Genomic DNA, 56,049 nt, shown 5'->3' with positions numbered 1-56,049 from the left:
GACGGCCGCGCGGCTGCCGGTGGTGAAGGACCTGGAGCGGTTCAGCTTCGAAGGGACGCCGATCAACGAGGGACTGATCCGCTCCCTGCATGATGGCTCCTTCCTACCGGCGCGTCGCAACATCGTGCTCGTCGGCGGCACGGGCACCGGCAAGACCCACCTCGCCATCGCGATTACCGCCAACGTCGTGCGCAAAGGGGCTCGGGCACGATACTTCAACACCGTCGATCTGGTGACACGCCTCGAAGAGGAGGCCCGGATCGGCAAGGGCGGGACCCTGGCGGGACAGCTCTCACGGCTCGACCTGGTGGTGCTCGATGAGTTGGGATATCTGCCGTTCGCGCGCTCTGGTGGCCAGCTCCTGTTCCACCTGATCAGCAAGCTCTACGAACGCACCAGCGTCGTTATCACGACCAACCTCGCCTTCGGCGAATGGCCTACCGTGTTCGGGGATCCCAAAATGACCACGGCTCTGCTCGACCGCGTCACTCATCACTGCGATATCGTCGAGACCGGCAACGACAGCTGGCGCTTCAAAAACCGCAGTTAGCCGCCACTCTCACCCCAGCTTCAAAACGAACTTGCGCTGTGTACGCCTCCGGCCGGGCTACGCCCGACCTCCGCCGCACACAGCGCAGGGCATCAACCCTCCGCTCAATCTCGAAAAGGGGGTCCCCCTTCAACGCCTATACGGGGTCCCGTTTGCGCGCCGTTTGACAAAGTGAATGGCAGACTGCCGATCACCCCGGCATTGCTGCTGACCGCGAATTATACCTACACCGATTCCGTCCGGAAGGGTGGCGGCGAGCCCGCTTTCGACGGCAGTTCGCTTGACGGAACGCCGCTCGACAAGACGCCCAGGCACATGGCCAACGTTCGCCTGGACTGGCAAGCGACCGAGCAGATCGCGGCCTATGTGCTCGGCTACTACTCGGGCAAGCAGACTTTCAGCGGGTTCCGCAACGGCGCGCTCAACACCCGCACCCGTGAAGGGAGCACGACCTTCGATGTCGGCATCAATTTCACGATCAATGAGAATTTCGCGCTGAGGGCGGCGGTGCTCAACGTCACCGACAAGATCGTGCCGGTCGATGACCGCGGCCGGTTTGATGGTCTCGACGGCCACTGGATGCTCGATGAAGGGCGCCGCTTCTGGGGCACGGCAACGATCAGCTTCTGATCGAGCAGGCCGGCCTTCTGCCTTCGCGTTCGAATATTCGCTGAATGCAGAGAGTCGGCCCCTTTTCATCCATGGATCCCGATTCAAGAAACGTTTCTAAAGTCAGAATTCAGTGATCAGTGGATTCGATCTCCGTAAGGAGCGGGGTGGGAGCACATAACCCTGACCGGCGAAGAATATCGCTGGCCAAAATTCTTAGCGTAGGATTTGGTCCCCTCCTGGAAACGCACCATGATCGCCATGTGCGGCATCGAGCGCGTCAGTCGCATTTGCGCCCGATGCCAACTGTCATGGATCCGTCCAAGCTGGTGACGGGGCGCGAAACGGCGCGGCAGTTTTTGCCCTTGCGGGGACGCCGGAGGGCTTTGCGCTCAGAGGCTGTCATGCACACCTGTTCATACAGCCATTATCGGCAAAAGCTTGCCCATCGACGCGCACGCGGCGCCGGTAACGGGATTGGTACCGAGACTTTTCCTCCGGCGATAGCGACTGGAATGAACAGTCCCGTGAGCCGGGCGGCATCTGAGCAATCGCGGGCGAGGATAGAGCAGCCATCGACCCGGCTGCCAGACCTGCGAACAGAAGTTTGGTGCGCATGGACAAAAGGTTCACCGAAACTCGCATCCAAGTGTGGCGTTTGTCGACAGAACGTGGCTAGCCCACGAGCAAGGGTTGGCTGGGACTGCGCGGCATCGGACTCCTCGATCGATCACTGTGCAATTTGCGCCTCGCTGTCGTCAGACCGGGGTCTGAGCCAAAGACTGGCGACAAACCAGGCGAGCGCTACCGCCCCGGCAGAAAAGACGATATCTCCAGGAACCCTCAGCCACACCAGCAGATCGACCACCGGTTGCTGCATGAACTCGGCCGAGCGAGCGTACCAGTAGCCCTTGTCAATCGCGGCGGTCAGCTGAAGCGTACCAAGTGGCAGCAAGGTCAGGAGCGCCATCAACGCAAGGCCGATGTTGAAGCACCAAAAGCTCGTCTTCAGCACGCCTTCGTTCCAGATCAGGTTCGGCAACATGCCACGCAGGCAGAACAGGACGAGCCCGACGCCCAACATGCCGTATACGCCGAACAATGCGGTGTGTCCGTGCAGCGGCGTCAGATTGAGACCCTGCATGTAATAGAGCGACAGCGGCGGATTGATGAGGAAGCCGAACAGGCCTGCTCCGACGAGATTCCAGAAGGATACCGCCAGGAAGAACATGACGGGCCATTTATAACGCTGCATCCAGGGTGTCGCGCTGCTCAGCTTCCAGTGTTCATAAGCTTCGAAGCCAATATAGGCGAGCGGCACGACCTCGAGCGCTGAGAAGCTCGCGCCAAGCGCCAGCACCGCGATCGAGGTTCCCGCGAAGTAGAGATGGTGCAACGTTCCCAGCACTCCGCCTGCCATGAAGATGATCGTGGCAAACAAGACGGCGACCGTGGCGGTGGGTGTCGGAATGAGGCCGAGGCGCGTGAAGAGGAAGGCGATGACCGCGGTGGCGAACACCTCGAAAAAGCCTTCGACCCACAGATGGACCACCCACCAACGCCAATATTCAATCATGGAGAGCGCTGTATGCTCATTCCAGAACAGCCCGGCACCGTAGAAGAGTCCGATGGCTACGGCGGATAGGAAAAACAGCATCGTGATGTGGCGGGATTCGGACTTCTCTTTGAGCGCAGGCCAGAGCGCCCGGCCGACGAGCACAAGCCAGAGCATCAGGCCGATGAAGAGAAACCACTGCCAGAAGCGCCCCATATCGACATATTCCCAGCCCTGGTGTCCGAACCAGAAGTTCCTCTCCAGTCCCAGTTTCTGCATCACCGCGAGCCATTGCCCGGCAAAGGAGCCCACGACGATAATCAGGAGGCAGGCCCAGAGGATGTTGGCACCCAGAGCCTGGAACCTCGGTTCATGGCCCGAGATCGCAGGAGCTATGTAGAGGCCCGTTCCCAGCCAGGCTGTCGCGATCCACAGCACGGCAAGCTGCGTGTGCCAGGTGCGGGTGATCGAATAAGGCAGGATCTCGGCCGCTTCATAGCCATAAACCAGCTGCCCCTCGACCTGATAGTGGGCCGTCATTGCACCCAGCATGATCTGCGCGAGAAACAGTGCGAGAACGACCCAGAAATATTTGGCTGTCGCCCGCATCGAAGGCGTCACCGCGATCTCGCGCAGCGGATCTTTCGCGGGGAGGTCGTGCTCCTTCTCCCTTCGTCCGTGCGTCACCGCATGGTGCCAACCCAACAGCGCGATGCCGGCAAGCAGGAAGGTGACGCTGAAGGCCGACCAGATGAATGTACTTGATGGTGGGCGATTCCCGACCAGCGGCTCGCTCGGCCAGTTGTTCGTATACGTTGTCGTCCGCCCTTGTCGTTCCGTTGTGGCCGCCCAGGCCGTCCACCAGAAGAAGGAGGTCATGGCGGCTCGGTGCCCTGCGTCGGGGACCGTATCGTTCTTCATGGCATAGTTTTCGCGCAGCTCGGCCGTGGCGGGGTCGTTGCCGAACAGATTGACGTAGTGCTTTGCCACCCGCTCGATTGCCACCGCGCGATCGTTGCTGATCGTGATGGTATCCGTGCTCGCTTCAAACGTGTTTCGGCGCATTTCCGTTTGCAGCCGCCGCTGGAGGAGCGCCTTGTGTTCCTCGTTTAAACTCTCAAAGGCGCCGCCCAGATCCCGCTGTGCCCAGAGATCGAGAAGTGCCAGTGATTCCCGGTGCAACCAGTCGGCTGACCAATCGGGCGCTACGTAGCCGCCGTGTCCCCAGATCGAGCCCAGTTGCATGCCGCCCATAGATTGCCAGACCTGGCGGCCACGCTGCATCTCGGCACGGGTGAAGACGGTTTCGCCGTTTGCGGTCACGACCTTGGCGGGAAGCGGCGGCGCCTGAATGCTGATGTCGCGGCCAACCAGAAGCAGGACGGCAAAAGAGACTGCCAGCAATGATAGAAGCCAAATCCAGAGCTGACGTGTTCGATCCATGGTTCTCCCCTATGGGCTACGAGGCGGTACAGCAAAGCGACTAGCGCGCTGCGCGCCGTGCCATCATGCCGCCCGTGATCAATTCTTCCTGGGGGCAGGCTGATCCGATTGAACGACCGGACCGCCTTCCGCTTCCCACCGGTCGACACAGTCGCAATCGTCATAGGCATCGACCGCCAAGGTCTCGGCGCCGGCTTTTGCCTGTGATCCTTCTACAGGCGGAAAGAGGATCGTCAGAAGCAGCACAGAGTTTTCCGCGCCCTTGACCGAGTGCGGCGCGCCTCCTTCGAGATAGACCCACTGGTTACGCCGCAGTTCGATCGAGCTTGCGCTGAGCTCGACTTTCACATGGCCCTCGAGGCAATGCAGCATGATGCTGCCCGGCACCTGATGCTGGCGCATTTCGGTGCCGCTCGGGATCACCAGCCGGATGGTTTCGAAATGGTCCGCCTTCACGATCGCTGTGGAATGTTCTTCATGTGTCGTCACGTTCTCGGGCAAGAGATCGACGACTTCTCCGGGCGCTGCGTGGTGAAGGGCCATATCGTTCAATTCCTTTCCGTGTTCGTGGTTTTATGATTGGAGCAAGACGGGCAAGCGGACTGCCGCGTGCGGTCCGGCTTGGAGCGTCCAGCGCGCAATACCTTTACCCATCGCGCGCCGATTTGGAGTCCTGCGGCGATCCATGACCGCGACGCGCGGCGACGACCGTCAAAGGGAGCGGGATCGACCGGTTCACCACATTCTGGACAGAACATGTCACGTTCCTCCTTTTCGGCTTCGATGCGCCAAGACGTCAATCATCCATCTGGCGCCGCAGGGGTTTCGAACCGATCGGCCGCGTTACGCTCGAAGAGCGACGCGAGATCTCGCCGCTTCGTCAGCAGGTCGGCAAGCGTATAGCGGTCAAGTACCGCCAGGAACGCGCCGAGCGCCTCCTTCAGCACGCCCGTCAGCCCACATGCAGGCGCGACCACGCATCCGCCGCAGTCAACGAGATCGAAGCCGTCCTCGGTCTGGCGTATGAGTGCGCCGATGTTGATCTCTTCGGGCGGCCGCCCCAGGCGGATGCCGCCCGACCGTCCACGCACACTCTCCACATCACCACTGCGTGCGAGTTGGTTCACCACCTTCATCAAGTGATTCTGCGAGATTCCGTAGGCCTGCGCGACCTCACCGATCGAGCACAGGCGGTCAGGCCGCGCGCCCAGATAGAGCAGCACGCGCATCGAATAGTCGGTGAACAGGGTCAGTTTCATGGGGCGTTCCCACTCTCTTCCTCAGCTCGTCGCATTAAGATGTATTCATCTTGCATGTTTTCAGGGAAAAGTATAGATGCATTCCGGATACATGATTGGAGTCGGGCGAATGACCGAGCTGGAACTGAAGGATGAGGCGCTCAAGCAGCTTGTCGACGCCTTCTACGCGCGCGTTCGCGCAGATGCCGACCTGGGGCCGATTTTCAACGACGCGATCGATGACTGGCCGGAACATCTCGAAAAGCTGGCGGCGTTCTGGTCATCCGTCATGCTCGCCAGTGGCCGATACAAGGGCCAGCCCGTGCCAGCGCACCTGAAGCACAGGTCGAGGATAACGCCAGCGCTTTTCGACCGCTGGCTCGCGCTGTGGGACTGTACGACAAACGAGATGATGGCGCCCGACGCAGCTGCGGCTCTGCAGGCGAAAGCGAAGCGGATTGCCGAGAGCCTGCAGCTTGCCATGTTTTTTCGGCTCGATCGGCCAAGCGTCGCTGACGGCGAGGCCGGGTCCATTCATTGCGAACGGCGAGTACCCACCCATGCCTGACATTCTACCCTATCGTTCGACGCCGGTGTTCGATCAGGACACGCTCCCGGCCGCCCTGCGGGCACGCCATGATACCAAGGCGGGTGTCTGGGGTTTGATCCGCGTTCTGGAGGGTGAGCTTCGGCTGACCTATCTCGATCCACCGTCGGAGGTTGTCCTGACGCCCGAACGGCCCGGATTGATCTTGCCGCAGCAGCCGCACTTCGTGACGCCCATCGGCGCCATGAAAATGCGGGTCGATTTCTATGATCAGCCGCCCGGCGCCTGATCGCCGGGAAACTCGAATCCCTTCCAACAAGGAGAAGTTTATGTCGCAGCCCCTCAGCGATCAGACCATCGCGCTCGTCAAGGCGACGGTCCCCGCGCTCGAAGCGCATGGTCTGGATATCGTGCATGAAATGTATTCCAGGATGTTCCAGAACCCGGACATTCGCGATCTTTTCAACCAGTCGCATCATGGTGACGCCGGTTCGCAGCCGCGCGCGCTCACCGGCGCCATTCTCGCCTATGCCAGCAATATCGACAATCTCGGCGCGCTGGCTCCCGCGGTCGAGCGCATCGCGCAAAAGCATGTCGGTCTCCAGATACTGCCGGAGCACTATCCGCACGTCGCCGAAGCACTGCTCGGTGCGATCAAGGCGGTGCTGGGCGATGCGGCGACCGACGAAATCCTCGGGGCCTGGGGGGAAGCTTACTGGTTTCTCGCCAATATCCTGATCGCGCGGGAACAGCGCGTCTACACCGAACAGAAGGACGCGGCCGGCGGCTGGAACGGCTGGCGCGATTTCCGCGTCGAAGACGTTGTGCGCGAAAGCAGCGTCATCAATTCCTTTGTCCTTCGCCCCGTCGACGGCGGCCCCGTCATGCGCCACAAGCCGGGCCAGTATCTTACCTTCTGGCTCGAAATTCCCGGACATCCGCCGGTCAAGCGCAACTACTCGATTTCGGCCGCCGCCAATGGCGAAACCTATCGCATTTCGGTCAAGCGCGAGCCGCAAGGGCTCGCGTCGGGCTGGTTGCACGACGAGGCGAAACCCGGGACGATCCTGAAGGTGGCCGCGCCTGCTGGCGAATTCTTCCTCGCCGATCATGTCGAACGGCCGGTCGTACTGCTGTCGGGCGGCGTGGGCCTGACGCCGATGGTGGCGATGCTCGAAGCCCTCGTTCAGAACGGCGCCGAAGTGCCGGTTCATTACATCCACGGCACGCATGACCGCGACACCCATGCGATGCGCGACCATGTCCGCGCTGTGGCGAGCCATGGCCAATCGATCGCGATCACCGATTTTCACCAGACCCCGCTCGAGGATGAAACAGAGGGCAGCGACTACGATGTGGCCGGCATAATTACCGATGAATGGTTGGTCGCCAGCACACCGGTCGCACAAGCGGACTATTACATCTGCGGGCCGCGTCCGTTCCTGCGTCATGCGGTCTCGACCCTGTCGCTGGCGGGTGTGCCGTCGGACAGGATCCACTATGAGTTCTTCGGCCCGGCCGACGAACTGCTCGCGGCCTGAGGGAGCGGAGGCATGGACGACATCATCCTGGCCCGGGCCGTTCATGTCCTGGCGGTCCTTGTCTGGATCGGCGGCGTGGCGTTCGTGACGCTTGTGGTGATGCCGTCCGTGCGCGCCGCCAATCCGCCGGCGGAGCGGCTGGCGGCCTTTCATCGACTGGAGGGGCGCTTTGCGGCGCAGGCGCGCATCTGGGTGCTATTGGCAGGACTGAGCGGCTTCTGGATGATCTATCGCGCGCAGATGTGGGACCGCTTTTTCGATCTTCGCTTCTGGTGGATGCATGCGATGGTAGGGCTGTGGGCCGTGTTCGCCGCGATGCTTTTCGTGATCGAGCCGCTGTTTCTCCACCGCCGAATGATGACATCGGTCAAGCCCGCCGCAGATTTTGCCCGAATGGAGACACTTCACCGAATATTGCTGGGTATCGCGGCTGTCACGGTTCTCGGCGCAGTGGCGGGAAGCCACGGGTTCTAGACTGCGCTTTTCGTGTGGTTCCAAAATTCAGTGGCTGTCTCCCAAGAGGGGATCAGATATCCGCCGGGGCCGCCCGCGCCAATCCAGCCCAATCTTCCGCCCGCCATCGGACGTTCGTGGTTCGGAACCATCCTATGCGAAGTCGATTCCCACAGGACTGCCGCTCGAAGCCCTCCCATTATTGCCGATGCCATGGGTTCCGCCTGACCTGCTCTCTTCCGCTCCAATCGCACAGCAAAGTGAAACGCCATGTTCAACAAGCCATTCACAGCCGTACTGGCGATGACCATGCTCGCGCTCGGCGGCTGCGCGACAGGCGCGCGATACGTCGATCCCCAAGCCCCCATTGCGGAGCTGAGAGACAAGGTCGTAACCGGCAACGCATCCTATCGACAGCGCATCGCTCTGCCCGCCCGCGCGAAATTCAACGTGAGACTGCTGGACGTTTCGCGCGCCGATGCGAGATCGGTGATCATTGCCAAGGAAACGCGCGAGACAGCAGGGCAGCAGGTTCCTTTGCCATTTTCGATTAGGGTGAAGGAACAGGACTTGAAGACCAACATGCGTTACGCAGTCCGTGCGACGATTACCGATCCCGAGGGCAACCCGATATGGACCACGGATACGGTTCATTCGGTCGATCCCACGCGGTTCGAGCAGGATCTGGGGACGCTCAATATGGTTCGCGTTGGTGACCGCCCGGCGGCTTCAGGCTTGATCGGCCCGCAATTCAAGGTGGAGGACATCAATCAGACCGGTCTGATCGACAAATCCAATGTGACGGTGCAGTTTTCGCAAGACGGCCGAGTGAGCGGATCGGCCGGCTGCAACAGGTTCACCGGCGACTATTCGATCGAGGAACAGTCGCTTCGGATCGGACCGCTCGCCGTGACGCGCCGGGCTTGCGTGCCGGCGCTCGGGAACCAGGAAACCAGGTTCCTGGCCATTCTGCAGGATGTGACCTCATGGTCCGTCAACAGCAATGGGTCAGTGCTCTTCCGTGCCGACGACGGACGATACCTGGCGGCGATACGCTGATTCGACCGCAGTATGCTGAAGAGCGGCTGCCGCTCAGTCCTGACCGATCGGAGACGGAGGTCGAGCCAGTCTTGGACACAGGCTTAACGGTCCAAGAGCTTGATCGGCAAAAGTCCATTGCGCCGTCGCCAAACACAGGTTCAAATTCGGCCGCGATGCGTGGCGAGCGACGCTGACCACTGATTTTTTGGTGTTTACCGCGGGAGACGGCAGGGCAATAGTTGGGAACTTCCGTCCGACCCGCGTGTTGCTGGTTCGGCGCGAGCTGTGTTCCCATCGGGAGCGAACCTGCTGCTGCGCTGTCAGCCCGTGGCGATGACCGATGAGGGGGGAAATAGATCGGCCATGATACTGACCTTGACCGAGACCGAACGCCAGATCGCGCTCGCCATTTCCGTTGCCGTCGGTCTGTGCGGCCTCGTTCTCGCAGCGGCAGGCAATCAGGACACAATGGAAATCCACGGCTGGCTGATCCTGGCCATTGCCGCCATTTGCGCCATCATCGTAATCCGCGGCATCTGGGGACCGGAACCGCCAAAATCCCGTTTGCAAAGCTACTATGACGAGCCCATCAAGGCCGGCATCATCGCCAGCATGGCTTGGGCGGTGGTGGCGATGTTCGTGGGGGTCTGGGTCGCCGCGCTGCTGGCATTCCCTGACCTGACGTTTGACAGTGCCTGGGCGAGCTTCGGCCGCTTGCGACCGGTGCACACCAGCGGCGTGATCTTCGGCTTTGGCGGCAACGCGCTCATCGCCACCTCGCTGCATGTCGTGCAGCGGACCTCGCGGGCGCGTCTTCCCGATCAGCTTTCGGCCTGGTTCGTGCTGGTGGGCTACAACCTGTTCTGCATCCTCGCGGCCAGCGGTTATCTGCTCGGGGTTACCCAATCGAAGGAATATGCCGAGGCCGAATGGTATGCCGACATCTGGCTGGTGATCGTCTGGGTGACCTACTTCATCCTCTACATCCGGACGCTCGCACGCCGCAAGGAACCACACATTTATGTGGCCAACTGGTACTTCATGGCCTTCATTCTCGTCGTCGCGATACTCCATATCATCAACAATCTCGCGATTCCGGTCTCGCTGGGCCATGCGAAGAGCTACACCATCTGGTCGGGCGTCCAGGATGCTATGGTGCAGTGGTGGTATGGTCATAACGCCGTCGCCTTCTTCCTGACGGCGGGCTTCCTGGGCATGCTCTATTACTACCTGCCCATCCGGGCCCAGCGGCCGATCTTCTCCTACCGTCTCTCGATCCTGAGCTTTTGGGGCATTACCTTCTTCTACATGTGGGCGGGTTCCCACCACCTTCATTATACCGCCCTACCGCACTGGGTTCAGACGCTGGGCATGACCTTCTCGGTGATGCTCCTCGTGCCGTCATGGGCTTCGGCTGGCAACGCCTTGCTAACATTGAACGGCGCCTGGCACCGCGTGCGCGATGATGCGACGCTCCGCTTCATGATGGTCGCGGCGGTGTTTTATGGCATCTCGACCTTTGAAGGTTCGTTCCTCGCCATCCGGCCCGTCAATTCGCTTTCGCATTACACCGACTGGACGGTTGGCCATGTTCACGCCGGCGCGCTCGGCTGGGTGGCGCTCATCACCTTCGGCTCGCTCTACACGCTGGTGCCGTCCTTGTGGAAGCGCGAGGCGATGTATTCGCCCGCCTTGGTCGAGTGGCACTTCTGGCTCTCGCTTGCCGGCACTCTTGTCTACATTTTTGCCATGTGGAACTCGGGCATCATCCAGGGCCTGATGTGGCGGACCTATACGGAGGAAGGCACGCTAGCCTACTCCTTCCTGGATTCGCTCAGAGCCATGTATCCCTATTACATCGCGCGTACGCTCGGCGGCCTTCTGTTCCTGATCGGTGCTGTGATCGGCGCCTACAATATGTGGAGGACCATTCGCGCCGCCTCGGCCCAGGCGCCGTTCGAAGGCGACGTCCCGCTACAGGCCGCGACGGCGGCGGGGAGGGCCTGAGCCGTGGCGGAACTGTTTCATCGCAAGCTCGAACGTTCGGCGATCGGCTTCGTGCTCGCCATCATCGCGGCTGCCAGTGTCGGCGGCCTCGTCGAGATCGCTCCGCTTTTCACGATCGACGAGACGGTCGAGGAGGCGCCAGACATGCGGCTCTACACGCCGCTCGAACTGGCGGGGCGAAACATCTATGTGCGCGAAGGATGCTATGCCTGTCACAGCCAGATGATCCGGACGCTGCAGGACGAAGTTGAGCGCTATGGTCCCTATTCGCTCGCGGTCGAATCCAAATATGACCATCCGATGCTCTGGGGTTCGAAGCGCACCGGACCCGACCTCGCCCGCGTTGGCGGCAAATATTCCGATTTCTGGCACGTCGCCCATCTGACCAATCCGCGCGATGTGGTGCCCGATTCCAATATGCCGGCCTATCCCTGGCTGGCGCGGACGCCCTTGCGCCTCGCTGATCTGCCCTTGCACCTCAAGGCGCTGCGGGCCGCGGGGGTGCCCTACACCGATGCCATGATCGAGAATGCGAGCGTCGATGCCTTCGACCAGGCGACACCGGAAAGCTCGACCTCGTCCGGTATCACCGAGCGGTATGGCGAAGAAACGCAGGTTCGCGTGTTCGACGATGTGGCGACCGAGGTCACCGAGATGGACGCGCTCGTCGCCTATCTTCAGGTTCTCGGCCGGCTGACCGACGTGCCGTACAAGAATACGGCCGCGCCGCAGAAGCCGCCAGAGCCGGTGAAATGACATGAGGAGGCAGGCATGGACATAAGCCACGAGGCTCTTGTTGCATTCTCGAAAAGCTGGGGGCTGTTCTACCTCATCGGTCTGATGATCGGTGTCCTCATTTATACGTTCCGGCCGTCCAATCGTGGCAAGTTCAACCGAGCCAAACAAAGCGTTCTCGATCAGGACGACAAGCCATGGACGTAGAGCGCGATCCCGTCAGCGGTCATGAAACGACCGGCCATGTCTGGAATGGCATCAAGGAGCTCGATACGCCGGTCCCCAAGGGTGTGCTGATTTTTCTGATCGTCACCCATCTCTTCGCTTTCGCCTGGTGGATTCTCATGCCGACTTGGCCCTTGGGCGACACCTACACCAAGGGAATTCTCAACATCGACCAGCGCACCTCGGTCGAAAAGCACCTGGTCGATTCGCAGGCGGGACGGGCCGACTGGATAAAGCGGATCGAAAGCGAGAACCTCGAGCAGATCGCGGCCGACCCCCGGCTCATGACCATCGTGCGTAGCACCGGCCACCGGTTGTTCGGCGACAACTGCGCCGCCTGCCACGGCATTAATGCCAAGGGGGGTTATGGTTATCCCGATCTGACCGATGACGACTGGATCTGGGGCGGCGACCTTGAGACGATCGCGCAGACCATGCGTGTTGGGGTCAATGTGGAGCATCCGCAGGGGCGCGTCTCGCAGATGCCCTCGTTCGGACGCGACGGGATACTCGATGCCGATCAGGTCAGTCTGGCGGCCAACTATGTCTACGCCTTGTCGCATCCCAAGTTCGTGACGAATGCCAATCGGACGTCGATTGTATCGGGGCGCGAGGTCTTCATGGCCAATTGCGCGATTTGCCATGGCGAGGATGCGCGCGGGAAGCGCGATGTCGGCGCTCCCAATCTGACGGACGCGCGTTGGATCTATGGAGGAGACATCGATCAGATCGTGGAGACCGTCCATGGCGGACGCCAGGGGCATATGCCGACATGGGACGAGCGGCTTACGGACTCGGATATCAAGATATTGGCGCTCTATGTTCATTCGCTGAGCGCGCCTCAGCGATGACGGCCATGCGATCCCGATCCCGGTGGCTGGTCTGGACGCTGGTGGCAGCAGGCCTTTTGCTGTTCGTTCTTGCGAACGCGCATTTTTTCTACGTCGCCTTTCGCTCGCAGCCCGAATGCGTGGGACATTTGAAGGAACGCGCGAACGGGAGCGGGCAGTATCGCGCGGCGAAATCGGCATGCTGAAAGGTAGCGGGACATGAGCGATAAAAGCCCCTCTTATGGCTTGCTGAGCCAGACCTCGGGCATCGAGGAGACGAAGAGCGCGCGGTTTCAGCGCCATCTTCCCGCTTCCATCGGCTTCCAATGGCTCAAGGCCGGATGGCAGGATCTTTTCCATCGGCCGATGCCGAGCCTGGCCTACGGTCTGGGCATTTTCCTTCTGTCTCTCGCTGCTGTCGCGATGCTCGCGCTGTATGGCCGCGACTATATTCTTTTTCCCGCGCTCGCCGGCTTCATGATCATTGCCCCGCTGCTGGCCATCGGACTCTATGAGAAAAGCCGCAACCGAGAAGCGGGACGCGATACGTCGCTGCGCGAAATGCTCCTGGTGAAACCGGCGGCGGGCCCGCAGGTGCTTTTCACCGGGGTCCTGCTCAGCCTGCTGATGCTACTGTGGATGCGATCCGCGGTGCTCATCTATGCGTTGTTCTTCGGCGTGCGCCCCTTTCCCGGCCTGCCTCACATAACCGCCTTCCTGCTGACCGAGCCGGTGGGATGGATTATTCTCGGCGTCGGCACGGCGGTGGGCGGCCTGTTCGCCTCATTCGCTTTTGCGATCAGTGTTTTTGCCATTCCGATGCTCCTCGATCGCAAGGTCGATGCGCTCACGGCGATGGGAACAAGCACGGCGCTCGTCTGGAACAACCTTGCGCCGATGATCGTCTGGGGCGCCATCGTCCTTGCGCTTTTCATACTCTGCGCGGCTACGGGCTTGATCGGCCTCATCGTCATCTTCCCGTGGCTTGGACATGCCACATGGCATGCCTATCGCGCGGTCTCAGACACGCAGGCCTAGACATGGCCAGCCATGCCATGCCTGCCGTCCAGGCGCCGACATCATTGACCGGGCAATCGGTCGATGAACTCATCTTCGCCAGCCAATCGCTGGATGACGGAACGATGAGGACGCAACTGTCGGTCCCGACCGCGCATTGCGGCGGATGCATGGCGAAGATCGAGCGCATCCTTGGTAACCTCGAGGGCGTCGTAGCGGCTCGGGTCAATCTATCGACGCGGCGTGTGACCGTCACATGGCGGCAAGCGCAAACCGCGAGTGCACCGCCTTTGCTGGCAACGCTGAACGAGGCGGGCTTCGAGGCAAATCTTCTCAGCCAACCGGACGAACGCGCCGATCCCGAAAAGCGCCGGCTGATCGTCGCGACAGCGGTCGCCGGCTTCGCGGCGATGAACATCATGCTGCTTTCGGTGTCGGTCTGGTCAGGCGCCGACCCCGCTACGCGGCAGCTGTTCCATCTCATCTCGGCGCTGCTCGCGCTTCCCGCGGTATTCTTTTCGGGGCGCATCTTCTTCTTGTCGGCATGGTCGGCATTGCGCGCGGGACGCACCAATATGGATGTGCCCATCTCGATCGGCATCGTCCTGACACTGGGTCTCAGCATCTACGACACGCTGCATTTCGGACGCCATGCCTATTTCGACGCGGTCGTGACGCTGATCTTTTTCCTGCTTGTCGGACGAACGCTCGACCATGCCATGCGTGACAAGGCCCGTTCGGCCGTGCTCGGGCTGACGCGAATGACGCCTGCGGGCGCGAATGTAATCGGCACGGATGGATCGCGCGCTTTTAGACCGCTCGAGGATGTCTCGGTGGGTGATGTCATCCTCGTCGCGCCAGGCGAGCGTGTTCCGCTGGATGGTCTTGTCCTTGCGGGCGAGGGCGATCTCGACACTGCCGCGGTCACGGGCGAGGCGATGCCGGTGCCGGTACGACCGGGAAGCACGCTCGTTTCGGGCATGCTGAATCTCAATGGTTCGCTCAAGGTGCGTGTGACCAACAGCCACGCGCGGTCCTTTCTATCCGAAATGGTGCGAATGATGGAAGCGGCCGAGCAGGGCAGAGCACGCTATCGCCGTCTCGCCGACCGTGTTGCGGCCTATTACTCGCCGATCATCCATTCGCTGGCCTTGGCCGTGTTTGCCGGGTGGTTCCTTGACACAGGCGATTGGCATCGGGCGCTGACCATTGCCATTTCGGTGCTCATTGTGACCTGTCCCTGCGCGCTTGGTCTCGCCATACCCATGGTTCAGGTCGCCGCGGCGAAGCGCTTGTTCGAGCACGGCATCGCGCTCAAGGATGGAAGCGCGCTCGAGCGGCTTGCACAGGTCGATACCGTGATTTTTGACAAGACCGGCACGCTCACTCATGGCGATTTGCGAGTGAGCAAGATCGCCATCGATGAACCCTATCGCGCAATCGTGATGGCGCTGGCGTCGCGTTCCAACCATCCCGTCGCACGCGCGATTGCCGCCAACGGCGGCGCCTTGTCCGGCCTCGATCTGGACAGTTTTTCCGAGCTGCCGGGCCGGGGTTTGGAGGGCCAGCGGAACGGCCATCTGTTTCGCCTGGGGCGTGCCGATTGGGCTTTGAATCCAGGCACGGGCGAGAGTGGCGGTTTCCAGACCGTGTTCTCGGTCGATGGTGAGCTTGCCGGCCATTTTGCCTTCTTGGACGTTGAAAAGACGAGTGCGCGGGAAGCGGTAGCCAAGCTTGACGCGCTTGGGCTGCGTATCGAACTGCTTTCGGGCGATCTCATTGCTTCTGTGTCGGGGGTCGCGAACGCGATCGGTAGCGCCCACTGGCGTGCCGGATTGCTGCCGCAGCATAAGGTGGAGCGGCTTCAGGCGCTGGCGGACAGTCAGCGCCTGACCTTGATGGTGGGTGATGGGCTGAACGATGGACCGGCACTGGCGGCGGCGCACGTTTCGATGGCTCCTTCCAATGCCGCCGACATCGGTCGGGCGGCCGCGGATATTGTTTATCTCGGCCAGGATCTCGATGCGGTTCCGCGCGCTGTGCAGATCGCGCGCGCGGCCCGGCAACGTGTCCGCCAGAACCTGGCGCTTTCCGTCGGTTATAACCTTTTGGTGATTCCTGTGGCCATGGCGGGCTATGTCACCCCACTGCTTGCTGCCGTCGCCATGTCGCTTTCGTCGATTTCGGTCGTTGCGAACTCTCTGCGAATTCCCGCAGCACGCGGATCACGGCTTAGCAGGCGAGCGCCGGCACCGACCCTCGTTCCCCTGGCCGCTACCCGATGAGCGGGATCCTGTGGCTGGTGCCGGTCGCGCTGCTGATGGGCCTTGCTGGGCTGGGCGCCTTTCTTTGGTCGATGCGCACCGGGCAGTATGATGATCTGGATGGAGCGGCCGAGCGAGTCGTGACCGACGCCAAGTCAGACCAGCCTCTTGTCGAACCTGATGATTGGCGACCCGAAACCGAGGGCGAGGCAAATCGTTTGCGATAAGGATGGTGGTGTGGACACCATTGGGCAAAGGACGAAGTGATGATGCAGGCACCGAGTTGGAATTGGGTGGGCGTCCTTGCCTTCATCTGCGGGGCGGCGGTCATCATTCCCAGCCTTGTCGCGCTTGCACTCAGTCTTGCCGCTGTTGCCCGAAACCTCCTGTGAGGCTGGCATCGGTCTGACGGAGGGATAGTGGTCTACCTTGGAAAAACTGGTCCAATTCTGAAGAGAGCCCATTTGGGCATGAGAATTGGAGAAATGTATGGGACGTCAGAGGTTTACGCCGGAGCAGATCATAGCGAAGCTGCGTGAAGTAGAGGTGATTGTGGGGCGAGGCGGCACAGCGGTGGAGGCTTGCCGCCAGATCGGGATCGCGGAGCAGACGCTATATCGGTGGCGCAAGGAATATGGCGGGCTGAAGGTCGACCAGGCGCGGCGAATGAAGGATCTGGAGCGCCAGAATGCGCGGCTGAAGAAGCTGGTGGCCGACCTCGCGCTCGACAAGGCGATCCTGCAAGAGGCGTCGAAGCTGACTTTTTGAGTCCCTCCCGTCGCCGTGAGGCGATCGAGCAGATCCGTCGCGCGTTGCCGGTATCGGAGCGACGGACCTGCCGTGTTCTGGGCCAGCATCGTTCGACACAGCGCCATCCACCGAAGGATGATGCCGACGAGCGGCGGCTAACAGCCGACATCATCGCGCTGGCCAAGGACTATGGCCGGTATGGCTATCGCCGCATCCATGTCTTGCTGGGCCAGGCGGGCTGGCAGGTCAGCCTGTCAGTGGTTGAGCGTATCTGGCGGCGGGAGGGTCTTAAAGTGCCGAAGCGGCAACCGAAACGGCGGCGGCTCTGGCTCGGCGACGGATCGTGCATCCGGCTGCGCCCGGAGCATCGCGGCATGTGTGGTCCTACGACTTCGTCGAGGATCAGACGCACAACGGTCGCAAGTTCCGAATGCTCGACATTATCGACGAGTTCAGCCGGGAATGCCTGGCGATGGTGCCGCTGCGGCGCTTCCGGTCGAACGACGTGATTGACGTGCTGACCGATCTGTTCATCGAGCATGGGCCGCCCGAGCATATCAGATCCGATAACGTCCTAGGTTGGGAAGCAGCGGCGGGAAAAGGCCAGCAGGTCTCGTTGCGCCGAGCGTGATCGGCGCTGATGACTTTTTGATCCAGATGGCTTCCATCGTCAAGGAATGCGCTCTCGGCCATAGCAAACACAGGATCCAGCGACCGCACCGGTCGTGGTCCTCACCGTCCTTAAAATGAGATGCGGATGCCAGATGGAAGGCCCGAACATTATCTACAGGGTCGCGGCTGCGCCCTCACGGCTCCACAGAGAGGGGTCCTTCCATCTGGTGTCCGTCCGTTCGACGAACGGACGGTACTCGGTTCCCGTCTTGATGACGGCGTGCGCGACGCGCGCCATCTTGGCGGTGAGTGCGGTCATCGCCTTGCGGCGGCGATCAGGGTCGTTGCCGTGGCCGGCCACATAGCGACCAAGCTTGTCGCGGAAACTGTTGTCGCGCTGGCGAATGGCGACCTGGGTCGCCATCCAGAAGGTGCGGCGTAGCCGGGCATTGCCGTACTTGGGTCGTGCGGCTGAGCGGAACAGGCAAGTGTCGTAAGGGGCATTATTTCCTTTCAAAAGTCCCATTCGGCATTAGGTTGGCGTAGCGGTCTGAGGCCGCCGTTTGCGACGGCGTCAGGCACGGAGAAGTCGTAGCGGCCGAGGAAATTGATGTGACGCCAAGATATCGGCGAGAGCCGAGCGATATCGGCGGGCAGCGGCGGCGTCCCGGCCTCGCTGAGTTGGCGCACGGTTTCCTGCATGTAGACAGCGTTCCAGTGGACGATGGAGTTGAGGGCCAGACCGAGGACCCCAAGCTGCTCCTCTTGGCCCTGACGCAGAGGGCTTCTGATTTCGCCCCGATCGCCGTGATGGACGCGCCGACCGAGCTTGTGGCGCAATTCCTGCCGGTTGAGCTGAAACAATATTCGTCGCCGGAACGGCCGGTCATCGATGTATCGCAGGATATGCAGCGTCTTGATGATGCGGCCGAGTTCAGACAGGGCCTTGGCCAGCGTTGTTGGGCGGTCTTTGACCTGCAGCATTCGCATGACGCCTGCGGCCTTGAGGTGGCCGAGCTTGAGCGATCCGGCCAAGCGGATAAGGTCGGACCAGTTTTCCCGGATCAGATTGATTTTAACCCTGCCCCAGGCGGTCTGATCGAACGGCCCATAGCTCGCCTGGCGGTCGATACGCCAGAGTTTGGCGTCGCCGATGTCCGCCAGACGGGGGCTGAACCGGTAGCCCAAGAGCCAGAACAGACCGAAAATGGCGTCGGAATAGGCGGCGGTGTCGGTCATGATCTCCAGAGGATCGAGCTCGGTTTCCTGCTCCAGCAGGAGAGCCAGGACGACCAGGCTGTCGCGCAACGTGCCGGGGATGACCGCTCCGGTCAGACCGCTGAACTGATTGGAAATCATGTTGTACCAAGTGACGCCGCGCTCCTGGCCGTAATATTTGGGGTTGAGCCCGGCGTGTATGGCGCTCGACGGAGCGACAACACGCATGCCGTCGGCGCTGGCCACCTCGCCTGCGCCCCAATGTTGGACGATATCCAGCCGACTGTGAGCGGAAACGATCGCGGCGTTGGCCGCGGCGATGGTCTCGGGCCGAATGAAATTCTGACCGACCCAAGAAAGACGGTCGCGACGCAGAGCCGCAAATTCCGGGCGCACGATCGGCTCAAGCCCGATGTTGCAAGCGCCGCCGACCAGGGTCGCGCCCAGGCTTATCTCGAAGAGCTCGACGGTGGCCTGCCGCTCGCTCAGATGCGTAAAGGCTGTCTCTTATACACATCTAGATGTGTATAAGAGACAGGTCGCGCACAGGCTTATCTCGAAGTGCTCGACGGTGGCCTGACGCTCGCTCAGATGCGTAAAGGACTTGGCAAATCCGGTTCGCGCCATGACTTCAAGACAGATGTCGGGCATTCCGGCCTTCGGCATGCGCGTTGGGACGGCGGCGCGAAGTGCTCGAAGGCTCTCGGGTTCATCAAGCTTGGCGAGGGGCGTGACCACAATCCCCATCTTGTCGGCGACCGTCTCAAAGCGCAGGTCCGGATTGTCGCCGGCGCGCGCAACGACATGTCGATATGCCTCGTCGAGAAGGCGGGAGAGACCGTCAATCTCAATGTCGGCTTCCAGAGAGCGGCCCAGGGCGCGTGCTACCATCACCCTGGAATTGTGCCAGGACTCGCCCTCGCGCATCCCGCGCCGGGGATCCCCGTATCGGATGCCGGGCTTGGCGAACACATCGCGACGCTTGATCGCCAGACGCCACGCATCGATGATCGCGAAGACATAGGCCTTCGGGTCGCGCATCCTGCCATCGTCATCCAGGACATGTTGCCTCCACGCCTTCGAGACCGCAGCGATCGGTGCGCCGCGCATCTTGACGAGAGAGGACCAGTCGTCCACGCCCTTGAGGTAGCTGATCGCGGCCGTGACGTTTTTGCCACCTGGGGCAGCGTCGGTCTCGATGCGGGTAGCGATTTCAAAGAACAATCGCCGGGCGCTCCGCCATTTTGTTCGCAGTTGATCATAGGGCCTGTCTCTTATACACATCTAGATGTGTATAAGAGACAGGCGCAGGCGGGCCTGTTTGTCGGCGGCTTCAGCCCCTTTCACCAAGTCGGCGAGCAGAGCCTCGGCCAGCTCGGCGGCGTCGTCCTGGGCCGCCGCTTCGAGCGTATGGAAGAGCGCGGCTACGGTCGCGGTTCGACGAGGCTCCTGAAGGGCGGCGATGGCCGAGGGCTTGCCGACGCGCGCTACCCGCGCGAGCCGCTCAAGGGTTGTGGCGGGAACGCCCCGCGGTGGCGCCGGCCGCAGATTGAACGCCCGGACCGCATCGAGCCGATCAAGGTGTCGGAAGAGTTCGGTCGGCATGCGCTTGGAGGGAACGGTCCGGAGCGCGTCCAGGGCGGCGAACGTGGATGTGTCGCCATCGTCAAACAGCGCGGCGATGCGCACGCGCTGGTCATCGCTCAAGCTGGCGACCAGATGGCGCCAAAGCCTGGTCCGCGCACGATCGCGGATCCTGCCAACCAGGCGCTCGACGACCGTGACGCCCGGCAGCAGCACCTTGTTGGCGATCAGCCAGGCCGCAGCTCGATCAATCAGGGGGCCGGGCCGATCGTCGCCGCTCCAGCAAAGGGCGTAGAGCCATCGGGTCAGCCGGAAACGTGCCACCGCTGGCTCTTATACACATCTAGATGTGTATAAGAGACAGGGCGTAGAGCCATCGGGTCAGCCGGAAACGTGCCACCGCTGGCTCTTATACACATCTAGATGTGTATAAGAGACAGACATATGTGCGAAACAAAATTGTTTTGCAGCAACTTTCGCACAATATCTGGAGCAGTCGCATGAAGCTCGGCTACGCGCGCGTTTCCACCGAGGATCAGAACTTGGAAATCCAGCGCGGTCGGAGATGTGTATAAGAGACAGGGACGGCCCATGCCGATAAACAAGGCGAATTTCTTCGCAAAACATATGTGCGAAACAAAATTGTTTTGCAGTAACTTTCGCACAATATCTGGAGCAGTCGCATGAAGCTCGGCTACGCGCGCGTTTCCACCGAGGATCAGAACTTGGAAATCCAGCGCGGTCGGCTCTCGGAGGCGGGCTGTGAAATGATGTTCGAAGAGAAAATATCGGGGGCCGCTCGTGGCCGGCCCGAGCTTGAAAAGCTGATGGGTCACCTGCGCAAAGACGATGTTCTCGTCGTCGCCCGCCTCGATCGTTTGGCGCGATCCACCATCGAACTCCTGCACATCGCGGAACGCATCAAGGAAAAGCAGGCAGGATTACAATCGCTTGATGAACCTTGGGCCGATACCACGTCCCCGTCTGGCGTGATGATCATGACCGTATTCGCTGGGATCGCCCAGTTCGAGCGGACTCTCATATTGAGCCGAACCGAGGAGGGGCGAAAGGCGGCGATGGCGCGCGGTGTGAGCTTCGGACGCCCAAAGAAAATGCGCCCAGATCAGGCGGAGCTCGCTCGCCAACTCGTTCTCGAGGGTAAGTCCATTAGCGCCGTCGCAAGGACCTTCAACGTTCACCCGGCCACCATCTATCGCTGTATCGAGCCAAACAGTGCCTTATGACACTTTCCTGTTCCGCTCAGCCGCACGACCCTACTTCGAGAGCTTGGTTCGGCCTCGGAAGGTGCCTGACTGACAGGTGGCCAGGTCGAGCCCGCAAAACTTCAGGAACTGGCGATGATGGTTGAAGCGCCGAAGATCGCCAGCCTCGGCGAGGATCGTCAGCGCGTTGATCGGGCCGATCCCGGGGATCATGCGCAGGAGCTGATAGTCGCGGTTCTCGCTGAGCATGGCATTGGCGGTCCGCTCGATCTCATCGCGTTGCCGGATCAGGCTGCGGGCTTGTGCGATGACCATGCGGAACATGGCGACCGCGACGGATTCCTCGTCGACCGGCAGTGCAACCGAGGCGCAGGCCGTCTCGTAGATATCGTTGATTAAGCGGGCCTTGGAGACCTTGCGGCCGACCAGTGACCAGGCCTCGCGCGTGAAGGCCTCCTGACCGAGCGTCGTCATGCTGGCCGGTGTCGGAAACCGTTCGAGCAGAGCCAGGAACCAGTCGGACCGGCTGTTGCCCGCAAAACGTTCGATCTCGGGAAAATACAAAGGCAGGTAATGGGTCAGGATGCGGTGCCAGGTCTGCGTCTTCGCCTTGGAAATGGCCTCGTGCGTCTTCGACATCTCCTGCAGGTCGTTGATGCCGGCGGCCAGCGGGTCGACGTAGCGCTGAGTGGCGCCGATCTGGAGCATGTGCAGAATTACCTGGGCGTCTTTGGAATCGTTCTTGTCCCAGCCATTATGCAACGCCTCACGCGTCCGTGCCAAGGCGACCGACGAAATCAGGCGCAGCTCGAAACCCGCAGCTAGCAGTCGGTGCGCCAGCGTACGGTGGTAGTTGCCGGTGGCCTCAAAGCCAACGACGATAGGTCTGCCGATGGCTGCCAGATCGTCCGCGAGGCGGTCGTAATCAGCCTTGGTAGCCATGACTGTCATGCGGCGACGTCGTCCGCCCTCCGGGCGTTCGATCAGCACTTCCTGGCGGTGCTTGGACATATCGATGGCTACCAGCACGGCATCGGCCGGAGTAGAACTGCGCTTGGTCATGGTCGGTCAGTCTCCAAAGTGTTGAGTCGACAACTTCACTTTAGAGACCTGCTGGCCGGTCATGGCCGCCTTGATGAAGCCGTCGGGCGCTACGCGCCCTTGTCTCCATCAAGGCGAATGCTGCCTTCGAGGGGCAGCTTCCCAATGTGCTACGGCCCCGAGTTCGTCGCTAATGCGGTGCGCGAGTGACTCGGCAGGCTTGGCGTCATTACCCTCTATATCGAGCCCGGCAGCCCATGGGAGAACGGCTATATCGAAAGCTTCAATGCCCGTCTGCGAGATGAACTGCTCAACGGCGAAATCTTCTACAGCCTTGAGGAGGTGCGGATCGTCACCGGCTGGTGGCGCGATCATTACAACCGAGCACGGCCCCACAGCAGTCTCGGATATCGACCACCGGCCCCGGAGACGATCAAGATGCCAGCCTGGCCGCTCGGCTCCGCTACGCTCCGCCTCCCGCCCAGGCTGGTATCAGAGGCGCAGATCAACTAACTACACAACCGGACCAGTCATTGCGGGCAGTCCATGTCCTGAGCTCGGCCCATCGCGATGTTGCGACATGGCTCTGCCGTTGCCTGGCGCCGAGGGAAAGCGCCCTCCGCCTGACTGATCCCCTAAGCCCGGACGGTTGCCGTGGGGCAACCCCCGCGGTGCCGGACCGGGTTGTCGCTCGCGCGCCTGCCCGCACCACTCCGGCCCTTGTGGGTCGGGTCGCCGCTTGCGCGTCGATGCCCTCGTCTCCCGCCGGTCTTGGCCGGGTCTCGTCGGAGGGACGGTCCCTCGGACGGAAGCAACGGAGATTTGATCATGCAGAACATCGTCATTCTTGCCGGCAATATCGGCATGGATCCGGAGAGCCGCACCACCCAGGGCGGGACCCGCATCACCCACTTCACCCTGGCGACCTCGCGTCCCCGCTATTCGGAAGGCAAGGTCGTTCGCGATGAGAAAGGCTACCGCGTCCAGGACACCGAATGGCATCGGATCACCGCGTTCAATGGCCTCGGCAAGACCGTGCAGGAGCATTGCACCAAGGGCATGAAGCTGCTGGTGCGCGGCCGCATCCATTACAGCGAATGGACCGATGGCGACGGCGTCGAGCGCTACGGCACCGAGATCATCGCCGAGACGATCGACTTCCTCAGCCGGGCGAAATCGAAGTCCGACGAGGCCGGCGACCCTGATCCTGAGCTCGACGACGACGTGCCCTTCTGACCCCCGGATCCCCGCGCGCTTGTGGCGCGCGGGGGCATCCAGCGGCGAGCCGGATTTGCCATAGCTCGCGAGGGATTTTGCAGGCGGGGGCGTCTGCACTATCCGCTTTCCGTCGCATGGGATCGAAGATCGCATGCCACACCGACCTCAACGAGGCCACGCTCAAAAATACGCCGCGCGGTCCGATATGGGTCCTCAAGGCGCGGGGCGGAAGCGAAAGCTGGTGGAACGCCTACACTGGCGAAAATGTCGATGAGATCAGTCTGGCAGACGCTCGGCGCTATGCTCTGATGTCCTACAAAGGATCCGGCAGGCTGCAGGCGGTCGACTATCAGGAAACGGCGCCCGAGGAAGCGCAGGTCGGCGGGCCGCTGTGGCGCGCCAGCTTCGCCGACAAGGAGCATAGTCGCCTCTATCTGGATCCGTTCACCGGAGAGGTGCTCAGTCGCCGTTCGGACCTGTGGGACTTCTATGATTTCTTTTACAAAATCCATATCATGAACCTTGGCGCCTCGCGCAGTTACAACCATCCACTGATCGTTGTCGCTGCATCGGCGACGTTGCTCATCGTGGTCACCGGGATCGTCATTCTGTTTTATCGCCTTGCGAAGGATCTCAAACGACTGCTTACGAAACGTCGCGCATCAAGGCCTGCGACCTGAGGTCATCGCGCTGCGACGGGCTCACTTGCCGATCCACTCCGGTTCGGCTGTGGCCGCGCAATTCTGATCGTCGCTCGGCCCGCCGTGTCCACGGGCAGCGCGAGCAGATGAGCCGCCGTATCTTCGCGGTCGGGTAATGTCGCGGGGTGCGATGGAGCTTGCTGTGTCCTGATCGGCGCGCGGGCGGGCAACGCGCGCCTCGCACGATCACACGCGCAGCAGTCGCCCCACCGCCCGCATGATCGTCGCCCTGCGCGCCGCATGCTCGGTAGCGTCGCGTGCGGCTCCGGTCATGCACCAGAGCTGGGTGAGGGCGGCGACAAGCCGGACGACGTCCATGGGCGTGAAGTCGGCGACGATCCGCCCCTCGGCCTGCGCCGCTGCGATCCCGTCCAGCTTCTCCCCGAGAAGGACCTCGCCGGCCGGGAGCATCAGAACATCCTGGCCACGCTCCAAATGATGCCAGGTCAGCAGCCTCCACAAGCGCGGGCGCTCGACCAGCAAGTCATAGGTGCGCCCCGCATAACCCTCAAGATCATTGGGATCGAAGCGATCGGCCTGCGCCGCGTCCATCACTTCCTGCGTCAGCGCGGCATCGAAGAGCGCCTCCTTGTCCCCGAAGTAGGTGTAGAGCATCGGCTTGCTGATACCCGCCGCCTGCGCAATGCGATCGATCCGCGCGCCCGCCAGCCCATGGGACGCGAACTCCTCGGTCGCTGCAGCCAGGAGCGTCTCGCGGCTCTGTGCGGCATTCCGCCTGGTTCGTTCCTTCATCACACCTCCCGGCATTGACGCATTCCACATATGAAGTTACCTACCAGTTGGTAATATATGGAGCAGCATATGTCCAATCACTGGTTTCTCACGGGCGCGTCCAGCGGCATTGGCCGCCATCTGGCCGAACTGATCCTGGCCGCGGGCGACGACCTTACCGCGACGGCTCGCAGGCCCGAAAGCCTCGACGACCTTGCGGCGAAATATCCGAGCCAGCTGCGCGTCGAAGCGCTCGACGTCACGGTCAAGGACGATATTGCTGCGGTCGTGGCCCGGGCGCAGGCGCGTCGACCCGTCGATATTCTGGTCAACAACGCCGGCGGCGGCGTGATCGGCGCCACCGAAGAGATGTCGGACGCCGAGGTCGAAGGCCAGATCGCGCTCAATCTCATGGCGCCCATCCACATCACCCGCGCCTTTGTCCCCGCGATGCGCCTGCGCGGGAGCGGCCGGATCATCCAGATCTCCAGCGCCAGCGGTCAGGGCTCGCTTCCGACGAGCAGTCTCTATCATGCGGCCAAATGGGGCCTGGAGGGCTTCAGCGAATGCCTCCGCCAGGAGCTTGAACCCTTCAACCTGTTCGTGACGCTGATCGAGCCGGGTGGCGCGCGCACCAGCTTCAGCCACAACCTGCAATTCGCCAGCGAGATCGCCGCCTATCGCGATACGCCCGCCGGCGATATCCGCAAGATGTTCGAGACCGCCGGAAACGAGCTCTACACGCTCGACCCGCAAAAGATCGCGCAAGCGATCGTCGATGTCGCAACCAGCGACCATCCGCCGCTGCGCGTGACTCTGGGGGGTGACGCTTTCGGCGTTGTCCAGGCGGCGCTGCAATCGCGGCTCGCCTTTCTGCAGTCCCAGGAAGCGCTCGCGCGCTCGGTCGCTTTCGACAGTTGAGCTTTCCCGTCTTCCAGCTTTCGTCTCCGCGCGGTGCGATGCGCCTCACCGGGGCCCGGCAACCCCTGTCGTCAGCGCCGCTATCCGATACTTAGGTATAGCCATCCGACACGATTGCCGAAGCGCCAAACGGGCAATCGCTTGGTACCATCGCAAGAGAGGAAAACCTTCGCGGTCGCCAATCAAGGGTGCGCGGACCTTCGCAGTCTGCGTGCCCTTGATGTGGCAGCGCGCCGCCCAGCCACGCGCGTCATGAACGGGAGCGGCCTTCTGCGAAACCCAACGCTCCGCCGCATCTTCTATAAGCTCTCGCTCGAATTGCTGCGCGCCGCCTTCGTCTTCCTGCGACTGGGGTTAAAGGGCGAGGCGCGCCTGCTTGTGCACGCGTCTCAATGGGCGAGGCACACGGCTTCCGGTCGCCGCCGCAGGTGGCGGCACCGGAAAGTGCCATGAGCGTCGTCGCCGCCTTTCTTTATCACGAGGGCAAACGGCTGCGGCCGGTGACCCTGATCGATCCGGCGTGCGAGCATATCGCCAAGGATGACTTTGTGTGGATCGGCCTCTCCCAGCCCAGCGAAACAGAACTTGCCGACATCGCCGGAAATTACGGCCTTCACCCGCTTGCCGTGGAAGATGCCGGCAACGGCCACCAGATTTCCAAGCTCGACGTCTACGGTGACCAGTTGTTCATCGTCGCCAGGACGGCACATCTTGAAGGCGATCATATCGCCTACGGCTCCACCGCGATTTTCCTGGGCAAGAATTTCCTCATCACCGTTCGGCAGGGTTCGGCACGCTCGCACAGCGAGCTTCGCGCGCATCTCGAAATCACGCCGGACCTGCTGCGCGAGGGCCCGGACTATGTGCTCCATGCCATTCTGGACTTCATCGTCGATGGCTATTTCCCGATCGTCGAGGCGATCGAGGAGGACGTCCTCAAGATGGAGCAGCGCATGCTTGCAGCCTTTCTCACCCGCGAGGAGGTGACCCGGATTTTCACGCTGCGGCGTGAGCTCGTCCGCTTCCAGCGCGTGCTCGGACCCATGCTCGAGGTCGGTCGCAAGCTGGTGAACCTGCAGCTTCCGCGGCTTGATGAGGCCTCCAAACCCTATTTCCGTGATCTGCTCGATCACATGCTCCGGGTTGAGAGCGCCATCACCGGCATCCGCGACATCCTGATCTCGGTGTTCGAGGCGAGTCACCTGCTCGAACAGCAGCGCCAGGGTGCGATCACGCGTCAGCTCGCCGCCTGGGCCGCGATCCTCGCGGTGCCTACCGCGATTGCCGGGATCTACGGGATGAACTTCGAGAATATGCCCGAACTGAAGACGCAGTGGGGATATTTCGTCATCCTCGGCGTCATCGCTGCGGTCTGCATCGGACTCTACATCCGGTTCAAACGCAACCACTGGCTTTGACGTCGCTGACCGCTGTCCACATCGCGCAGGGCTGAGGCCGCCGGGGGCAGGTTGCCACAGTTCAATGCTTTCGAAGCGTCTCGGCGCGGTGCCGGTCCAACGCATCGAGCAAAGCCCTGCCGATCAACGGCTTTGCGAGAACGTGATCGAAGCCCGCCTCGGCGGCCCGCGAGGCCAGCAGCGTGTCGTGAAAGCCTGAGATCATGATGGCCCGTCCCGACCATCCGATCTCGCGAAGGTGACGCAGCATCGCGAATCCGTCGATGTCGGGCATGCGATAGTCGAGGATGACGCAGTCCGCCTCCTTCGCGCGGGGGTCGGCCAACAGCGCGCGGCCGGTCGTATATCCCCACACGGCATAGCCGCGCGATCTCAGCAGCAGCTGGAGGCCACGCCGCACGCCGGGATCGTCGTCGGAGACGAGGATGGTGTATCTGCCATCATGCTGGGTGGAACGGACCGATGGCATTGCGAGAAGCGGACACCCGTGTGACGATTGCACCATCGATCGCATATCGCGCCTCGTCCCGTCGCTACGTAGAGGTCGCAGTCACTTCGGCTTGCGGCCCATGCCCGCGGCAAAGGCGATCCGCAGGGCTTCGGACAGATTGCGGACCTCGAGCTTGGCCATCAGGCTCGCGCGATGGACCTCGACCGTTCGCGATGAACAGCCCAGGTCATAGGCGATCGTCTTGTTGGGCAGGCCGTTGGCCAGCCTTTCGAGCACTTCCCGCTCCCGGGGCGTCAGTGCAGCGACCCGCACCCCTGCTTCGGACGTTTCCAGGGTACGAAGGTCGACATCGTCGAGACGCGCGAACGCGCGGCTGACGGCGCCGAGCAGGGCGGCTTTCTCGAAGGGTTTCTCGAGAAAGTCGACCGCGCCGCCTTTCATGGCCTGCACCGCAACCGACACGTCGCCATGGCCGGTCAGGACGATGACCGGCATGTTGACCCCGCGTGCTGCCATGGCGGCCTGAACCTCGAGACCGTCCATCTCGGGCATGCGCACGTCGAGGATGACGCAGCCGACGGCCGCCGACTTCGCCTCCTTGAGAAGCTCCACGCCGGAGGCATAGGTCACGACGTCGTAGCCCGCGGTCTTGAGCGCAAAGCTCGCCGCCTTGCGGATGCTCTCCTCGTCGTCGACCAGATGGATGACGCGTCTATCCCCCATGTTCCTCCTCCGCCCGCGCATGGATCAAGGTAAAATGAAAGCGCGCGCCGCCGCGGTCGGGGCGCTCCATCCAGATACGGCCCCCATGCGCTTCGATGATGGTCCGGCAGATCGAAAGGCCGAGGCCCATGCCGTCGGCCTTTGTCGAGTTGAACGCCGTGAAGAGCTGCTCGCGGACCTCGTCGGCGATGCCGGGGCCGGTATCCTCCACGGTCACCTCGATCAGCCCGTCAGGGCGCAACCTGGTCGCCACCTTGAGGTCGCGAACCGGACACGCCGCCATCGCCTCGATGGCATTGCGCATCAGGTTGACCAGCACCTGCTGGATCTGCACCCTGTCGACGAGGACCGGCGTCGCGGCGGGATCGACTGCAAAGAAGCTGCGGATGCCGCGCTCGCGGGCGTCGACCAGCGCGAGCTGGCTCGCCTCGGCGATGACCTGCGGCAGCTCGTGGAGGCTCTTGTCGACCTCGCCGCGGGCGACGAAATCGCGAAGGCGCCGGACGATATGGCCGGCCCGCAGCGTTTCCTGTGCCGCATCATCCATCACCGACCGTAGCGACACGAAGGGTTCGTCGTCCCGCTCGTCGAGCATGTCGCGGATCGTCTCGAGATAGAGCGCGACCGCGGCAAGCGGCTGGTTGAGCTCATGCGCGAGGGTCGAGGCCATCGTGCCCATCGCGCTCAGCCGGGAGACATGGACCAGCTCTGCCTGCAGTTCCTTGAGCCTGAGCTCATCCTGCTCCTTGGCGGTGAGATCCCGGATGAAGCCGGTGAACAACCGCTGCCCGTCTTCACCGGCCTCGCCAACCGACAGCTGCATCGGGAAGGTCGAGCCGTCGCGGCGCTGGCCGACCACGACGCGGCCGAGGCCGATGATCCGGCGCTCGCCGGTCTGGAGATAATGCGCGATATATTCGTCGTGCCGGTCGCGATCGGGCTGGGGCATCAGGCAGGAGACGTTGCGGCCGACGAGCTCGGTTTCCGAATAGCCGAACAGGCGTTGGGCGGCCGCGCTGAACGACGTGATGGCGCCGGTCTCGTCGATGATGCTCATCGCATCGGGGACGGTCGCCAGGATCGACTGGAGATGCTGCTCGCGGGTCTCGATTGACGCCCGGACCGCCGCCTCGTCGGTGACATCGCGACTGATGCAGGCAAAGCCTCGATGTGCGTCGCCTTCGAACAGGGCGCTGATCGTCAGGCGCGCGAGATATTCCGCGCCGTTCTCGCAGACCCGTCACGCTTCGCGCTCCAGCGTGCCTTCGTGAAGGGCGGCCGCCAGGTCTGCGCACGGGCGGCCGGCCGCAATCTCGTCGGGCGGGTAGAACAGGTCATGGGGCTGTCCCAGGACGCGATCGAGGGGCCAGCATTCGGCACGCTCGCCTTCTTCATTATAGCTCAGCACGATCCCGGCAGGATCGAGCAGCGTCAGGACGTGGCCGCCAGCCTGTCGCAGGAACAGCGGCGCAAGCCGCGCTACGTCGCTGGCAATCTCGTCCGGCCCGCGCCTCGTGTCGACCATCGTCCCGGCTCACGGGCCTGGCCGGGCGCACGGATCCGGGCGTAGCCCGACCGTGCCACTCAGCGCCGCGCGAGTATGGCCTTCATCTCGTCGATTTCCTGCCGCTGCGAGCGCTTGATCGCTTCGCAAAGCCGGATGACTTCCGGATCGCTGAGCTTTGCTTCCTGGCACATCAGGATCGCCCCGGAATGATGCGGGATCATCGAGCGCAGAAAGGCCGTGTCGCCGATCGTGGTCTGGGTGCGGATGAGCGCAAAGCTGCCGAAGAAGGCGACCAGCGACGCGGCGATCAGCGCGATGTTGGCGGCTTTCGACGCGAACATGTGCCGCATGGCGACGATCATCAGCACCACCATCGGCGCGACCATCATCAGCGTCATGTAGAGCATGTTGAGGTTGTTGTAGAAGCTGTCGAGCCCGTCGATCATGACGAACATCACCAGATACATGATGACGCCGCTGATGACGGTCTGAACGGCAAGGCTCCAATAGGCGCCCATCTTCCGGGTGTTCATGTGGGACGAATGGTCCATGGCGTATCTCCTTCGCTCGGCGCCGGCCGACCTTGGTATGAGTGTAACGCCCCGCTCTCCTGTTCGCCCCCGCCATCAGCCGTCCTGATGCTAAAACCAGAAGCGAACGCCGGCGACGAAGCTGGTCGCATGGACGTCCTCGCCGGCAAGCCTCGACAGCCGCGCCGTGTCGCCGGCTTTGCGCAGATAAGAGACGCCGATATAGGGTGCGAACTGGCGGCTGAACTCATAGCGCAGGCGCGCGCCGAGCTCTATGTTGACCAGCCCCGAACCGATGTCGTTCTCCGGAATATCCTGCGCGGCGAAATTGACCTCGGCGCGCGGCTGCAAGATCAGGCGCTGGGTAATGCGCTGGTCGTAATAGCCCTCGACCCGGCCCAGAACATCGCCCTTGGTCGAGAGGAACAGCGCGCCTTCGACTTCGAACATGCCGGGAGCCAGGCCCTCGACGCCGACCGTCGCGTAAGTGCGGTCGGGCCCGCGGCCGAAGTCCTGGCGGATACCGCCCTGAAGATTGAAATAGGGGTCGATGGCCCGGCTATAGAGCACCTGCACCTCCGCGCTGTCGATGCCGCGGCCGAACTCGCCTTCGCCCTCGCTCTTGAGCCAGAGCCGGTTGATATCGCCGCCGTAAAAGCCTTCGCCATCCCAGCGATAGCCATCGCGACCGCTATGCGCCTGATACTCGAACAGGTTGAGCAGCACCTGCCCGAAATTGTTGCCGCCGCTGTCCTTCATCATGATGTCGCGTGAGCGCGCCATCTCGGCGCCGGGAAAATCACGATCGGCGAAGTGGTCGCTGGGGGGAGGCGGCGGGGGCGCATTGCCGGCCGGAAGCGCCGTGCCGGTCATTTGCATGCCGGGCATGGCGGAGGTTCCGGGCATGGCGGTCTGGCCATGCTGCGAATGGTCCATCCCGGGCATGTCCGGCATCGCGCCGTCCTGATGCCGGGAGTGGTCCATGCCCGGCATCTCCGCCATCGCGGGAGCAGCGGGTTGCGGTTGACCGGCGGCATCTGCCTGTGGCGCAGGACTGGCCTGGTCCTGCGAATGGTCCATTGCCGGCATGGTGCCCGGCGCTGGTTTCTGAGCGCGCGGCCTGGTAGCGGGCTTGGGGCGCGGCGCGGCGGCCTTGTCCTTCTTTTTCTCCTGCGCCGGCCGCGCCCCGCCCGGCGGCGCCATGCCGGGCATGTCGTGCATCGAATGATCCTGGGCAAAGGCGGGCGCGGCGGAGAGAAGGGCGATCGCGCTCACCAGCGGCGTGAGGATGCGGGTCATTGCGCGTCTCCCTTCGGACGGACGCTCACGACCCGCATCATCCCTGCATGCATGTGGTAGAGGAGATGACAGTGGAAGGCCCAGTCGCCGACCGCGTCGGCGGTGAAGTCCCAGGTCACCTTGCCGCCGGGCTGGACGATCACCGTATGCTTGCGCGGCGCATGATCGCCATGCCCCGTCACCAGCTCGAAGAAATGCCCGTGAATATGGATCGGATGCCCCATCATCGTGTCGTTGATGAGATTGACGCGCACCCGCTCGCCTTCGATGAAGGGGATCGGCTCGTGATGGTCCGACATTTTTTCGCCGTCGAACGACCACATGAACCGCTCCATGTTGCCGGTGAGGTGAATGTCGATGCTGCGGCTCGGCGCGCGCACGTCCGGATTGCGATCGAGCGCCATCAGGTCCCTGTAGACAAGCACCTTGTGGCCGACGTCGGCGAGGCCCTGGCCGGGCTCGCCGGTGCGGTCTACGGGCATCGGCGAGATGGTCTGGACGCTCGGGTCGCGCTTCACCTGCGGCGCGTTCGAGAAGTCGCGCATCTTCATCGAGCCCATCGCGTGCCCGCCATGATCCATGCCCGCCATCTGGCCATCGGCGCCCATCGCGCCGTGGTCCATGCCGGCCATCGATCCATGATCCATCCCCGAATGATCCATGCCTGCCATGGCGCTATTGTCCATGGTCGCCATCGCTGCCGCCGCGCCGGTCGCGAGGCGCGCGGACGCGTTCTTCTCGGCCGTCGGATCGACGCCCCGCATAGCGCCGCCCGACATGTCCATGCCTTCCATGCCCGGCATCGAGGACATGTCCATGCCCATGTCCTTCATGTCGGCGAGCGGCCGTTTGCGTAAGGGGGGAACCTCGCCGGCCATGCCGGCCCTCGGCGCGAGCGTGGCACGCGCCATGCCCGAGCGGTCGATCGCCTCGCCGACAAGGGTGTAGGCCTTGTCATCGCCTGGGCTGACAACGACGTCGTAGGTCTCGGCAACACCAATCTGGAACTCGTCGACGGTGACCGGCACCACATTCTGCCCGTCGGCCTGGACGATGGTCAGCGGCAGGCCGGGGATGCGGACGTTGAAGGTGGTCATCGCCGACGCATTGATGACCCGCAGCCGCACCCGTTCGCCCGGGGTGAAGAGCGCGGTCCAGTTGTCCATCGGACCATGGCCATTGACGAGATAGGTGTAGGTGGATCCGGTCACATCGGAGATGTCGGCCGGGTCCATCCGCATCTGGCCCCAGTCGAGCCGGTCTTTGAGCGGCTGATCCTTGCCCGACAGGAGCCCGGCCAGGGTCTGGCGCTGGAAATTGAAATGGCCGGGGTTGGCCTTGAGGCGCCGGAAGATCGCCTGCGGCGAGAGCGCGCTGTGATCGGCGAGCACGATGACATGCTCGCGGTCATAGGCGACCGGATCGGCACCGGCGGGATCGATGATGATCGGGCCGTAATGGCCTTCCTGTTCCTGCAGGCCTGAATGGCTGTGGTACCAGTAGGTGCCGCTTTGCACGACGGAGAACTGGTAGAGGTAGTTCGAGCCCGGCTTGATGCCCGGAAAAGACACGCCCGGCACACCGTCCATATTGGCCGGCAGGATCAGCCCGTGCCAGTGGATCGAGCTGTCCTCCTCCAGCTGATTGATGACGTTGAGCCGCACGCGCTGGCCCTCGCGCAGCCGGATCAGCGGGGCGGGGACCGTGCCGTTGAGGCCGATTGCCCGGAACTTGCGCCCGTCGATGGTCATCGACTGCCGGGCGATGGTGAGCGTGATGTCTTCGCCCGACACGGTCGGCAGCGTCGGTCGCATCCCCGGCGAGATCGTCTGCGCCCAGGCCGGCAGCCAGGCTGACAAGGCGGCGCCGCCGCCGGCGAGGGCCGCGCCGCGGAGGAACTGGCGGCGGTCGAGAGCAGAAATCATTCGGTTGTCTCAGCTTTAAGAAAGAGGGCGGACCTATTGGAAATACGCAGCGTGGCCTCATCCCCCTCAAACTTTCTTCAACATTTCCGCGAGGCGTGCGCGGGCGCGGTAGAGGCGGGTCTCGACTGCCTTCTGGCTGATGCCGAGAATCTCGGCGGTTTCGGCTTCCGATTTCTCATCGATCGTCCGCAAGACGAGCGTGTCCTTGAGCGATGCGGGCAGGGCGGCGATCGCTTTCATGGCCTCTGCCAGCTGCTGCTCGGCGCCGATCGCCTGGTCGGGTAGTGGCGCCTCGTCGACGACATGTTCGGCTTCCCCCAGCGCCAGCGCGTGGGAGAAGAAGTTGCGGGCCGCGCGGCGGCGGCGCCAGTCATGGCAGTTGCTGATGACGATCCGCGACATCCAGACCGGAAAAGGTCGCGCAGCGTCATAGCGGTTGAGTGCGGCGAAGGCGGCGACGAAGCTCGCCTGGGTCACGTCGAGCGCTTCGTCGCGGTTCCCGACATGGCTGCGCACGAGGCGGTGCACCCAGCCCTGATGCCGGCGGACCAGCTCGCCATAGGCCGCTTGCCGGCCTCCAAGCGCCAGAGCCGCGAGCTCCCCGTCCGAGCAGTCGGGGAGGCACGCGGTCATTTGGACTTGGCCGTCAGCGCTTTCACCACGGCGTCGTCGAACTTGTCCGTCTGATCCGGGCGCAGCACGGCCCGCATCGCGAAGATATGCTCGAGTGTTTCCTTCTGCAGCGCGCCCATCGCCTGGTGCGAGCGATCCACCGCCCCTGCAACCCGAGGACCATAGCCATGCTCCGCCTCGATCGCCTCGGCGAGCCGCGCGTTATCGGCGCGCAGTTCGGCCTCCAGTGCCTGTCGCCGGATCGCATAGTTCTTCTCGATCGTCTCGAGACGGCTATGTTGCGCGGTGTCCAGCTTCAGATCGCGATGGAGCAGGTCGTGCAACTCATTTTCGACCGGGCGCACCGGAACCACATAGACGCGGCCGATGACCACACCGGCGATCGCCGCGGCAAAGGTCAGCAGGACGAGGAGCAGGAGCCGGCGGTCGCGCATCATTGTGAACTCAGCAGCGTCGAAGGAGCGAGCGCGAGCCGCGCGTCAAAGGGCGATATCGGCCCGGCTTCGGTCGACCGCACAGGCACGGCCGAGCCGGCAATTCCCAGGAACAAGGCTGCTGCCGCGGCGATACCGAATGTCGTGGCGCTCAGGCGGGGCATGGCCTGGAGCCGGGCGATCTCGGCCATGACGCGGCTGTCCAGCCCGGCAAGCCGGGGATCGAGCGGCGCTTCCCGCAACCGGCTGAGCATGTCGTCGAGGTGGTCCATGATGTTTCTCCGTCTTCACTTCTCAATACGCAGGATGGTCCGGCAACCCTTGTCCGGGAACAAAAAGAAAATTGCGAGGGGTGCAGGTCGCGGCTGCGTATTCTCTCATGTCACTGACAGGAGAATGTCCAAATGCGCTTCTTTTCGCCGCTCGCAGCCATCGCCGCCGTCGGCCTGAGTGTTTCGGCTCCGGCCTACGCCCATCCCAAGCTCGTGTCCTCGACGCCCGCCGCCAACGCCAGCGTCCCGGCGCCGTCGCGTATAACGCTCACCTTCAGTGAAGGTCTGATGCCGAAGCTGTCGGGCGCCGAGATCGTGATGACCGGCATGCCCGGCATGCCCAACCACCGCATGGCGGTAACCGGCTTCAAGACGTCCGTCGAAGGCGACAAGACGCTCGTGCTGACGCTCGCCAAGCCGCTCATGGCGGGCAGCTATCAGGTCGCCTGGCACGTCGTCTCGACCGACACGCACCGCATCCAGGGCAATCTCGCCTTTACCGTCAAGTGACGCCATGAACGACGTGGCACTCGTCGCCGTCCGCTGGGCGCTCTACGTCGATCTCGGCCTGTTGTTCGGCCTGCCGCTGTTCGCGCTCTATGCGCCCGGCGGCGGCCGGATGGTACAGCGGCATCTGCCGATGGTAGCAATGGTGGCCGGTCTCGCCTGTCTCGCCCTCCTGCTGTCGGCGCTGGGGTTCGCGTTGCAGGCAGCGGCCATGACCGGGCTGCCGCTCACCCAGCCTGATCTTTCCATGGTCGCAGAGCTGTTCAACGGCACGTCCATGGGAACGGCGCTGAAGGCGCGCCTCGTCGCGCTCCTCGTTCTTCTGCTCTCCATCCCCTTCTATCGCCGGCAATCCCGTCCTGCCTTCATCGCCTCCACTCTGGCAGGCGCGGTCGCACTCGCGACCCTCGCCTGGAGTGGGCATGGCGCGGCTGGCGAAGGCGAGGCGGGCTGGCTGCAACTGGGGGCCGATCTCATCCATCTGCTCGCCGCCGGCGCCTGGGTCGGCGCGCTTGCCGCATTCCTCGCGCTGGTACTTCCCAGGCTCGCAACCGACGATCTCGCCGCTCAAGACATGGACCGGGTCACGCTCGCCGAGGAAGCGTTGCGGGGCTTCTCCCTCGTCGGCACGATCATCGTCGCCCTGCTGATCCTGACCGGGACGGTGAACGGCTGGTTCCTCGTCGGTCCGGGCAACATCGCCTCGCTCGGGCAGTCGACCTACGGCCTGCTGCTCATCGCCAAGCTGCTGCTGTTCGCCGGCATGCTGGGCCTGGCCGCGCTCAACCGTTATCGCCTGACCCCGGCACTTGCGCAGGCGATCGAGGAAGAGGACGCGCCACGGGCGCAGGCGCTGCTGCGCGCGAGCCTCGTCGTCGAAGGCGGTCTTGCGATCGTCATTCTCGGGCTCGTCGCCTGGCTGGGGACACTATCGCCGCCCATGTCGATGTAGCTTATCGTTTCGGACGCCTCGCGTTGGGAGAAGCCAATGCAATCCTACACCCCGCCGCTCGGGACCGGATCGACGAAAGACTATGATCGCGCGATCCGCCTGTGGACGCGGGAGAAGCGGTGGCGTGCCGCCATGCTCGCCGCCCTGGCGCCCAAAGCCGGTGAGACGGTCGTCGACGTCGGCTGTGGCACCGGCAGCTTCGCGCTGATGCTCAAGCAAGCCGAGCCCAGGACGCAGGTGATCGGTCTCGATCCCGATGCCGAGGCGCTCGACATCGCGCGGCACAAGGCCGCTGTGCGGCGGGCCGATATCGACTGGCGTCAGGGATTTGCCAGGGACGTGGCCCCGGGTACCGCCGACGCTGTCGTGTCGAGTCTCGTGCTGCATCAGATGCCGGTCAGGGAGAAGGCGGCAACCCTGCGCGCCATGTTCGCCATGCTGCGCCCGGGTGGGCGCCTGGTGATCGCCGATTATGGCCGCCAGCAGGGTTTCATGCGGCTTGCCTTCCGCCTGACCGTGCAGCGGCTCGATGGCATCGATGATACCCGGCCCAATGCCGACGGCGTGCTCCCCGGCCTGATCGCGGCGGCCGGCTTCAGGCATGTGGCCGAGACGTTTCGGCTTTTGACCATCACCGGCGCGATCGACTTGTTTACGGCGCATCGACCGGCGCAGGACCACGGCCTTACGGTTGCCAATGACCTTGGCTGATGGCGGCCAGGCGAACGGGCCCGCCGATTTGTCCGCTTAGGCGATTACGTATTGACCCTGACACGGTGTCAGACCCTAGATCGTCAGGCGTCGAAAGGAGCAAGGCGATGAACGAGACACATGGAGCGGCGCATGGCGGCGGTTGCTGCGGCAGCCACGGCGCTGCGAAACCAGCGGCTGGCGTCAAGGACCCGGTCTGCGGCATGACCGTCGATCCTGCGATCACTGCGCACCATGCCGAGCATGGCGGTGAAAGCTATCATTTCTGCAGCGCGGGCTGCCGGGCAAAATTCATCGCCGATCCCGAGCGCTATCTCGGCCCGCCGGCACCGCCAGTCGCGGTGCCAGAAGGCACGATCTGGACCTGCCCTATGCATCCCGAGATTCGGCAGGACCATCCCGGGTCCTGTCCGATCTGCGGCATGGCGCTCGAGCCCGCGACCGTGACTGCCGACAGCGGCCCCAGCCATGAGCTGGTCGATTTCACACGGCGCTTCCGGGTCGGCCTGATGCTGGCCCTCCCGGTGCTGATCCTCGAGATGGGCGCGCATCTCTTTCCCGCGATCCATCGCCTCGTGCCGATGTCGATCTCGGTATGGATCCAGTTCGTGCTGGCGACACCCGTCGTGCTCTGGGCGGGCTGGCCCTTCTTCGAGCGTGGCTGGGCCTCGCTCAAGACCCGCAACCTCAACATGTTCACCCTGATCGCGATGGGGACCGGGGTCGCCTGGATCTACAGCGTCGTCGCGACGCTCGCGCCCCAGCTGTTCCCGCCCGCCTTCCGCGGAGAGGACGGCATGGTTGCCGTCTATTTCGAGGCGGCCGCGGTGATCACTGTCCTCGTGCTGCTCGGCCAGATGCTCGAACTGCGCGCGCGCGAGCGGACCTCGGGCGCGATCAAGGCGCTGCTTAACCTTGCGCCAAAGACCGCGCGCCGGATCGGTTCCGATGGCAGTGAAGAGGAAATCAGCCTCGATCTCGTTGCGGTCGGCGACCGCCTGCGTGTGCGTCCCGGCGAGAAGGTGCCGGTCGATGGCGTGGTCGAGGACGGCCGTTCCTCGCTCGACGAGTCGATGGTCACCGGTGAGTCCATGCCCGTCACCAAGGCCAAGGCCGACACGGTGATCGGCGGCACGCTCAACCAGACCGGCGCGCTCGTTATCGTCGCCGACAAGGTTGGCCGGGACACCATGCTGGCGCGCATCGTCCAGATGGTCGCCGAGGCGCAGCGCTCGCGCGCGCCGATCCAGCGCATGGCCGATCAGGTGTCGGGCTGGTTCGTGCCCGTGGTCATCGCGGTCGCGGTGGTCGCGTTCATCGCCTGGGGCATCTGGGGCCCCGAGCCGCGCTTCGCCTACGGGCTGGTTGCGGCGGTCGCCGTGCTGATCATCGCCTGTCCCTGCGCACTGGGTCTCGCCACGCCGATGTCGATCATGGTCGGGGTTGGCCGCGGCGCCGGGCTCGGCGTCCTCATCAAGAATGCCGAAGCGCTCGAGCATATGGAAAAAGTCGACACGCTCGTCGTCGACAAGACCGGCACGCTGACCGAAGGCCGGCCTGCCGTCACCCAGATCGTGCCGGCGCCCGGCTTCGACGAAGCCGAACTGCTGCGGCTTGCCGCCTCGGTCGAGCGGGCCTCCGAGCATCCGCTCGCGCTGGCGATCGTCGAGGCCGCCAAGGATCGCGGCATCCCCACGAGCGACGTCACCGACTTCGATTCCCCCACCGGACGCGGCGCGCTCGGCACCGTCGACGGCCGCCGGATCGTGCTCGGTAATGCGCGGTTCCTCTCGGAAGAGGGCATAGCAACCGACGCGCTGGCGGAGCAGGCCGACGCCCTGCGCCGGGATGGCGCCACCGCGATCTTCATCGGCGTCGACGGCACCGTCGGCGGCGCCTTTGCAATCGCCGATCCCGTGAAGCAGACGACGCCGGAGGCCCTGGCCGCACTCAAGGCCGAAGGCATTCGCGTGGTGATGTTGACCGGCGACAACCGCACCACAGCAGAGGCGGTGGCAAGGCGGCTCGGCATTGACGATGTCGAAGCCGAGGTACTGCCCGACCAGAAGAGTGCCGTCGTCGCGCGGCTGAAAAGCGAGGGGCGCGTGGTGGCGATGGCCGGCGACGGGGTCAACGACGCCCCCGCACTGGCTGCCGCCGATGTCGGTATTGCCATGGGCTCGGGCACCGACGTCGCGATCGAGAGCGCGGGCGTGACGCTGCTCAAGGGCGATCTCATGGGCATCGTGCGGGCACGGCGGCTGAGCCAGGCGACCATGTCCAACATCCGCCAGAACCTGGTCTTCGCCTTCATCTACAATGTCGCCGGGGTGCCGGTGGCGGCGGGCGCGCTCTATCCGCTGTTCGGCATCCTGCTCTCGCCGATCATCGCGGCCGCCGCCATGGCGCTCTCCTCGGTCAGCGTGGTCACCAACGCGCTGCGCCTCAACCGGAAAGCGCTGTGAACATCGGGGAGGCGTCGAAGCAAAGCGGGGTCTCGGAGCGGATGATCCGCCATTATGAGAAGATCGGCCTCATCCCGGCGCCGCCGCGCCGGGGAGCGGGTTATCGCGCCTATGGCGAGAGTGACCTCCATCGCCTGCGGTTCATCGCCAAGGCCCGCGATCTCGGTTTTCCGATCGAGGAGATCCGGACCCTGCTCGGCCTGTGGGCCGACACGGGCCGCAGCAGCGCCGATGTAAAGCGGGTCGCGTTGGCGCGGGCGGAGGAATTGCAGCGCAAGGCCGAAGCGCTGACGACCCTGCGCGAGACCCTCGTCGATCTCGCCGAGCGCTGTCATGGCGACGAGCGGCCAGATTGTCCCATCATCGCCGAACTGAGTCTCGACAGAAAATGTTAGCGCCGGCCGCCTCTCGGACCAGACCCGCTCTGGCGGCCGGGGTGCTGATCGCACTTGGCATTCTCACGACGGGCCTCGCGATATATTTCCTCGCAGTCCGCCCGCCACTGCTGGCGGAGGATCTTCGCCATATCGGCGGCAACCCGCAGACCCTTTCGCCGGTATTGCGGGACTGGTTCGGCGGGATAGCTGGCTCGCCCGTGCGACCGCACTGAGCCTCCTGATCGTATTTGGCCGCTTTTCATACAGCAATGTCGTGCTGAGCTCTGACTTCTGGGGCTGGCATATGCGAGGCAATCCCTCCGTAGGACTACGGAGTGCGCAGAGGCTTCCTGCGCTTCAGGGCTTGTTGCACCGCAGCAGGAGCGAAAATGTGCAGAGTCGAAGCAATATCCCTGACCCGTTGGACGGTCTGGCCACGACGCTGGATCGGTCGAGCTTCGCCGCCATCGCGCAGCTGACTTCAGGCCAGTCGCCCGCCACTTTGGCGCAGTCTTTTTCCGACTGGTGGACGCACATTCTCTGCTCGCCAGGCAGGCAGCTGCAGCTCGCCGCCAAGGGCGGGCGCAAGCTGATGCGGCTCGCCGACTATGCCATGCGCAGCGCATCCGGCAGCGATCCCGAGCCGGCGATCGATCCGCTGCCCCAGGATCGGCGCTTCGCCGACGCAGCCTGGAAGCGCCATCCGTTCGACCTGATCGAGCAGGCCTTCCTGCTCCAGCAGCAATGGTGGCATGCCGCGACGACCGGCGTGAGCGGCGTCACCGGGCACCACGAAGCGATCGTCGAGTTCGCGACCCGCCAGATGCTCGACATGGTGTCCCCGACCAATTTCATCCCGACCAACCCCGTGCTCCAGCAGCGCATCCTCGAAACCGGAGGACAATGCCTTGTCGAGGGTGCGCGATTTTTTTGCGACGACCTGGAACGCCTGGTACGCGGGGAGCCCGCAGCGGGCACGGAGGCCTATCGGGTCGGCGAGAAGGTCGCAGCCACGGCTGGCAAGGTCGTGTTTCGCAACAGGGTCATGGAACTGATCCAATATGCGCCCGCAACCGAGACGGTGCGTCCGGAGCCGATATTGATCGTGCCGGCATGGATCATGAAATATTACATCCTCGACCTGTCGCCGGAAAATTCGCTCATCCGCTGGCTGGTAGGGCAGGGCTACACCGTGTTCTGCATCTCCTGGCACAATCCCGACAGCGCCGACCGCGATCTCGACATGGAGGATTATCGCCTGCTTGGGCCGATGGCCGCCGTTGATGTCATCCAGGCGATTACCGGCACCGAGAAGATCCACGCGGCCGGCTATTGTATCGGCGGCACGCTGCTCGCCATCACCGCGGCCGCGATGGCGCGCGATGAAGATGAGCGTCTGGCGAGCGTCACGCTGTTCGCCGCCCAGACCGAGTTCAGCGAGCCGGGCGAACTTGGTCTGTTCATCGACGAGGCGGAGATCAACCTGATCGATGCGATGATGTGGGCGCGCGGCTTTCTCGACAGCAGCCATATGGGCGGCGCCTTCCAGATGCTGCGGTCCAACGATCTGCTCTGGTCGCGCATCCTCTCGACCTATCTCATGGGCGAGCGCGAGCCGATGACCGACCTCATGGCATGGAACGCCGACGGCACCCGCATGCCCTATGCCATGCACGCGCAATATCTTCGGCGCCTGTTCCTCGACAATGACCTGTCCGAAGGGCGCTACGAGGCCGGCGGCCACCCGGTCTCGCTCTCGGGGCTGCGCATGCCGATCTTCATGGTGGGCACGGAAACCGACCATGTCGCGCCGTGGCGCTCGACCCACAAGCTCCACATGCTGACGGGCGCGGAGATCCGCTTCGTGCTGACGAGCGGTGGCCACAATGCCGGGATCGTCTCCGAGCCCGGGCATCCTCATCGCCATTATCGCATCGCGACACGGATGCAGGATGGCCCGGCGCCAGGTCCCGATGCCTGGCTGGAGCGGGCCGAGGTGCGCGAAGGGTCGTGGTGGCCGGAATGGAGTTCATGGCTTGGATCGCACTCGGGCGAGGCGGCGGCCCCACCGGCGATGGGCGCGCCCGAACGGAACTATCCGCCGCTCGGTGATGCCCCCGGGCGCTACGTGCTGGAGCGCTGAGCCATGGCCGCCGCCAACCTCATCGAGAACCGCACGTTCGACGAGATCGCCGTCGGCGATACGGCCAGCCTCACCCGCACGCTGTCCGCCGACGACATCCAGCTCTTCGCGGCGGTGTCAGGCGACGTGAATCCGGCGCATCTCGACCCTGTCTATGCCGAAACGGACATGTTCCACAGGGTCATCGCTCATGGCATGTGGGGCGCGGGGCTCATCTCGGCGATCCTGGGAACCGAGCTGCCAGGGCCCGGTGCGATCTATCTCGGCCAATCGCTTCGCTTCACCCGCCCGGTGGGCGTCGGCGACACCATCACGGCCTGCGTCACCGTCGCGCAGAAGCGCGCCGAGCATCATGTCATCGTTCTCGACTGCACCTGTGTGAACCAGAAGGGCGAGACCGTCATCAGCGGCCAGGCCGAGGTCAAGGCGCCCACCGAGAAAGTCAGCCGGCCCCGCATGCCGCTTCCCGACGTGCGGATCGCCAGCCACGACCGCTTCCGCCAGTTGATGGCGCGCGCCAAGGACGGATCTGCGTGCGTCACGGCCGTGGTCCATCCGTGCAGCGCCGACGCCATGCGCGCAGTGGCTGAGGCCGCCGACGCCGGCATCGTCGTTCCGATTCTCATCGGCCCTGCGGCGCGTATGACGAATGCGGCGAAGGACGCCGGTGTCGATATTGCGGCCTTCCGGGTGATCGACGTCCCGCACAGCCACGCCGCCGCCGCCGAAGCCGTCGCGCGCGTGCGGGCCGGCGAAGCCGCGCTGCTGATGAAGGGCTCGCTTCATACTGACGAGCTCATGGGCGCGGTCGTATCGTCCGACACGGGCCTTCGGACCGAACGCAGGATCAGCCACGCCTATGTGATGGACGTGCCCGGCTATCCGCGCCCGCTCATCATCACCGACGCCGCGATCAACATCGAGCCGACGCTTGAGGACAAGGCCGACATCGCGCGCAACGCGATCGACCTTGCCCATGTGATCGGGATCGAACAGCCCAGGGTCGCGATCCTCGCCGCCGTCGAAACGGTCAATCCGAAAATGCGCACCACATTGGATGCCGCGGCGCTCTGCAAGATGGCGGACCGGGGCCAGATCGAAGGCGCGCTGCTCGATGGCCCGCTCGCCCTCGATAATGCGATCAGCGAGGCGGCCGTGCGCGAGAAAAGTATCGTCTCGCCGGTCGCCGGCCAGGCGGACATCCTGCTGGTGCCCGATCTGGAGGCCGGCAACATGCTCGCAAAGCAGCTGACCTTCCTGGGCGGCGCCGATGCCGCAGGCGTGGTGCTCGGCGCGCGCGCTCCGATCATCCTCACCAGCCGGGCAGACAGCGTGCGCACGCGCCTCGCCTCCTGCGCGCTCGCGGTGCTGCTGGCGCGGGCTGCGACCAAGGCGGCTCCCGGCGTTGCGGGACAGCGCCGCGATGGCTGAAATCCTGTGCCTCAACGCCGGTTCGTCGAGCCTTAAGTTCGCGCTCTACGCCGAGCCGGGCACTGATGAGCCCTCTTTGCTGGCGAGCGGCAAGATCGAGAATATCGGCCTTGAGCCGCACCTGATCGCGCGCGATGCGAAGGGGGATGTCCTTGCCGAGCGGCGCTGGACGAAAGACGGCACGATCACGCACGAGACGCTGCTCGAGGATTTGCTGCGGGAGATCGAAGCCTCGGTCGGCGACGATCTGATCGCGGTCGGCCATCGGATCGTTCATGGCGGCACCGACTATTCAGCGCCGGCGCGGGTCGACGCGCCACTCCTCGCCGCGCTCGAGGCGCTTTGCCCACTGGCGCCATTGCATCAGCCCCATAATCTCGCCGCGGTCCGCGCCGTCTCCAGGCTGCGCCCCGCTGTGCTGCAAGTCGCCTGCTTCGACACCGGCTTCCATCATGGCCAGCCCCCGATCGCGACGCGCCTCGCGCTGCCGCGCGCGCTTGGCGAAGAGGGCATGCGGCGCTACGGTTTTCACGGCATCTCCTACGAATATATCGCGCGGCAGCTGCGTTCGATCGATCCCGATACAGGCGGTGGCCGCACGATCGCCGCGCATCTCGGCAACGGGGCCAGCCTTTGCGCGATGGCCGGGGGGCGCAGCATCGACACGACGATGGGGTTCACCGCGCTCGACGGGCTGGTGATGGGTACGCGCTGCGGCGCGCTCGACCCGGGCGCGGTGCTCTATCTTTTCCAGCAGAGGGGCATGACGGCGCGTGAAGTCGAGCATCTCCTCTACAGTGAGTCCGGCCTTTTGGGCGTGTCCGGCGTCTCCAGCGACATGCGCGCGCTTCTCGGCAGCGAAACGCCCGCCGCTGGGGAAGCGATCGAGCTCTTCGTCTGGCAGATCGCGCGCCAGGCCGGCGCTCTCGCGTCCTCGCTCGGGGGTCTCGACACATTCGTGTTCACTGCCGGGATCGGCGAGAATTCGCCTGAAATTCGCGCCCGCGTCGCCGGTCGGCTCGGCTGGCTCGGCGTGGACCTCGACGCGGACGCGAACCTCCGAGGAGATGCAGTCATCAGCGCGCCGTCCAGCCGTGTCGCCGTCCGCGTCATCCCGACCGATGAGGAAAGGATGATCGCTATCCACGCCGCCGATCTGCTGCGTGAGGAGCCGAAAGCATGAAACCTCTCGTCGATCTTACTGGCAAGCGCGGCCTGGTGATCGGTATCGCCAACGCGCATAGCATCGCGGCGGGTTGCGCCCAGGCCTTTCACGACTGTGGGGCGAGACTGGCGGCGACCTATCTCAACGGAAAGGCCGAGCCGTTCGTGGCGCCCGTCGCGGAGACCCTGGGAGTCGAATGGCTCGCCGCGTGCGATGTCCGGGTGCCGGGCGAAGTGGAGGCCCTGTTCGAGCGGGTGAAGTCCGAATGGGGCGGCCTCGATTTCCTGCTTCACTCGATCGCTTTCGCGCCGAAGGAGGATTTGCACGGCCGCGTCGTCGACAGCTCGGCCGAAGGCTTCGCGCTGGCGATGGACGTCTCGTGCCACAGCTTCCTGCGCATGGCGCGTCTCGCCGAGCCGCTGATGTCGGATGGCGGCCGCCTGCTGTGCGTCACCTTCTACGGGTCGGAGCGGGTGGTCGAGCACTACAACCTGATGGGGCCGGTCAAAGCGGCCCTCGAAAGCGCGACCCGCTATGTCGCGGCTGAGCTTGGCCCCAAGGGCATTCGCGCCCATGCGATCTCGCCAGGCCCGATCGCGACCCGCGCTGCCAGCGGCATCGACCGCTTCGACGAGCTGCTCGAACGGGCCGCGGCGACGGTCCCGCAGCACCAGCTCGTGACCATCGAGGATGTCGGAGGGCTCGCCGCCTTTCTGGTGAGCGATGCCGGCCGCCATATCACCGGCACGATCATTCCGGTCGATGGCGGTCAGCACCTGCTCGGCTAGGGCGGCTCGCCGCGATCGGGGGCTATCCTATTTGTCGCTGGTGGCCTGCTTCTCGCCGTCGCCCGGGCTTTTCTGCCCGAACCATGGTCCGACAATGGCAGCAAAGGCATCCAGCGCCCCGGGAGCCGTCGGAGCGCTCGCGACGGCCTGCCAGGCCTGCTGCCATTCCTCGAACGCCGATCTTGTGCCGGCAATCATATGCTCGCGGACCGTGGCCATGTCCTCGAACAGTGCCCGCGGTCCGGCCGGGCTGACCGCGCCGGCGTCCGACGTCTTGTCCGTCGCGCCCGCAATCGAGGCACGCGCCTCTTCGGCGAAGCGGCCGGCGGCGCGGTTGCCGACCTCGAGCGACTCTTCGCCACCTTTCCGGGCGACTTCGGCGAGCTTCAGCATCAGGCCGACATTCGCTTTGGCGAGCGCGGCGAGTTGATCAACGGGATAGGGCATGAAACGGTGAACCTTTCTCTTCGCGTTTGAGCTCTGGCATATCGGGCATAGCGCCCTGGCCTGAGGCCCATCGCGTCGCGCCGCCGTTATTCGGCGAGGCTGAATCAGAGAGAATCGGTAACTCTACGTATGCCGAATCTGCGGCTTGCCTGCGACGCTCAGCCAATGCACTTTTGGCTTGTCGTCCATGTCGTGCCCGCGGGCAGCGACTTCTACCCGTCCCGTCATGATCGCGGCACGGTCGGGCATGATTATGGTCTGACCCGGCAACCGGCATGGGCGTGATACCGTCCATAGCCAGGCTCGGCCGGATTGCGGCGCTGCGCGGTCCCGTCCTCGACGTCGAGTTCGACGAAGGGCCGCTGCCCGCGGTCAATGAAGCGCTGCGCGTCGATGCATCGTCAGGCCCGCTGGTCGCGGAAGTGCAGAGCCATATCGATGACCGCACCGTCCGCGCCGTCGCGCTTCAGCCGACCTCCGGTCTCGCTCGTAATGTCGGCGTGACGGCCTTGGGCGCCCCCATCGCGGTCCCGGTCGGAGACAAGGTTCTGGGGCGGCTCCTTACGCCGACCGGGCAGGTGGGTGACGGCGGCGCGCCGCTTGGGCCGGATGTTCCATTGAGGCCCATTCACCGCGCACCCCCGCCGCTCGAAGACCAGAACGCGGCGACGGCGATGTTCGAGACTGGCATCAAGGTCATCGATCTGCTCGCGCCGCTCGCCCAGGGTGGCAAGGCGGCGCTGTTCGGGGGCGCGGGGGTGGGGAAGACCGTGCTGGTGATGGAACTCATCAACGCGATGGTCGCGCGCTATGAAGGTGTTTCCGTCTTTGCCGGCATCGGAGAGCGATCGCGCGAGGGCCATGAGCTGCTCACGGACATGCGCGGCTCGGGCGTGATCGACAAGACCGTGCTCGTTTTCGGGCAGATGAACGAGCCGCCGGGCGCGCGCTGGCGGGTAGGGCTGACCGCGCTCACCATCGCCGAATATTTCCGCGACGAGCAGAAGCGCAATGTCCTGCTGCTCATGGATAATGTGTTCCGCTTCGTCCAGGCCGGCAGCGAAGTCTCCGGCCTGCTCGGACGCATGCCTTCACGCGTCGGCTACCAGCCGACGCTGGCCAGCGAAGTGGCCGCGCTGCAGGAGCGCATCGCCTCGGTGCATGGAGCGGCGGTGACCGCGATCGAGGCGGTCTATGTGCCCGCCGACGATTTCACCGACCCTGCGGTCACCGCCATCTCCGCCCATCTCGACAGTTCCATTCTGCTCTCGCGCGCCATGGCGGCCGAAGGCATCTATCCCGCGGTCGATCCCCTGGGATCCTCGTCGATCCTGCTCGATCCGCAGGTCGTGGGCGATCATCATTACGCGCTCGCCCAGCAGGTCCGGGAGACGATCGCGCATTATCGCGAGCTCCAGGACATCATCTCGCTGCTCGGTATCGAGGAGCTGGGCCGCGAGGATCGGCTGATCGTCGGCAGGGCGCGGCGGCTGCAGCGCTTCCTGACCCAGCCCTTCATGGTGACCCAGGCCTTCACCGGGCAAGCCGGCCGTTCTGTGGGGCTGGCCGATACGCTGAAGGGCGTCGCGGCCATCCTGGCCGGCGCGACCGACGACTGGCCCGAGAGCGCCTTCTACATGGTAGGCGATATTGAAGAGGCACGCTCTCGCGTGGGGCAGGGCGCATGAAGCTGCGGATCACCGATCCGACCGCGATCCTCGTCGACACGGACGTCAGGTCGGTTCGCGCCGAGGATGCCAGCGGCAGTTTCGGCATCCTGTCGGGCCACGCCGATTTCCTGACCGCGCTTGGCGTCTCGATCGTCTCCTGGCGGGGCGCCGATGGCGCTCCAGGCTATTGCGCGGTGCGCAACGGCATTCTGACCGTAAGCCACGGCACGGGGGTCGCGGTCGCGACGCGCGAAGGCCATGTCGGCGATGACCTCGGAACGCTCGAGCATGACGTGCTCGCGCGCTACCGCGAGCGCGACGAGGGCGAACGATCCGAACGGACCGCGTCGGCGAAGCTCAGGATGCAGGCGATCCGCCATATGGTCGAGGCCCTGCAGGGTGGTGGCCGGGAGCTTGGTCTGTGACCGCGGACAAGCCCGAGCAGCCGATCGTCGAAGCCATCCGGACCCGCGCGGAACGGCGGCGGCTTGCGCAGCGGCTTCCTTCCGTCGCCCGCAATCTCGGCCAGATCGGCGTGCTCGGCTGGCAGATCGTCCTGCCCGCGCTGGTCGGTCTCGCGATCGGCCGCTGGCTCGACCACCGGCTGGATAGCGGCATCTTCTGGACCGCGCCGCTCCTGCTCGTCGGGCTCGCCCTCGGCTGCTGGTCGGGCTGGCGCTGGATGCACCGGCAATGAGCCAGCTCTCCCCCATCCTGTTCCTGGCCCTCGGATTTGCGGTCGGCCTCGCCCATTTCGCGGCCATCGCCAGAGAAGCCGACCTCGTCACCCATGGCGGCCCGGCATCGCGCGCGATCCTGCTCAGGCTCGGGCGTCTCGCCGTCACTATTCTGGTTCTCGTCATCGCCAGCCGGCAAGGGTGGCCGGCGCTTCTTGCCGCAACAACCGGCTTCATGGGCGGGCGCCAGATCATGCTCCACCGGCTCGGAGGCGCCCGATGAAATTCGCGTCACCACTTGAAAGCCATGTGCTGTTCGCGATCGGTCCGGTGCCGATCAGCCAGCCGGTCGCCACGACCTGGGGCATCATGGCCTTCCTTACAATCGGAAGCTGGCTGCTGACCCGCCGCCTTGCGTTACGCCCAACCCGAGCCCAAGCGGCGCTCGAGCTGGTCGTCGAGACCGTCGCCGGCCAGATCCGCGAGACGATGGAGGCGGAACCGCAGCGTTATCTGCCGCTGATCGGCACGCTGTTCCTGTTCCTGCTGGTCGCCAACTGGTCGTCGCTGATCCCCGGCGTCGAGCCGCCGACCGCGACCCTCGAAACCGACGCGGCGCTGGCGCTGATCGTCTTCGGCGCGACGCTCTGGTTCGGCGTCCGCGCGCTCGGGCCCAGGGCCTATCTCGCGACCTTCGCGCGCCCCTCGATCCTGCTCGCCCCGCTCAATATCGTCGAGCTCTTCACCCGCAGCTTCTCGCTGATGGTGCGCCTGTTCGGCAACGTCATGAGCGGCGTCTTCATGATCGGCGTCGTGCTGAGCCTCGCCGGGCTGCTCGTCCCGATCCCGCTCATGGCGCTCGAAATGCTGACCGGCGCGGTCCAGGCCTACATTTTCGGCGCGCTCGCCATGGTCTTTATCGGGAGCGCTATCAGCGAGAACGGCGCCCGCCCGCCATCCAAACAGGAGTCCCCCGCATGAACTGGATCCATCTCGCCAGCATCCTCGGAGCCGCTTTCGCGATCTCGATCGGCGCAATCGCCCCGGCGCTCGGGCAGGGCAGGGCCGTCGCCGCCGCGATGGACGCGATCGCGCGCCAGCCCGAAGCCGCCAACACCGTCTCGCGCACGCTGTTCGTGGGCCTCGCGATGATCGAGACGATGGCGATCTACTGCCTCGTGATCGCGCTGCTGCTGCTCTTCGCCAACCCGTTCGCCTGACATGCGGATCGACTGGTGGACGCTCGCGCTGCAGGCGGTCAATGTCCTCATCCTCGTGTGGCTGCTCGGACGCTTCCTGTTCCGTCCGGTGATGGATGCCATCGCTGCCCGCCAGGCATCGGCCCAGGCGCTGCTCGACGAAGCGCGGGAGGCAAAGGACCGGGCACAGGCCGAAGCGCAGGCGCTCAAAACGCAGAATGACGGCTTCGTCGCGGATGCGGCGGCTCGCCGCGCCGAGATCCGGACCGAGGCCGAAGCGGAGCGCCAGCGCCTCCTCGCGCAGGCCAGGCTCGAGGCGGACGCCGTCGTCGAGCAAGGCCATGCGGCGATCGATGCCGAACGCGGGCGGGTGGCGGCGCAGTGGCGGGAAAAGGCAGCGAACCTCGCCGCCTCGATGGCAGGCACGTTGCTCGCTCGTCTCCCGCCCGAGCAGACGGTGCAGGCCATGGTCGACGCGCTCAAGGCGCGGCTCGGAGACCTTTCCGAGGCGGATCGCCGCAGCCTGGCGGCCGCCGGGCCCGTCACCGTCGCGACGCCCGCGCCGCTGACGGCCGATCTGCAGACGCAGGTAGCGCGCGCGCTTGGCGAAATCCTGCCGGATACCGCGACCCCGATCTTCGCAGTCGATCCAGATCTCATCGCCGGCGCGGAGCTTCGCACGCCCCACGCCGTCGTGCGCAACAGCTGGCGCGCCGATCTCGACGCCATGGTTGAGAGCCTCAATGAAGACGATCATGCCCGGATCGCCTGAAGACTGGCTGACGCAGGCCCAGAGCTGCATCACGCGCGCCAATCTCGGGCCGCGTGTCGATGCAATTGGCCGGGTGGAATCGATCGGCGACGGCGTTGCCATGGTCTCGGGCCTTCCGGACGCGCGCCTCGACGAATTGCTCTATTTCGCCCGGGGCCAGACCGGATTCGTCCACACGCTCGACCGGGACCGGATCGGCTGCGTGCTGCTCGACGATGCCGCCCAGGTGGAGGCAGGAGACACCGTAACCGGCTCGGGCGAGGTGGTGCGCGTGCCGGTTGGCGAGGCATTGCTTGGCCGAGTCGTCGATCCGCTCGGCCGTCCGCTCGATGGGGGCGCGCCGATCCGGGCCAGGCGCTTCGATCCTGTCGAACGGCCGGCGCCGGCGATCATCGAACGCGACCTCGTCGTCCAGCCGGTGCAGACCGGCACGCTCGCAATCGATGCGATGTTCGCCATCGGCCGGGGGCAGCGCGAACTCATTCTCGGCGACCGCGCCACAGGCAAGACGGCGCTCGCGGTCGACACGATCATCAACCAGCGCACCAGCGACATGATCTGCGTCTATGTCGCGATCGGCCAGAAAAGCTCGGCGGTCGCGCGCGTGGTCGACCAGGTGCGGCGGCATGGCGCGCCGGACCGCACCATCTTCGTCGTGGCGAGCCCCGCCGCGGCGCCGGGGCTGCAATGGATCGCGCCGTTCGCGGGCTTCACGATGGCCGAGTATTTTCGGGATGGTGGCGGCCATGCGGTGGTGGTGCTCGACGATCTCACCAAGCATGCCGCGACCCATCGCGAGATCGCCCTGCTGACCGGACAGCCGCCCGGGCGCGAGGCCTATCCCGGCGACGTCTTTTTCCTCCATTCCCGCCTGCTCGAACGTGCGGCGCGTCTCTCGACGGAGAAGGGGGGCGGTTCGCTCACGGCTCTGCCGATCGCGGAGACCGATGCCGGCAACGTCAGCGCCTATATCCCGACCAATCTGATCTCGATCACCGACGGTCAGATTATTCTCGACGCGAAGCTGTTCGCGCAGGGGCACAAGCCCGCCATCGATGTGGGCACGAGCGTGAGCCGGGTCGGCGGCAAGACGCAGCTTCGCGTCCTGCGCGACGCGAGCGGGACCATGCGCCTCGACTATGCGCAGTTCCTCGAGCTCGAGATGTTCACCCGCTTCGGCGAGCAGCCCGAGCCGCGTGTCCGCGCCCAGATCGAACGCGGCAAGCGCTTGCGCGCCTTGCTCGTGCAACCGCTGTCGAGTCCACTACGGGTCGTCGACCAGGTGGCGCTGGTCGTGGCGCTCGGCGAAGGGTTGCTCGATGGCATGGCGGTCTCGGAGATATCGTCGCTCCGCACGCGGCTGCCCGCCTGGATCGACGATCACGTCCCCGATCTATGCGCGCAGATCGAGCGGACTGGACAGATCGACACCGCGCAGCGGTCCGCTCTGATGACGACGGTGAAAGCGCTGATCGAAAGCCAGCCGGCCGGTTCTGCATCATGAGCGATCGCCTCGCCGAGATCGGCCAGCGGATCGAGACCGTCCGCCAGCTCGGTGCGGTGGTCAACGCCATGCAGGGCATCGCCGCGCAGCGGGCGCATCAGGCGCGCGCGCTGCTGCCTGCGGTGCGACGCTATGCGGAGACCGCCCGCACCGCCATTGGCCAGGCGCGCCGCCTTGACGAGCCACTGGCGCGTTTTCCGGCGCGGGCGGTCGGTGGTGCGAGAGGCGGCCTTATCCTGTTCGGTGCGGAGCAAGGCTTTGCCGGGGCCTTTCCGGAGCAGCTGCTCGACGGCGCCGCGGCCGACATGCAGGACAGGCATATTCTTCTGATTGGCGCGCGCACGGCCACGCTTGCGGCCGAGCGCGGTCTGCGCATCGCATGGAGCGCGAGCATGCCGAGCAAGGCCGATGCGCTGCCCGCACTCGCGACAAGCATCATCGACGCGCTGTACGACTATCTGGACGAGGTCGGCGCGGTGCCCATCACCATGGCTTATCCGGTCTGGAGCAGCGGCAAGGGCGTCTCGATCGTGCGCGCGAGCCTCCTGCCGCTCGACCTCGACACTTTCCCCGCGTCCACGGCGGATTTGCCGCCGCTCGTCAATATCAACGCGGCGGACCTTATCGGCGACCTGACCGCGGAATATGTCTTCGCCCACATCTGCGCGGCTGCGGTCGAGACGTTCGTCGCCGAGAATGAGGCACGGCTGCGCACCATGGCGACCGCCCGCAGCCACATCGATCGCAAGGGCGAGGCCCTGCGCCTCGAGGAGCGCCTCACGCGTCAGGATCAGATCACCAGTGAAGTCGTCGAACTGAGCGGCGGGCGACATCGGCGAGAATGAATGCAGGGCAGGCATTTCTGCTGTTCAGCAAGAAACCGCAGAACCGCCATTGTCGTCGGGATCAAGGATGGAGTTGAGCATGCACTATAGTAGCGGGAACTACGAAGCTTTCGTGCGGCCCCGCAAACCTGAGGGCGCTGACAGGAAGACGGCCTGGTTCGTCGGCTCGGGTCTTGCGGGACTGGCAGGCGCGGCGTTCCTGATCCGCGACGGCGGCGTCGCCGGCGAGCATATTACCATCCTTGAGGAGCTGCATGTTCCCGGCGGCGCGCTCGACGGCCTCGACGTCCCCGAAAAGGGGTTCGTCATCCGCGGAGGGCGCGAGATGGAGGAGCATTTCGAATGCCTCTGGGATCTCTATCGCTCGATCCCTTCGCTGGAGATCGAGGATGCGAGTGTGCTCGACGAATTCTACCGGCTCAACAAGGACGATCCCAATTTTTCGCTTCAACGCGTGACGCAGAACCAGGGCCAGGATGTGCCCGACAAGGCTTTGCTGACACTCGGCGGTCGCGCGCAAAAAGATCTGATCTCCGTCTTCCTCGCGACGCGGGAGGAGATGGAGAACAAGCGGATCAACGAAGTCTTCGGCGATGATTTCCTCAGGAGCAATTTCTGGCTCTACTGGCGCACCATGTTCGCCTTCGAGGAATGGCATTCCGCGCTCGAGATGAAGCTCTATCTGCATCGCTTCATCCACCATATCGGCAGTCTGGCGGATTTTTCCTCGCTCAAGTTCAACCGCTACAACCAATATGAATCGATGGTCCTGCCGTTGGTCAAATGGTTGCAGGATCGCGGTGTCAGATTTCGCTACGGCGTCGAGGTCACCGACGTCGATTTCGACATCCAGCCCGGCCGCAAGCAGGCGACCCGGATTGCCTGGATCGAAAACGGCGTCGAAGGCGGCGTCGATCTCGGCGCCGATGATCTCGTCTTCATCACCATCGGATCGCTGACCGAAAATTCCGACAATGGCGATCATCATACACCGGCCAGGCTGAATGAGGGGCCGGCGCCGGCCTGGGACCTGTGGCGCCGGATCGCGGCCAAGGACCCGGCCTTTGGTCGTCCCGACGTGTTCGGATCGCACATCCCGGAAACCAAATGGGCGTCGGCGACCATCACCACGCTCGACGCGCGCATTCCGGCGTACATTCGCAAGATCGCCAGGCGCGATCCGTTCAGCGGCACGGTGGTGACTGGCGGCATCGTCACGGTCAAGGACTCGAGCTGGCTGCTGAGCTGGACGGTCAGCCGGCAACCCCACTTCAGGAAACAGCCGAAGGACCAGATCGTCGCCTGGTTCTATGCCTTGTTCGTCGACCGGCCGGGCGACTATGTGAAGAAGCCGATGCAGGACTGCACGGGCGAGGAGATCACGCAGGAATGGCTTTATCATCTCGGCGTGCCGGTCGAGGACATCCCCGGCCTCGCCGCGACGGGGGCGAAGACCGTGCCGGTGATGATGCCCTACATCACCGCCTTCTTCATGCCGCGCCAGGCCGGCGACCGGCCGGACGTGGTGCCCGAGGGCGCGGTCAACTTCGCCTTTGTCGGCCAGTTTGCCGAGTCGAAGCAGCGTGATTGTATCTTCACGACGGAATATTCGGTGCGCACGCCGATGGAGGCCGTCTACACCCTGATGAAGGTCGAACGCGGCGTGCCGGAAGTGTTCAACTCAACCTATGATATCCGCACGCTTCTGGCCACAATCGGGCCGCTCAGGGATGGCAAAGGGATCGACATTCCCGGCCCGTCCTTCCTGCGCAAGCTGTTGATGAAGAAGCTTGAAGGCACAGAGATCGCCCAGCTGTTGGAAGAGTTTCATCTCCTTTCGCGATAGCAATCAAGCGCGACCCTTCGCCTGGGCTCACGAAAATTCCGCCAAACGCTGATGAACAACGTCGATGCATCCCGGCAGGCACTATGTCCGCGCCATCAGGTGACACGCAGAGATTCAACCGCAGCAGCCCTGGCCGCCTTTACCTACAGCGGCCTTCCCATTCCAGCCGCAAAGGCGATCCGCAAGGTTTCGGCAAGGGTACGGACTCCAAGCTTGGACATGATGCTCGCGCGATGGACTTCGACCGTCCGTGAAGAAATGCCCAGATCATAGGCGATGGTCTTGTTCGGAAGGCCTTGCGCAAGGCCTTCGAGAACATCCCGTTCGCGCGGTGTCAGTAGATCGACCTGTCGGCATGCCTCGGCTTCTTCGAGAGCGCGCCCCTCGGCCGTGTCGATGCGCGCGAACGCTCGGTCTATCGCATCGAGCAGCAGCGCCCGTTCGATAGGTTTGGCCAGGAAATCGACAGCACCCGCCTTCATCGCTTGGACAGCAAGCGCAATGTCTCCGTTGCCGGTCAGCATCACGACTGGCATGCTTATATCCATCTGCGTCAGCGCTGCCTGAACCTGTAGACCGTTCATGTCCGGCATGTGCATGTCGAGAACGATGCTACCTCTTTCAGCTTCATCTGCAATTTTCAGAAAGTCGACTCCCGAGCCATAGGTCTCGACGGCAAATCCCGCTGTCCTTAATGTGAATCCTACAGCTTTCCTGATTGTTTCTTCGTCATCAATGACATGAACGACGCGCTTGCTCTCCATGGCCCCCCGGACGTGTTGGCATTGCTGCGCACCCCAGCGGGCACAGCTTCAAAGGGGAGACCTTCTACGGGTAGGACCATGGTCCAAGGTCAAGGCCGAAATACCGCCGCATCACAACAGGCAAGGCAGGTGCTCGGCGAGAGGGGGGTAAGCGACCCGGCATCATGTGCCGAACTTTGCGAGATGACCGCTCTTGCGAACGGGGCGGCGCTCCCTCTGGTCTCCCGGCGGCAAGGCGCCGCAAGACGCTGCCGCCGGGAGTGGGCACGCCTCTTGGGGGATGAGCGCGCTGGTTGCTCCTAAGCTCGACGCGTCATGTTGTCATGGCAAGAAGCTGATAATCGCTATTCTGTGTCAGCAGCGCGCCGTAACGCCGATGTCCGGGGCGGATCGCAGCTCCGCTCGCGCGCCGCTACGGCACGGCGAATCCGATTCAGCACGAACCGGTGATCATAGGGTTTTGAGATCGAAGGCTGATCATCGCAGAGATCGCCCGCCTTCCGTGTCGCAGTTTCGATATTCCCGGCGAGGATGGCACC

The 56,049-nt window shown here is 64.0% G+C and carries 54 protein-coding genes and 7 pseudogenes (1 of these 61 running past the window's edge); 42 read left to right on the top strand and 19 right to left on the bottom strand.

Features of this window, described 5'->3' with window-relative positions; translation table 11 throughout:
- Positions 1 to 550: the 3' portion of an IS21-like element helper ATPase IstB gene (gene istB / locus FE851_RS22840; protein WP_025549137.1), read on the top strand. The gene continues 179 nt to the left of window position 1, outside the view; the window shows 550 of its 729 coding nt (coding positions 180-729); its start codon lies beyond the left edge, outside the window; its stop codon occupies positions 548 to 550.
- A 171-nt stretch (positions 551 to 721) separates the two neighbouring features.
- Positions 722 to 1,180, top strand: coding sequence for a TonB-dependent receptor domain-containing protein (locus tag FE851_RS22835; protein WP_186378967.1), 459 nt, complete (start codon positions 722 to 724; stop codon positions 1,178 to 1,180).
- A 709-nt stretch (positions 1,181 to 1,889) separates the two neighbouring features.
- Here FE851_RS22835 and FE851_RS22830 read toward each other — a convergent pair.
- The 3 genes from FE851_RS22830 to FE851_RS22820 all read right to left on the bottom strand — a co-directional run bounded on the left by FE851_RS22830 (position 1,890) and on the right by FE851_RS22820 (position 5,416).
- Positions 1,890 to 4,157: a nitric-oxide reductase large subunit gene (locus tag FE851_RS22830; protein ID WP_025549136.1), complete on the bottom strand. Its 2,268-nt coding sequence runs from the start codon at positions 4,155 to 4,157 to the stop codon at positions 1,890 to 1,892.
- Positions 4,158 to 4,235: 78 nt separating this feature from the next.
- Entirely contained in the window at positions 4,236 to 4,700 is a 465-nt protein-coding gene (locus FE851_RS22825; protein WP_004212697.1) for a cupin domain-containing protein, read from the bottom strand.
- Positions 4,701 to 4,957: 257 nt separating this feature from the next.
- Complete coding sequence (locus tag FE851_RS22820) at positions 4,958 to 5,416, bottom strand: Rrf2 family transcriptional regulator (RefSeq protein WP_004212699.1); 459 nt, start codon at positions 5,414 to 5,416, stop codon at positions 4,958 to 4,960.
- 109 nt (positions 5,417 to 5,525) lie between these two features.
- On the opposite strand from FE851_RS22820, the gene FE851_RS22815 reads away from it, so the two are divergent.
- The 14 genes and pseudogenes from FE851_RS22815 to FE851_RS27040 form a co-directional block, all read left to right on the top strand.
- The gene (locus FE851_RS22815) at positions 5,526 to 5,963 is read left to right on the top strand and encodes a group III truncated hemoglobin (protein WP_004212701.1); all 438 of its coding nucleotides are present in this window, start codon (positions 5,526 to 5,528) and stop codon (positions 5,961 to 5,963) included.
- On the top strand, positions 5,956 to 6,231 hold the full coding sequence (locus FE851_RS22810; protein WP_004212703.1) for a DUF1971 domain-containing protein: 276 nt from the start codon (positions 5,956 to 5,958) through the stop codon (positions 6,229 to 6,231). Before FE851_RS22815 ends, FE851_RS22810 begins: the two co-directional genes overlap by 8 nt.
- 40 nt (positions 6,232 to 6,271) lie before the next feature.
- Positions 6,272 to 7,483, top strand: coding sequence for an NO-inducible flavohemoprotein (hmpA, locus tag FE851_RS22805; RefSeq protein ID WP_004212704.1), 1,212 nt, complete (start codon positions 6,272 to 6,274; stop codon positions 7,481 to 7,483).
- Between the two features lie 12 nt (positions 7,484 to 7,495).
- Positions 7,496 to 7,957, top strand: a complete 462-nt coding sequence (locus FE851_RS22800; protein WP_004212706.1) for a hypothetical protein — start codon at positions 7,496 to 7,498, stop codon at positions 7,955 to 7,957.
- 282 nt (positions 7,958 to 8,239) lie between these two features.
- On the top strand, positions 8,240 to 8,995 hold the full coding sequence (locus tag FE851_RS27050; protein WP_236614761.1) for a YbaY family lipoprotein: 756 nt from the start codon (positions 8,240 to 8,242) through the stop codon (positions 8,993 to 8,995).
- Positions 8,996 to 9,340: 345 nt separating this feature from the next.
- Positions 9,341 to 10,984, top strand: a complete 1,644-nt coding sequence (gene ccoN / locus FE851_RS22785; RefSeq protein WP_004212708.1) for a cytochrome-c oxidase, cbb3-type subunit I — start codon at positions 9,341 to 9,343, stop codon at positions 10,982 to 10,984.
- 3 nt (positions 10,985 to 10,987) lie between these two features.
- Positions 10,988 to 11,740: a cytochrome-c oxidase, cbb3-type subunit II gene (gene ccoO / locus FE851_RS22780; RefSeq protein ID WP_004212709.1), complete on the top strand. Its 753-nt coding sequence runs from the start codon at positions 10,988 to 10,990 to the stop codon at positions 11,738 to 11,740.
- Between the two features lie 15 nt (positions 11,741 to 11,755).
- Positions 11,756 to 11,926, top strand: a complete 171-nt coding sequence (locus FE851_RS22775) for a cbb3-type cytochrome c oxidase subunit 3 (protein ID WP_004212711.1) — start codon at positions 11,756 to 11,758, stop codon at positions 11,924 to 11,926.
- On the top strand, positions 11,917 to 12,795 hold the full coding sequence (gene ccoP / locus FE851_RS22770; protein ID WP_004212713.1) for a cytochrome-c oxidase, cbb3-type subunit III: 879 nt from the start codon (positions 11,917 to 11,919) through the stop codon (positions 12,793 to 12,795). The genes FE851_RS22775 and ccoP overlap by 10 nt, the downstream gene beginning before the upstream one ends.
- Before the next feature lie 198 nt (positions 12,796 to 12,993).
- The gene (locus FE851_RS22760) at positions 12,994 to 13,812 is read left to right on the top strand and encodes a DUF2189 domain-containing protein (RefSeq protein ID WP_004212715.1); all 819 of its coding nucleotides are present in this window, start codon (positions 12,994 to 12,996) and stop codon (positions 13,810 to 13,812) included.
- 2 nt (positions 13,813 to 13,814) lie between these two features.
- Positions 13,815 to 16,076 (top strand): heavy metal translocating P-type ATPase, encoded by a 2,262-nt coding sequence (locus FE851_RS22755; RefSeq protein ID WP_145206780.1) that lies wholly within the window; start codon positions 13,815 to 13,817, stop codon positions 16,074 to 16,076.
- A complete protein-coding gene (gene ccoS, locus FE851_RS22750; protein WP_004212718.1) occupies positions 16,073 to 16,282 on the top strand; it encodes a cbb3-type cytochrome oxidase assembly protein CcoS in 210 nt (69 codons plus the stop codon). Before FE851_RS22755 ends, ccoS begins: the two co-directional genes overlap by 4 nt.
- 39 nt (positions 16,283 to 16,321) lie before the next feature.
- Positions 16,322 to 16,447 (top strand): hypothetical protein, encoded by a 126-nt coding sequence (locus FE851_RS27045; RefSeq protein ID WP_004212719.1) that lies wholly within the window; start codon positions 16,322 to 16,324, stop codon positions 16,445 to 16,447.
- 97 nt (positions 16,448 to 16,544) lie between these two features.
- Positions 16,545 to 17,376: pseudogene (locus FE851_RS27040) on the top strand (IS3 family transposase); the annotation flags it as partial.
- 209 nt (positions 17,377 to 17,585) lie between these two features.
- On the opposite strand, the pseudogene FE851_RS22730 reads toward FE851_RS27040, so the two are convergent.
- From FE851_RS22730 to FE851_RS27385, 3 pseudogenes are all read right to left on the bottom strand, one after another.
- A pseudogene (locus FE851_RS22730) lies at positions 17,586 to 17,877 on the bottom strand (IS110 family transposase); the annotation flags it as partial.
- A 53-nt stretch (positions 17,878 to 17,930) separates the two neighbouring features.
- Positions 17,931 to 19,076, bottom strand: a pseudogene (locus tag FE851_RS22725) (transposase); the annotation flags it as partial.
- Between the two features lie 102 nt (positions 19,077 to 19,178).
- Positions 19,179 to 20,546, bottom strand: a pseudogene (locus FE851_RS27385) (DUF4158 domain-containing protein); the annotation flags it as partial.
- A 356-nt stretch (positions 20,547 to 20,902) separates the two neighbouring features.
- Here FE851_RS27385 and FE851_RS22705 point away from each other — a divergent pair.
- On the top strand, positions 20,903 to 21,463 hold the full coding sequence (locus tag FE851_RS22705; RefSeq protein ID WP_011950653.1) for a recombinase family protein: 561 nt from the start codon (positions 20,903 to 20,905) through the stop codon (positions 21,461 to 21,463).
- A 33-nt stretch (positions 21,464 to 21,496) separates the two neighbouring features.
- Here the strand turns inward: FE851_RS22705 and FE851_RS22700 are convergent.
- Positions 21,497 to 22,504 (bottom strand): annotated as a pseudogene (locus FE851_RS22700) (IS110 family transposase); the annotation flags it as partial.
- Positions 22,505 to 22,657: 153 nt separating this feature from the next.
- On the opposite strand from FE851_RS22700, the pseudogene FE851_RS22695 reads away from it, so the two are divergent.
- The 3 genes and pseudogenes from FE851_RS22695 to FE851_RS22685 all read left to right on the top strand — a co-directional run.
- Positions 22,658 to 22,996: pseudogene (locus FE851_RS22695) on the top strand (integrase core domain-containing protein); the annotation flags it as partial.
- Positions 22,997 to 23,311: 315 nt separating this feature from the next.
- The gene (locus tag FE851_RS22690; protein WP_004212722.1) at positions 23,312 to 23,719 is read left to right on the top strand and encodes a single-stranded DNA-binding protein; all 408 of its coding nucleotides are present in this window, start codon (positions 23,312 to 23,314) and stop codon (positions 23,717 to 23,719) included.
- A gap of 116 nt (positions 23,720 to 23,835) precedes the next feature.
- The gene (locus FE851_RS22685; RefSeq protein WP_004212723.1) at positions 23,836 to 24,381 is read left to right on the top strand and encodes a PepSY-associated TM helix domain-containing protein; all 546 of its coding nucleotides are present in this window, start codon (positions 23,836 to 23,838) and stop codon (positions 24,379 to 24,381) included.
- A gap of 207 nt (positions 24,382 to 24,588) precedes the next feature.
- Here FE851_RS22685 and FE851_RS22680 read toward each other — a convergent pair whose 3' ends face one another.
- Positions 24,589 to 25,155 carry a TetR family transcriptional regulator gene (locus FE851_RS22680; protein ID WP_004212724.1) on the bottom strand — a complete coding sequence of 189 codons (567 nt, stop codon included), beginning with the start codon at positions 25,153 to 25,155 and terminating at the stop codon, positions 24,589 to 24,591.
- A gap of 69 nt (positions 25,156 to 25,224) precedes the next feature.
- On the opposite strand from FE851_RS22680, the gene FE851_RS22675 reads away from it, so the two are divergent.
- Positions 25,225 to 26,055, top strand: coding sequence for an SDR family oxidoreductase (locus tag FE851_RS22675; protein WP_021245217.1), 831 nt, complete (start codon positions 25,225 to 25,227; stop codon positions 26,053 to 26,055).
- Between the two features lie 449 nt (positions 26,056 to 26,504).
- Entirely contained in the window at positions 26,505 to 27,473 is a 969-nt protein-coding gene (gene corA, locus FE851_RS22670) for a magnesium/cobalt transporter CorA (RefSeq protein WP_004212726.1), read from the top strand.
- A 61-nt stretch (positions 27,474 to 27,534) separates the two neighbouring features.
- Here corA and FE851_RS22665 read toward each other — a convergent pair whose 3' ends face one another.
- The 9 genes and pseudogenes from FE851_RS22665 to FE851_RS22625 form a co-directional block, all read right to left on the bottom strand.
- Positions 27,535 to 27,942, bottom strand: a complete 408-nt coding sequence (locus FE851_RS22665; RefSeq protein ID WP_021245219.1) for a response regulator — start codon at positions 27,940 to 27,942, stop codon at positions 27,535 to 27,537.
- 81 nt (positions 27,943 to 28,023) lie between these two features.
- Positions 28,024 to 28,647, bottom strand: a complete 624-nt coding sequence (locus tag FE851_RS22660; RefSeq protein ID WP_145206777.1) for a response regulator transcription factor — start codon at positions 28,645 to 28,647, stop codon at positions 28,024 to 28,026.
- Positions 28,637 to 30,172, bottom strand: a pseudogene (locus FE851_RS22655) (PAS domain S-box protein). The gene FE851_RS22660 and the pseudogene FE851_RS22655 overlap by 11 nt, the downstream one beginning before the upstream one ends.
- 59 nt (positions 30,173 to 30,231) lie before the next feature.
- Positions 30,232 to 30,705, bottom strand: a complete 474-nt coding sequence (locus tag FE851_RS22650) for a DUF305 domain-containing protein (protein WP_004212732.1) — start codon at positions 30,703 to 30,705, stop codon at positions 30,232 to 30,234.
- Positions 30,706 to 30,795: 90 nt separating this feature from the next.
- Positions 30,796 to 31,983 (bottom strand): copper resistance protein B, encoded by a 1,188-nt coding sequence (locus FE851_RS22645; RefSeq protein WP_066701153.1) that lies wholly within the window; start codon positions 31,981 to 31,983, stop codon positions 30,796 to 30,798.
- Positions 31,980 to 33,908, bottom strand: coding sequence for a copper resistance system multicopper oxidase (locus FE851_RS22640; protein WP_021238864.1), 1,929 nt, complete (start codon positions 33,906 to 33,908; stop codon positions 31,980 to 31,982). Before FE851_RS22640 ends, FE851_RS22645 begins: the two co-directional genes overlap by 4 nt.
- A gap of 66 nt (positions 33,909 to 33,974) precedes the next feature.
- On the bottom strand, positions 33,975 to 34,541 hold the full coding sequence (locus tag FE851_RS22635) for an RNA polymerase sigma factor (RefSeq protein WP_145206776.1): 567 nt from the start codon (positions 34,539 to 34,541) through the stop codon (positions 33,975 to 33,977).
- Positions 34,538 to 34,975, bottom strand: coding sequence for a periplasmic heavy metal sensor (locus tag FE851_RS22630; RefSeq protein WP_025550099.1), 438 nt, complete (start codon positions 34,973 to 34,975; stop codon positions 34,538 to 34,540). Before FE851_RS22630 ends, FE851_RS22635 begins: the two co-directional genes overlap by 4 nt.
- A complete protein-coding gene (locus FE851_RS22625; protein ID WP_007406394.1) occupies positions 34,975 to 35,247 on the bottom strand; it encodes a hypothetical protein in 273 nt (90 codons plus the stop codon). The genes FE851_RS22630 and FE851_RS22625 overlap by 1 nt, the downstream gene beginning before the upstream one ends.
- 132 nt (positions 35,248 to 35,379) lie before the next feature.
- Between FE851_RS22625 and copC the strand changes: the two genes are divergently transcribed.
- The 10 genes from copC to fabI all read left to right on the top strand — a co-directional run bounded on the left by copC (position 35,380) and on the right by fabI (position 45,786).
- On the top strand, positions 35,380 to 35,757 hold the full coding sequence (copC, locus tag FE851_RS22620; protein ID WP_007406420.1) for a copper homeostasis periplasmic binding protein CopC: 378 nt from the start codon (positions 35,380 to 35,382) through the stop codon (positions 35,755 to 35,757).
- A gap of 4 nt (positions 35,758 to 35,761) precedes the next feature.
- Positions 35,762 to 36,706, top strand: coding sequence for a copper homeostasis membrane protein CopD (gene copD / locus FE851_RS22615; protein WP_007406374.1), 945 nt, complete (start codon positions 35,762 to 35,764; stop codon positions 36,704 to 36,706).
- A gap of 36 nt (positions 36,707 to 36,742) precedes the next feature.
- Positions 36,743 to 37,417: a class I SAM-dependent methyltransferase gene (locus tag FE851_RS22610; RefSeq protein ID WP_017501308.1), complete on the top strand. Its 675-nt coding sequence runs from the start codon at positions 36,743 to 36,745 to the stop codon at positions 37,415 to 37,417.
- A gap of 107 nt (positions 37,418 to 37,524) precedes the next feature.
- Positions 37,525 to 39,882, top strand: a complete 2,358-nt coding sequence (locus FE851_RS22605; RefSeq protein WP_021245221.1) for a heavy metal translocating P-type ATPase — start codon at positions 37,525 to 37,527, stop codon at positions 39,880 to 39,882.
- On the top strand, positions 39,879 to 40,277 hold the full coding sequence (cueR, locus tag FE851_RS22600) for a Cu(I)-responsive transcriptional regulator (protein WP_145206775.1): 399 nt from the start codon (positions 39,879 to 39,881) through the stop codon (positions 40,275 to 40,277). Before FE851_RS22605 ends, cueR begins: the two co-directional genes overlap by 4 nt.
- A gap of 41 nt (positions 40,278 to 40,318) precedes the next feature.
- Positions 40,319 to 40,492, top strand: a complete 174-nt coding sequence (locus tag FE851_RS26365; RefSeq protein ID WP_021245222.1) for a hypothetical protein — start codon at positions 40,319 to 40,321, stop codon at positions 40,490 to 40,492.
- 188 nt (positions 40,493 to 40,680) lie between these two features.
- Positions 40,681 to 42,402 (top strand): PHA/PHB synthase family protein, encoded by a 1,722-nt coding sequence (locus FE851_RS22595; protein WP_021245223.1) that lies wholly within the window; start codon positions 40,681 to 40,683, stop codon positions 42,400 to 42,402.
- A gap of 3 nt (positions 42,403 to 42,405) precedes the next feature.
- On the top strand, positions 42,406 to 43,833 hold the full coding sequence (locus FE851_RS22590; protein ID WP_066701152.1) for a bifunctional enoyl-CoA hydratase/phosphate acetyltransferase: 1,428 nt from the start codon (positions 42,406 to 42,408) through the stop codon (positions 43,831 to 43,833).
- Positions 43,826 to 45,016 carry an acetate/propionate family kinase gene (locus FE851_RS22585; protein WP_037448015.1) on the top strand — a complete coding sequence of 397 codons (1,191 nt, stop codon included), beginning with the start codon at positions 43,826 to 43,828 and terminating at the stop codon, positions 45,014 to 45,016. The genes FE851_RS22590 and FE851_RS22585 overlap by 8 nt, the downstream gene beginning before the upstream one ends.
- Positions 45,013 to 45,786, top strand: a complete 774-nt coding sequence (gene fabI / locus FE851_RS22580) for an enoyl-ACP reductase FabI (RefSeq protein ID WP_066701151.1) — start codon at positions 45,013 to 45,015, stop codon at positions 45,784 to 45,786. Before FE851_RS22585 ends, fabI begins: the two co-directional genes overlap by 4 nt.
- Before the next feature lie 27 nt (positions 45,787 to 45,813).
- Here the strand turns inward: fabI and FE851_RS22575 are convergent, their stop codons facing one another.
- Positions 45,814 to 46,233, bottom strand: coding sequence for a hypothetical protein (locus FE851_RS22575; RefSeq protein ID WP_017501314.1), 420 nt, complete (start codon positions 46,231 to 46,233; stop codon positions 45,814 to 45,816).
- Between the two features lie 275 nt (positions 46,234 to 46,508).
- On the opposite strand from FE851_RS22575, the gene atpD reads away from it, so the two are divergent.
- From atpD to FE851_RS22525, 10 genes are all read left to right on the top strand, one after another.
- Positions 46,509 to 47,921, top strand: coding sequence for a F0F1 ATP synthase subunit beta (gene atpD / locus FE851_RS22570; protein WP_145206774.1), 1,413 nt, complete (start codon positions 46,509 to 46,511; stop codon positions 47,919 to 47,921).
- Positions 47,918 to 48,328, top strand: coding sequence for a F0F1 ATP synthase subunit epsilon (locus FE851_RS22565; RefSeq protein ID WP_037448025.1), 411 nt, complete (start codon positions 47,918 to 47,920; stop codon positions 48,326 to 48,328). The genes atpD and FE851_RS22565 overlap by 4 nt, the downstream gene beginning before the upstream one ends.
- Entirely contained in the window at positions 48,325 to 48,600 is a 276-nt protein-coding gene (locus tag FE851_RS22560; RefSeq protein WP_021245229.1) for an AtpZ/AtpI family protein, read from the top strand. Before FE851_RS22565 ends, FE851_RS22560 begins: the two co-directional genes overlap by 4 nt.
- Positions 48,597 to 48,863, top strand: a complete 267-nt coding sequence (locus FE851_RS22555) for an ATP synthase subunit I (RefSeq protein WP_017501319.1) — start codon at positions 48,597 to 48,599, stop codon at positions 48,861 to 48,863. The genes FE851_RS22560 and FE851_RS22555 overlap by 4 nt, the downstream gene beginning before the upstream one ends.
- A gap of 26 nt (positions 48,864 to 48,889) precedes the next feature.
- Entirely contained in the window at positions 48,890 to 49,561 is a 672-nt protein-coding gene (locus tag FE851_RS22550; protein WP_234703094.1) for a F0F1 ATP synthase subunit A, read from the top strand.
- Complete coding sequence (locus FE851_RS22545; RefSeq protein ID WP_017501321.1) at positions 49,558 to 49,800, top strand: F0F1 ATP synthase subunit C; 243 nt, start codon at positions 49,558 to 49,560, stop codon at positions 49,798 to 49,800. The genes FE851_RS22550 and FE851_RS22545 overlap by 4 nt, the downstream gene beginning before the upstream one ends.
- 1 nt (position 49,801) lies before the next feature.
- Complete coding sequence (locus FE851_RS22540) at positions 49,802 to 50,551, top strand: hypothetical protein (RefSeq protein WP_021245231.1); 750 nt, start codon at positions 49,802 to 49,804, stop codon at positions 50,549 to 50,551.
- Entirely contained in the window at positions 50,523 to 52,055 is a 1,533-nt protein-coding gene (locus tag FE851_RS22535) for a F0F1 ATP synthase subunit alpha (RefSeq protein WP_306303067.1), read from the top strand. The genes FE851_RS22540 and FE851_RS22535 overlap by 29 nt, the downstream gene beginning before the upstream one ends.
- Positions 52,052 to 52,900: a F0F1 ATP synthase subunit gamma gene (locus tag FE851_RS22530; protein WP_021245233.1), complete on the top strand. Its 849-nt coding sequence runs from the start codon at positions 52,052 to 52,054 to the stop codon at positions 52,898 to 52,900. Before FE851_RS22535 ends, FE851_RS22530 begins: the two co-directional genes overlap by 4 nt.
- 79 nt (positions 52,901 to 52,979) lie before the next feature.
- Positions 52,980 to 54,746 (top strand): oleate hydratase, encoded by a 1,767-nt coding sequence (locus FE851_RS22525; RefSeq protein WP_066701150.1) that lies wholly within the window; start codon positions 52,980 to 52,982, stop codon positions 54,744 to 54,746.
- A gap of 143 nt (positions 54,747 to 54,889) precedes the next feature.
- On the opposite strand, the gene FE851_RS22520 is transcribed toward FE851_RS22525, so the two are convergent.
- Complete coding sequence (locus FE851_RS22520; protein ID WP_030541612.1) at positions 54,890 to 55,510, bottom strand: response regulator transcription factor; 621 nt, start codon at positions 55,508 to 55,510, stop codon at positions 54,890 to 54,892.
- Positions 55,511 to 56,049: the final 539 nt, after the last annotated feature.

The organism is Sphingobium sp. B2 (assembly GCF_007693735.1).
Lineage (GTDB): Bacteria > Pseudomonadota > Alphaproteobacteria > Sphingomonadales > Sphingomonadaceae > Sphingobium > Sphingobium xenophagum.
The sequence above is the reverse complement of the archived record's forward strand: the minus strand, read 5'-3'. Positions and strand labels throughout refer to the sequence as shown.

Bases quoted from the DNA above. Each gene is read 5' to 3' on its own strand.
- FE851_RS22830 (WP_025549136.1), bottom strand. From the start codon at position 4,157: ATGGATCGAACACGTCAGCTCTGGATTTGGCTTCTATCATTGCTGGCA.
- FE851_RS22825 (WP_004212697.1), bottom strand. From the start codon at position 4,700: ATGGCCCTTCACCACGCAGCGCCCGGAGAAGTCGTCGATCTCTTGCCC.
- FE851_RS22820 (WP_004212699.1), bottom strand. From the start codon at position 5,416: ATGAAACTGACCCTGTTCACCGACTATTCGATGCGCGTGCTGCTCTAT.
- FE851_RS22815 (WP_004212701.1), top strand. From the start codon at position 5,526: ATGACCGAGCTGGAACTGAAGGATGAGGCGCTCAAGCAGCTTGTCGAC.
- FE851_RS22810 (WP_004212703.1), top strand. From the start codon at position 5,956: ATGCCTGACATTCTACCCTATCGTTCGACGCCGGTGTTCGATCAGGAC.
- hmpA (WP_004212704.1), top strand. From the start codon at position 6,272: ATGTCGCAGCCCCTCAGCGATCAGACCATCGCGCTCGTCAAGGCGACG.
- FE851_RS22800 (WP_004212706.1), top strand. From the start codon at position 7,496: ATGGACGACATCATCCTGGCCCGGGCCGTTCATGTCCTGGCGGTCCTT.
- FE851_RS27050 (WP_236614761.1), top strand. From the start codon at position 8,240: ATGACCATGCTCGCGCTCGGCGGCTGCGCGACAGGCGCGCGATACGTC.
- ccoN (WP_004212708.1), top strand. From the start codon at position 9,341: ATGATACTGACCTTGACCGAGACCGAACGCCAGATCGCGCTCGCCATT.
- FE851_RS22775 (WP_004212711.1), top strand. From the start codon at position 11,756: ATGGACATAAGCCACGAGGCTCTTGTTGCATTCTCGAAAAGCTGGGGG.
- ccoP (WP_004212713.1), top strand. From the start codon at position 11,917: ATGGACGTAGAGCGCGATCCCGTCAGCGGTCATGAAACGACCGGCCAT.
- FE851_RS22760 (WP_004212715.1), top strand. From the start codon at position 12,994: ATGAGCGATAAAAGCCCCTCTTATGGCTTGCTGAGCCAGACCTCGGGC.
- FE851_RS22755 (WP_145206780.1), top strand. From the start codon at position 13,815: ATGGCCAGCCATGCCATGCCTGCCGTCCAGGCGCCGACATCATTGACC.
- ccoS (WP_004212718.1), top strand. From the start codon at position 16,073: ATGAGCGGGATCCTGTGGCTGGTGCCGGTCGCGCTGCTGATGGGCCTT.
- FE851_RS27045 (WP_004212719.1), top strand. From the start codon at position 16,322: ATGATGCAGGCACCGAGTTGGAATTGGGTGGGCGTCCTTGCCTTCATC.
- FE851_RS22705 (WP_011950653.1), top strand. From the start codon at position 20,903: ATGAAGCTCGGCTACGCGCGCGTTTCCACCGAGGATCAGAACTTGGAA.
- FE851_RS22690 (WP_004212722.1), top strand. From the start codon at position 23,312: ATGCAGAACATCGTCATTCTTGCCGGCAATATCGGCATGGATCCGGAG.
- FE851_RS22685 (WP_004212723.1), top strand. From the start codon at position 23,836: ATGGGATCGAAGATCGCATGCCACACCGACCTCAACGAGGCCACGCTC.
- FE851_RS22680 (WP_004212724.1), bottom strand. From the start codon at position 25,155: ATGAAGGAACGAACCAGGCGGAATGCCGCACAGAGCCGCGAGACGCTC.
- FE851_RS22675 (WP_021245217.1), top strand. From the start codon at position 25,225: ATGTCCAATCACTGGTTTCTCACGGGCGCGTCCAGCGGCATTGGCCGC.
- corA (WP_004212726.1), top strand. From the start codon at position 26,505: ATGAGCGTCGTCGCCGCCTTTCTTTATCACGAGGGCAAACGGCTGCGG.
- FE851_RS22665 (WP_021245219.1), bottom strand. From the start codon at position 27,942: ATGCCATCGGTCCGTTCCACCCAGCATGATGGCAGATACACCATCCTC.
- FE851_RS22660 (WP_145206777.1), bottom strand. From the start codon at position 28,647: ATGGGGGATAGACGCGTCATCCATCTGGTCGACGACGAGGAGAGCATC.
- FE851_RS22650 (WP_004212732.1), bottom strand. From the start codon at position 30,705: ATGGACCATTCGTCCCACATGAACACCCGGAAGATGGGCGCCTATTGG.
- FE851_RS22645 (WP_066701153.1), bottom strand. From the start codon at position 31,983: ATGACCCGCATCCTCACGCCGCTGGTGAGCGCGATCGCCCTTCTCTCC.
- FE851_RS22640 (WP_021238864.1), bottom strand. From the start codon at position 33,908: ATGATTTCTGCTCTCGACCGCCGCCAGTTCCTCCGCGGCGCGGCCCTC.
- FE851_RS22635 (WP_145206776.1), bottom strand. From the start codon at position 34,541: ATGACCGCGTGCCTCCCCGACTGCTCGGACGGGGAGCTCGCGGCTCTG.
- FE851_RS22630 (WP_025550099.1), bottom strand. From the start codon at position 34,975: ATGCGCGACCGCCGGCTCCTGCTCCTCGTCCTGCTGACCTTTGCCGCG.
- FE851_RS22625 (WP_007406394.1), bottom strand. From the start codon at position 35,247: ATGGACCACCTCGACGACATGCTCAGCCGGTTGCGGGAAGCGCCGCTC.
- copC (WP_007406420.1), top strand. From the start codon at position 35,380: ATGCGCTTCTTTTCGCCGCTCGCAGCCATCGCCGCCGTCGGCCTGAGT.
- copD (WP_007406374.1), top strand. From the start codon at position 35,762: ATGAACGACGTGGCACTCGTCGCCGTCCGCTGGGCGCTCTACGTCGAT.
- FE851_RS22610 (WP_017501308.1), top strand. From the start codon at position 36,743: ATGCAATCCTACACCCCGCCGCTCGGGACCGGATCGACGAAAGACTAT.
- FE851_RS22605 (WP_021245221.1), top strand. From the start codon at position 37,525: ATGAACGAGACACATGGAGCGGCGCATGGCGGCGGTTGCTGCGGCAGC.
- FE851_RS22590 (WP_066701152.1), top strand. From the start codon at position 42,406: ATGGCCGCCGCCAACCTCATCGAGAACCGCACGTTCGACGAGATCGCC.
- FE851_RS22585 (WP_037448015.1), top strand. From the start codon at position 43,826: ATGGCTGAAATCCTGTGCCTCAACGCCGGTTCGTCGAGCCTTAAGTTC.
- fabI (WP_066701151.1), top strand. From the start codon at position 45,013: ATGAAACCTCTCGTCGATCTTACTGGCAAGCGCGGCCTGGTGATCGGT.
- FE851_RS22575 (WP_017501314.1), bottom strand. From the start codon at position 46,233: ATGCCCTATCCCGTTGATCAACTCGCCGCGCTCGCCAAAGCGAATGTC.
- atpD (WP_145206774.1), top strand. From the start codon at position 46,509: ATGGGCGTGATACCGTCCATAGCCAGGCTCGGCCGGATTGCGGCGCTG.
- FE851_RS22565 (WP_037448025.1), top strand. From the start codon at position 47,918: ATGAAGCTGCGGATCACCGATCCGACCGCGATCCTCGTCGACACGGAC.
- FE851_RS22555 (WP_017501319.1), top strand. From the start codon at position 48,597: ATGAGCCAGCTCTCCCCCATCCTGTTCCTGGCCCTCGGATTTGCGGTC.
- FE851_RS22545 (WP_017501321.1), top strand. From the start codon at position 49,558: ATGAACTGGATCCATCTCGCCAGCATCCTCGGAGCCGCTTTCGCGATC.
- FE851_RS22540 (WP_021245231.1), top strand. From the start codon at position 49,802: ATGCGGATCGACTGGTGGACGCTCGCGCTGCAGGCGGTCAATGTCCTC.
- FE851_RS22535 (WP_306303067.1), top strand. From the start codon at position 50,523: ATGAAGACGATCATGCCCGGATCGCCTGAAGACTGGCTGACGCAGGCC.
- FE851_RS22530 (WP_021245233.1), top strand. From the start codon at position 52,052: ATGAGCGATCGCCTCGCCGAGATCGGCCAGCGGATCGAGACCGTCCGC.
- FE851_RS22525 (WP_066701150.1), top strand. From the start codon at position 52,980: ATGCACTATAGTAGCGGGAACTACGAAGCTTTCGTGCGGCCCCGCAAA.
- FE851_RS22520 (WP_030541612.1), bottom strand. From the start codon at position 55,510: ATGGAGAGCAAGCGCGTCGTTCATGTCATTGATGACGAAGAAACAATC.